At 66.6% G+C, this 57,102-nt stretch carries 52 protein-coding genes; 33 read left to right on the plus strand and 19 right to left on the minus strand.

The window, feature by feature from the left end; translation table 11 throughout:
• Positions 1–144 precede the first annotated feature (144 nt).
• From PMI02_RS02725 to PMI02_RS27835, 6 genes are all read left to right on the plus strand, one after another.
• A complete protein-coding gene (locus PMI02_RS02725; protein WP_238538958.1) occupies positions 145–3,666 on the plus strand; it encodes a hypothetical protein in 3,522 nt (1,173 codons plus the stop codon).
• A 110-nt stretch (positions 3,667–3,776) separates the two neighbouring features.
• Positions 3,777–4,703, plus strand: coding sequence for a hypothetical protein (locus PMI02_RS02730; protein WP_007678381.1), 927 nt, complete (start codon positions 3,777–3,779; stop codon positions 4,701–4,703).
• A 293-nt stretch (positions 4,704–4,996) separates the two neighbouring features.
• The gene (locus tag PMI02_RS27820; RefSeq protein ID WP_238538959.1) at positions 4,997–5,482 is read left to right on the plus strand and encodes an Arm DNA-binding domain-containing protein; all 486 of its coding nucleotides are present in this window, start codon (positions 4,997–4,999) and stop codon (positions 5,480–5,482) included.
• The gene (locus tag PMI02_RS27825) at positions 5,428–5,874 is read left to right on the plus strand and encodes a hypothetical protein (protein ID WP_007678384.1); all 447 of its coding nucleotides are present in this window, start codon (positions 5,428–5,430) and stop codon (positions 5,872–5,874) included. The genes PMI02_RS27820 and PMI02_RS27825 overlap by 55 nt, the downstream gene beginning before the upstream one ends.
• Before the next feature lie 178 nt (positions 5,875–6,052).
• Positions 6,053–6,388, plus strand: coding sequence for a hypothetical protein (locus PMI02_RS27830; RefSeq protein WP_007678386.1), 336 nt, complete (start codon positions 6,053–6,055; stop codon positions 6,386–6,388).
• Positions 6,388–6,612, plus strand: coding sequence for a hypothetical protein (locus tag PMI02_RS27835; RefSeq protein WP_007678389.1), 225 nt, complete (start codon positions 6,388–6,390; stop codon positions 6,610–6,612). The genes PMI02_RS27830 and PMI02_RS27835 overlap by 1 nt, the downstream gene beginning before the upstream one ends.
• An 11-nt stretch (positions 6,613–6,623) precedes the next feature.
• Here the strand turns inward: PMI02_RS27835 and PMI02_RS02740 are convergent, their stop codons facing one another.
• Together PMI02_RS02740 and PMI02_RS02745 are read right to left on the minus strand one after the other, a co-directional pair.
• Positions 6,624–7,598, minus strand: a complete 975-nt coding sequence (locus tag PMI02_RS02740) for a CsgG/HfaB family protein (RefSeq protein ID WP_007678391.1) — start codon at positions 7,596–7,598, stop codon at positions 6,624–6,626.
• A gap of 241 nt (positions 7,599–7,839) precedes the next feature.
• Positions 7,840–8,115 carry a hypothetical protein gene (locus tag PMI02_RS02745; protein WP_036501955.1) on the minus strand — a complete coding sequence of 92 codons (276 nt, stop codon included), beginning with the start codon at positions 8,113–8,115 and terminating at the stop codon, positions 7,840–7,842.
• A gap of 1,190 nt (positions 8,116–9,305) precedes the next feature.
• Here PMI02_RS02745 and PMI02_RS26880 point away from each other — a divergent pair.
• Positions 9,306–9,584 carry an HNH endonuclease gene (locus tag PMI02_RS26880; RefSeq protein WP_007678395.1) on the plus strand — a complete coding sequence of 93 codons (279 nt, stop codon included), beginning with the start codon at positions 9,306–9,308 and terminating at the stop codon, positions 9,582–9,584.
• 274 nt (positions 9,585–9,858) lie between these two features.
• Positions 9,859–10,257, plus strand: coding sequence for a hypothetical protein (locus PMI02_RS02755; RefSeq protein WP_007678397.1), 399 nt, complete (start codon positions 9,859–9,861; stop codon positions 10,255–10,257).
• 11 nt (positions 10,258–10,268) lie between these two features.
• Here the strand turns inward: PMI02_RS02755 and PMI02_RS28290 are convergent, their stop codons facing one another.
• From PMI02_RS28290 to PMI02_RS02765, 3 genes are all read right to left on the minus strand, one after another.
• Positions 10,269–10,532: an Rmf/CrpP family protein gene (locus tag PMI02_RS28290; RefSeq protein WP_369751198.1), complete on the minus strand. Its 264-nt coding sequence runs from the start codon at positions 10,530–10,532 to the stop codon at positions 10,269–10,271.
• Positions 10,533–12,003: 1,471 nt separating this feature from the next.
• Entirely contained in the window at positions 12,004–12,207 is a 204-nt protein-coding gene (locus PMI02_RS02760; RefSeq protein ID WP_007678399.1) for a hypothetical protein, read from the minus strand.
• A gap of 206 nt (positions 12,208–12,413) precedes the next feature.
• Positions 12,414–12,665 carry a sterile alpha motif-like domain-containing protein gene (locus PMI02_RS02765; RefSeq protein WP_238538960.1) on the minus strand — a complete coding sequence of 84 codons (252 nt, stop codon included), beginning with the start codon at positions 12,663–12,665 and terminating at the stop codon, positions 12,414–12,416.
• 95 nt (positions 12,666–12,760) lie between these two features.
• Between PMI02_RS02765 and PMI02_RS02770 the strand changes: the two genes are divergently transcribed.
• Complete coding sequence (locus PMI02_RS02770) at positions 12,761–13,042, plus strand: hypothetical protein (RefSeq protein ID WP_007678404.1); 282 nt, start codon at positions 12,761–12,763, stop codon at positions 13,040–13,042.
• Between the two features lie 374 nt (positions 13,043–13,416).
• On the opposite strand, the gene PMI02_RS02775 is transcribed toward PMI02_RS02770, so the two are convergent.
• The 3 genes from PMI02_RS02775 to PMI02_RS02785 are packed head-to-tail and all read right to left on the minus strand — an operon-like array spanning position 13,417 to position 14,148.
• Positions 13,417–13,665 carry a hypothetical protein gene (locus tag PMI02_RS02775; RefSeq protein ID WP_007678407.1) on the minus strand — a complete coding sequence of 83 codons (249 nt, stop codon included), beginning with the start codon at positions 13,663–13,665 and terminating at the stop codon, positions 13,417–13,419.
• Positions 13,666–13,667: 2 nt separating this feature from the next.
• The gene (locus PMI02_RS02780) at positions 13,668–13,874 is read right to left on the minus strand and encodes a hypothetical protein (protein ID WP_007678408.1); all 207 of its coding nucleotides are present in this window, start codon (positions 13,872–13,874) and stop codon (positions 13,668–13,670) included.
• A gap of 37 nt (positions 13,875–13,911) precedes the next feature.
• The gene (locus PMI02_RS02785; RefSeq protein ID WP_007678409.1) at positions 13,912–14,148 is read right to left on the minus strand and encodes a hypothetical protein; all 237 of its coding nucleotides are present in this window, start codon (positions 14,146–14,148) and stop codon (positions 13,912–13,914) included.
• A gap of 103 nt (positions 14,149–14,251) precedes the next feature.
• Here PMI02_RS02785 and PMI02_RS28295 point away from each other — a divergent pair, with 103 nt between their 5' ends.
• The 4 genes from PMI02_RS28295 to PMI02_RS02800 all read left to right on the plus strand — a co-directional run bounded on the left by PMI02_RS28295 (position 14,252) and on the right by PMI02_RS02800 (position 17,700).
• Positions 14,252–14,479, plus strand: coding sequence for a hypothetical protein (locus tag PMI02_RS28295; RefSeq protein WP_007678410.1), 228 nt, complete (start codon positions 14,252–14,254; stop codon positions 14,477–14,479).
• Between the two features lie 111 nt (positions 14,480–14,590).
• The gene (locus PMI02_RS28300; RefSeq protein ID WP_369751200.1) at positions 14,591–14,905 is read left to right on the plus strand and encodes an SOS response-associated peptidase family protein; all 315 of its coding nucleotides are present in this window, start codon (positions 14,591–14,593) and stop codon (positions 14,903–14,905) included.
• A 710-nt stretch (positions 14,906–15,615) separates the two neighbouring features.
• Positions 15,616–16,599, plus strand: a complete 984-nt coding sequence (locus tag PMI02_RS02795; protein ID WP_007678417.1) for an aldo/keto reductase — start codon at positions 15,616–15,618, stop codon at positions 16,597–16,599.
• Between the two features lie 42 nt (positions 16,600–16,641).
• Positions 16,642–17,700 carry an NAD(P)-dependent alcohol dehydrogenase gene (locus PMI02_RS02800; protein WP_007678419.1) on the plus strand — a complete coding sequence of 353 codons (1,059 nt, stop codon included), beginning with the start codon at positions 16,642–16,644 and terminating at the stop codon, positions 17,698–17,700.
• A 183-nt stretch (positions 17,701–17,883) separates the two neighbouring features.
• On the opposite strand, the gene PMI02_RS02805 is transcribed toward PMI02_RS02800, so the two are convergent.
• Positions 17,884–19,395: a PepSY domain-containing protein gene (locus PMI02_RS02805; RefSeq protein ID WP_007678420.1), complete on the minus strand. Its 1,512-nt coding sequence runs from the start codon at positions 19,393–19,395 to the stop codon at positions 17,884–17,886.
• On the minus strand, positions 19,392–19,964 hold the full coding sequence (locus tag PMI02_RS02810) for a hypothetical protein (RefSeq protein WP_007678422.1): 573 nt from the start codon (positions 19,962–19,964) through the stop codon (positions 19,392–19,394). The genes PMI02_RS02805 and PMI02_RS02810 overlap by 4 nt, the downstream gene beginning before the upstream one ends.
• 163 nt (positions 19,965–20,127) lie before the next feature.
• Between PMI02_RS02810 and PMI02_RS02815 the strand changes: the two genes are divergently transcribed.
• The gene (locus PMI02_RS02815; protein WP_007678424.1) at positions 20,128–21,492 is read left to right on the plus strand and encodes an FAD/NAD(P)-binding protein; all 1,365 of its coding nucleotides are present in this window, start codon (positions 20,128–20,130) and stop codon (positions 21,490–21,492) included.
• A 9-nt stretch (positions 21,493–21,501) separates the two neighbouring features.
• On the opposite strand, the gene PMI02_RS02820 is transcribed toward PMI02_RS02815, so the two are convergent.
• Both PMI02_RS02820 and PMI02_RS02825 read right to left on the minus strand, forming a co-directional pair.
• Entirely contained in the window at positions 21,502–22,173 is a 672-nt protein-coding gene (locus PMI02_RS02820; protein ID WP_007678427.1) for a peroxiredoxin-like family protein, read from the minus strand.
• 105 nt (positions 22,174–22,278) lie between these two features.
• Positions 22,279–23,118 (minus strand): LysR substrate-binding domain-containing protein, encoded by an 840-nt coding sequence (locus tag PMI02_RS02825; protein WP_036501966.1) that lies wholly within the window; start codon positions 23,116–23,118, stop codon positions 22,279–22,281.
• 278 nt (positions 23,119–23,396) lie between these two features.
• Between PMI02_RS02825 and PMI02_RS02830 the strand changes: the two genes are divergently transcribed.
• The 8 genes from PMI02_RS02830 to PMI02_RS02865 all read left to right on the plus strand — a co-directional run bounded on the left by PMI02_RS02830 (position 23,397) and on the right by PMI02_RS02865 (position 32,579).
• Entirely contained in the window at positions 23,397–24,179 is a 783-nt protein-coding gene (locus PMI02_RS02830) for an ABC transporter permease (protein WP_007678433.1), read from the plus strand.
• Positions 24,180–24,214: 35 nt separating this feature from the next.
• Positions 24,215–25,009: an ABC transporter ATP-binding protein gene (locus tag PMI02_RS02835; protein WP_007678438.1), complete on the plus strand. Its 795-nt coding sequence runs from the start codon at positions 24,215–24,217 to the stop codon at positions 25,007–25,009.
• A complete protein-coding gene (locus PMI02_RS02840) occupies positions 25,006–25,632 on the plus strand; it encodes a cysteine dioxygenase (protein ID WP_007678440.1) in 627 nt (208 codons plus the stop codon). Before PMI02_RS02835 ends, PMI02_RS02840 begins: the two co-directional genes overlap by 4 nt.
• Positions 25,629–26,852, plus strand: a complete 1,224-nt coding sequence (locus PMI02_RS02845) for a rhodanese-like domain-containing protein (protein ID WP_007678442.1) — start codon at positions 25,629–25,631, stop codon at positions 26,850–26,852. The genes PMI02_RS02840 and PMI02_RS02845 overlap by 4 nt, the downstream gene beginning before the upstream one ends.
• A 25-nt stretch (positions 26,853–26,877) precedes the next feature.
• Positions 26,878–27,966: an LLM class flavin-dependent oxidoreductase gene (locus tag PMI02_RS02850; protein ID WP_007678444.1), complete on the plus strand. Its 1,089-nt coding sequence runs from the start codon at positions 26,878–26,880 to the stop codon at positions 27,964–27,966.
• A 122-nt stretch (positions 27,967–28,088) separates the two neighbouring features.
• On the plus strand, positions 28,089–28,949 hold the full coding sequence (locus PMI02_RS02855) for a TauD/TfdA family dioxygenase (RefSeq protein WP_007678446.1): 861 nt from the start codon (positions 28,089–28,091) through the stop codon (positions 28,947–28,949).
• 3 nt (positions 28,950–28,952) lie between these two features.
• Positions 28,953–29,888, plus strand: a complete 936-nt coding sequence (locus tag PMI02_RS02860; protein WP_007678448.1) for an ABC transporter substrate-binding protein — start codon at positions 28,953–28,955, stop codon at positions 29,886–29,888.
• Positions 29,889–30,059: 171 nt separating this feature from the next.
• Entirely contained in the window at positions 30,060–32,579 is a 2,520-nt protein-coding gene (locus PMI02_RS02865) for a TonB-dependent siderophore receptor (protein ID WP_007678450.1), read from the plus strand.
• A gap of 96 nt (positions 32,580–32,675) precedes the next feature.
• Here PMI02_RS02865 and PMI02_RS02870 read toward each other — a convergent pair whose 3' ends face one another.
• A complete protein-coding gene (locus PMI02_RS02870) occupies positions 32,676–33,566 on the minus strand; it encodes a nucleotidyltransferase family protein (protein ID WP_007678452.1) in 891 nt (296 codons plus the stop codon).
• 210 nt (positions 33,567–33,776) lie between these two features.
• On the opposite strand from PMI02_RS02870, the gene PMI02_RS02875 reads away from it, so the two are divergent.
• On the plus strand, positions 33,777–35,738 hold the full coding sequence (locus tag PMI02_RS02875) for an OPT family oligopeptide transporter (protein WP_007678454.1): 1,962 nt from the start codon (positions 33,777–33,779) through the stop codon (positions 35,736–35,738).
• A gap of 7 nt (positions 35,739–35,745) precedes the next feature.
• Here the strand turns inward: PMI02_RS02875 and PMI02_RS02880 are convergent, their stop codons facing one another.
• Complete coding sequence (locus PMI02_RS02880; protein ID WP_007678456.1) at positions 35,746–37,080, minus strand: anti-phage deoxyguanosine triphosphatase; 1,335 nt, start codon at positions 37,078–37,080, stop codon at positions 35,746–35,748.
• A gap of 59 nt (positions 37,081–37,139) precedes the next feature.
• A complete protein-coding gene (locus PMI02_RS02885) occupies positions 37,140–38,660 on the minus strand; it encodes a UxaA family hydrolase (protein ID WP_007678459.1) in 1,521 nt (506 codons plus the stop codon).
• A 74-nt stretch (positions 38,661–38,734) separates the two neighbouring features.
• On the opposite strand from PMI02_RS02885, the gene uxaC reads away from it, so the two are divergent.
• Together uxaC and PMI02_RS02895 are read left to right on the plus strand one after the other, a co-directional pair.
• Positions 38,735–40,177, plus strand: coding sequence for a glucuronate isomerase (gene uxaC / locus PMI02_RS02890; RefSeq protein ID WP_007678461.1), 1,443 nt, complete (start codon positions 38,735–38,737; stop codon positions 40,175–40,177).
• Positions 40,174–41,604 carry a mannitol dehydrogenase family protein gene (locus PMI02_RS02895; protein ID WP_007678464.1) on the plus strand — a complete coding sequence of 477 codons (1,431 nt, stop codon included), beginning with the start codon at positions 40,174–40,176 and terminating at the stop codon, positions 41,602–41,604. The genes uxaC and PMI02_RS02895 overlap by 4 nt, the downstream gene beginning before the upstream one ends.
• A gap of 2 nt (positions 41,605–41,606) precedes the next feature.
• On the opposite strand, the gene PMI02_RS02900 is transcribed toward PMI02_RS02895, so the two are convergent.
• Positions 41,607–42,641, minus strand: coding sequence for a LacI family DNA-binding transcriptional regulator (locus PMI02_RS02900; protein WP_007678465.1), 1,035 nt, complete (start codon positions 42,639–42,641; stop codon positions 41,607–41,609).
• A gap of 143 nt (positions 42,642–42,784) precedes the next feature.
• Between PMI02_RS02900 and PMI02_RS02905 the strand changes: the two genes are divergently transcribed.
• The 6 genes from PMI02_RS02905 to PMI02_RS02930 are packed head-to-tail and all read left to right on the plus strand — an operon-like array spanning position 42,785 to position 49,574.
• The gene (locus PMI02_RS02905) at positions 42,785–44,407 is read left to right on the plus strand and encodes a family 43 glycosylhydrolase (protein WP_007678466.1); all 1,623 of its coding nucleotides are present in this window, start codon (positions 42,785–42,787) and stop codon (positions 44,405–44,407) included.
• A gap of 13 nt (positions 44,408–44,420) precedes the next feature.
• Positions 44,421–45,569: a fumarylacetoacetate hydrolase family protein gene (locus tag PMI02_RS02910; protein WP_007678467.1), complete on the plus strand. Its 1,149-nt coding sequence runs from the start codon at positions 44,421–44,423 to the stop codon at positions 45,567–45,569.
• A 23-nt stretch (positions 45,570–45,592) separates the two neighbouring features.
• Entirely contained in the window at positions 45,593–46,384 is a 792-nt protein-coding gene (locus PMI02_RS02915) for an SDR family NAD(P)-dependent oxidoreductase (protein ID WP_007678468.1), read from the plus strand.
• A 1-nt stretch (position 46,385) separates the two neighbouring features.
• Entirely contained in the window at positions 46,386–47,258 is an 873-nt protein-coding gene (locus tag PMI02_RS02920; protein ID WP_036501981.1) for an SMP-30/gluconolactonase/LRE family protein, read from the plus strand.
• 43 nt (positions 47,259–47,301) lie between these two features.
• Positions 47,302–48,723: a sugar porter family MFS transporter gene (locus PMI02_RS02925; protein ID WP_007678470.1), complete on the plus strand. Its 1,422-nt coding sequence runs from the start codon at positions 47,302–47,304 to the stop codon at positions 48,721–48,723.
• Positions 48,720–49,574, plus strand: coding sequence for an aldose 1-epimerase (locus tag PMI02_RS02930; protein WP_007678471.1), 855 nt, complete (start codon positions 48,720–48,722; stop codon positions 49,572–49,574). The genes PMI02_RS02925 and PMI02_RS02930 overlap by 4 nt, the downstream gene beginning before the upstream one ends.
• Before the next feature lie 12 nt (positions 49,575–49,586).
• Here the strand turns inward: PMI02_RS02930 and PMI02_RS02935 are convergent, their stop codons facing one another.
• Both PMI02_RS02935 and PMI02_RS02940 read right to left on the minus strand, forming a co-directional pair.
• On the minus strand, positions 49,587–50,585 hold the full coding sequence (locus tag PMI02_RS02935; RefSeq protein ID WP_007678472.1) for an alpha/beta hydrolase: 999 nt from the start codon (positions 50,583–50,585) through the stop codon (positions 49,587–49,589).
• Positions 50,586–50,676: 91 nt separating this feature from the next.
• Positions 50,677–53,586: a TonB-dependent receptor gene (locus tag PMI02_RS02940; RefSeq protein WP_007678473.1), complete on the minus strand. Its 2,910-nt coding sequence runs from the start codon at positions 53,584–53,586 to the stop codon at positions 50,677–50,679.
• A 240-nt stretch (positions 53,587–53,826) separates the two neighbouring features.
• On the opposite strand from PMI02_RS02940, the gene PMI02_RS02945 reads away from it, so the two are divergent.
• Together PMI02_RS02945 and PMI02_RS02950 are read left to right on the plus strand one after the other, a co-directional pair.
• Positions 53,827–55,176, plus strand: a complete 1,350-nt coding sequence (locus PMI02_RS02945) for a polysaccharide lyase family 1 protein (RefSeq protein WP_007678474.1) — start codon at positions 53,827–53,829, stop codon at positions 55,174–55,176.
• Entirely contained in the window at positions 55,173–55,574 is a 402-nt protein-coding gene (locus PMI02_RS02950; protein ID WP_007678475.1) for a cupin domain-containing protein, read from the plus strand. The genes PMI02_RS02945 and PMI02_RS02950 overlap by 4 nt, the downstream gene beginning before the upstream one ends.
• A 299-nt stretch (positions 55,575–55,873) precedes the next feature.
• Here PMI02_RS02950 and chrA read toward each other — a convergent pair whose 3' ends face one another.
• Complete coding sequence (chrA, locus tag PMI02_RS02955) at positions 55,874–57,082, minus strand: chromate efflux transporter (protein WP_007678476.1); 1,209 nt, start codon at positions 57,080–57,082, stop codon at positions 55,874–55,876.
• Positions 57,083–57,102: the final 20 nt, after the last annotated feature.

Consider the following 57,102-nt stretch of genomic DNA (forward strand, 5'->3'; position numbering starts at 1 on the left):
CCAAAGCCGCTCGAATGGCGGCTCGCTGACCTCGCGTCCGCCGGGGCGCCCGAGCGCCTCATACTGCAGCTGTTCGACGGGCCCGCGACAAGCCCCGACGATAGCGGTTTCGAGCAATTCGAGATCGCAACCGATCCCGGCGGATTGTCCGACCTGGTCTTGCGGATCGAGGACCTCCCCCACGGCGCTGACCGTCGACTTGCCCTGCTGAGCGGCGCGACGCTTCTCCACTCTGTCGACATCGACGCGGAAGAGCGTTTCTGCTGGTTCCGTCTTATTCTGGAAACCACCAAGGCTGTGGCGGCATCATTCAGCTTCGCCGAGCCGGATGGACGACGGCCCGCGGGCGCGTCCGCCCCATTGCTGCTGCTCGCACCCGAAGCGCCCGGCATCTGGGCAGGCGCGCGGTCGGCCCCTGTCAAAGTGCGCGCCGGCGCTCCTCGCGTCGGCTATGCGGACTTCGTTCGCTGGATGGCCAATGCCGATCTCAAAGCCCTGGCCTATCCTGGCGTCGATCCGGACGCGATCGACGAATTTCACTCCATCCTGGCCATTGCCAATCGCATGCGTCACCTCAGCACCGAGCTGAGCCAGCATCTCGATACTCTGCCCGATCCGGCGGTAGCCGCCATTCGACTTGAGCTGCACCAGACCGACACGCTCTCAGGCGCCCTACAGCGGCCCGCTGCGCAGACCTTCGATCTGACGAATAGCTTGGCGCTGTTCCTCACCACGGACATTGGCGGCCATCACCCGCCAACCTGGACGCCGCAGACGTTGCTGGAACGCATCTTCCGCCCGCTCGACGACCGATTCTCTTTCGACGTCACGATCGCGCCGGACACGACATTGGCGCTTTCAAGACGATTTCTCGCGACCGTTCCCGCAGGCTGCGTCGCAGAGCTCGGCATGCACGCCGTGGTTCGCCAGGCGCATTTCCAAGGGGCTGACGGCCATCCTTCGGTATTTCACCCTGGCCTGCTCCAGCATGCGCTGCGCGCCACGGCCGATGCAGTTGTTTTTACCGCCAGCGCCCTGCGCATCGAGACGATGTTCGACGGCATCGCGACGCTCTCGGCCAACGACCATGCCGGCGCCACCGCACTAGCGGGCGCAATGATCGAAGCGGTGCCAATCGCGAACACGCGGCGCTTCGACATCATGAGCAAAAGCACCGTCAGCGCTGCCGATCGCAACGCCTGGCGGCTGATCGGCGAGATCGACGTCATCACCCAGCGCTGGCGCCCGAGTGGGCGTCCGATCTATAATCTGATCTCGCCGCGTGCCCATGCCGCCGGTAGGAGCGACGATCCCCACCCCGCGGTTCCACTCGTCGCTCAGCCCGGCGAGGCGCTCGCCCAATTCGAACGCGAAGCCTTTTTCGACCGACCCGATATTGATGCGCATAGCATCACGCAGCGAATGTCTCCGCTGCCATCGCGCACGGTCTTGCAGGAGCATCCCTGGGACGCGCCTTCGGCAACCTATTTCCGGCATCGCTTCAGGCTACGGTCCCGCTACGCCGGCGCGCTCAAGAGCCAACAAAGCGTCGATGCCTGGAGGGATGAGACCGCGCATCTGGCGACCGCGGTCTCCGGATGGACGATGCGCGTCGCGATGCTCGCCGACCTCTCGCGATTGATGCTCACGCGTCCTCAGCTCCGCGCGCTCATTCCGTTGACCACGACCCCCGCCGGCGAGAGCGGCCGTCAACCGGCCCCGCCGGTCGCGGCAGTCTTGCAGGAGCCACCCTTCGCGCGCGGCGGCCTGGCCGACCGTATCGCCGCCGAGATCAAGACCGGCTTTGGCTATGGCTTTCCGCCATCGGAAGACGAGCGCGATCAGCCCCCGGTGGAAATCCGCGACGCTCGCAAGGAAGCCGGCCCCAATCCGAATCTCGACTACAAACCGTTCAGCGCCGAGACCGCCCTTGGCCTCAGTCTTCGCAGCGAAGGACCGGTCGGCCTTACCTTCGACTCAGCTGACGCCCCGGCGCCGGCCTATGCCAACGCCCTCTTGCTGTTGCGGCCGGTCTCGCTGTTCGGGAACGAGCCCCCCTTGCAGGAGGCGCTCGCAGGCGTTGCGCTGCGGCGCTACATAGATCCGGCCTGGCTCACAGGCGCTGTGCGCAAACAAGAATCCTCCGCACAGCCGCTTCTGCTCGACACGTCACGCTGCTGGTGGGTCGATCTCGCCTCGACATCCGAGCCGGTGTCGTATCAGATTGCGACCGCGCGGCCGGTCCCCGTCTTCGAAATGGTCCGCACTGCGGCAAACGGGAGGGACGCTGCCGAGGGCGCCGCCAGCGACCGGATCAGCATCAATGTGTGGAAAGCCGCGATCGATGGCGTTGCCGGCCACAAGCAGCCCACTGTCGAGGTCGCGCGCATGGATGCGGGACATGCCGACGGGCTGGCGTTCCTTCATCAGCAGATCGCGGCCGGTCATTACTCAACCTCCATCCTGGCGCGGCCTGGCAGCGTCGGGACCGAGCGCGGTGATACCGATGCCCCCCTCATGCTGTGCAGCTTCGAATGGCAGGTGCCGCGCTCGAAGAGTGAAGGGGAACTTGAAGAACCGCCGACCGATCAACCGCCGCCACCGGTCATGCTGCTGGTCAGCGCGCCGGAGGGCAACGCACTTGCGCGAGAAACCATGGCGAGCGCGACGACAGCGCTCAAATGGACCCAGATCAGCCGCGACTTCAACAAGGTGAATCTGCTTTCTGCGGACGCTGACGGTCCGGCAGTCGCGCAACAGGACGCCGCCCTCCTTACGGCCCGCGTCGAGAAGAACGGGAAAGTCGTGTTCACGCAAAGCGGCAGCGATGAGGACGTGACACTTTGCGCGTCCACCGCTCGAAACCGCCACTCGGCGCATCTCCAGCGTCATATCGCTTTGATCGCCTCGGGCTTCCTGGAGGAACTCGGCCAACCTGCAGAGCTTTTCAGCCGGGCAACGACGGTCGCAGGGCGTTCTCCGATGTTCCCCGGAATGCCGTCCGTCCCGGAGCAGGCGTTGCGCGTTGTCGAGTTCGAAACGCCCGCGGCGATTCTGTGCGCCCAGCATGTAACCGCATCACCGCGCTATCGGTCGGCCTATATCGACTTCGTGTCGACCGATTACCGCAAGCCCAACAAACTCCTTCTGACACTGCGTTTCACCGGACGGCCAGAAAAGAGCTTCACGCGAGTCAGGCTCTTGGTTTCGCAGCCAACGGTCGGGCCCGACGTTCATGCGCCAGACCGGATTGAATGTGCCCTCGATTCCGAACGGTCGCCGCTCGCTCTGTACAGTCTGCTCGAGACGGACGGTACAGTGACCGCGTGGCTCGATCATGCCGACGGGAAACCGTCCCTCCTGACGAAGACCAGACACACGCTTGAACTCGATGGGAAAAGCCCCGGTTTCTTCGTCCGGCTCGAAACTGATCCGACGAACGATGAGCTCTGGGTCGATCTCTCCTGCTTGCACGGCCCGATCGGCGGCGAAATACGACCCGACCGGCAAGCACTCGCGTTCGATTTCAACTGGCTATTTTCGCCGCTGCAGGCTGACGAGCCCGCTGCACTGGTGTCGCCAGCTGGCCTAGCAAGGATGACGGAGGCTCAAGCGCGCATCATCACCGTCTCGCCTCCGATACCCATCGTCCGAACCAGTGGATAGATTCCGGCGCCCGCGATTGCGTCGCTCACTTCATAGGCCGGGCGCGATGAAGGTTGTAGCGAGCCCGCCCAGCGCGCAGCGCGATTGAACCGAATTGCAAGGAGGCAGGGATGAATTCGGCGCCACCGCAGGACGGCTTCTGGCGAAAGATGAAGCGGGCTTTCTCGAAGCTCTTCGAAACCGAACGTCAGAAAATCAGCATCGTCAGCGCGGCGAGCCTGCTCATCGGCTTGATCCTTTACGCCAACGAAACGGTACAGGTTCGAGCCCTCCGCCTGCAAGCCGCGACGCCCTTCACCTATCGCGAGACACGAGAATATCGTGGCGACACCATCGGTCTGGTCCGAAACGGCTTCGAGCGAACGCGGATCATCTTAAGCAACGATTTCGACCAGGGGGTCATTCTTGACGCGATGACCATGCGGCTTCTCGTGACGAAATTGCCGGACTACACTCCGCCAGCCGACTGCTCTCTCTCCGACGCAGAGGAGACGCGAGTCAATCCGACCTTCTGGGACTATGATCTCACCCTGCAATCGGTCGACGGGATGCGCTCGGTGGAAGGCGGCCGATTGCTCCAAGGCAAGACCGCTGTGTTCGGCGTGGCGCCGACGAGCACGCCGAGCAAGGCCACACAACTCTATGTTCGTCATGAAGATCAGCGGCGCGGTATGGCGCCAGGCCAAACCATTGTCACCGAGCGCGACCCTTTCGACCAGCTGGTCGAGATGTTAGAAGCGCCTGACGGCGATTTCCAGGACGGGACGGCGTGGGCTTGCCTCACGGTCAGCCTGCAACGCATCGGCAAGCGGAGCGAAAGCGCCACCATTTTGCTGGCGAAGGTACCACGACCTTTCAGGCCGACCACCCGCGAGTCGGTGGCTCTGGAGCCCGTCGAACAAGGTCGGTCACTCGATGCGGGTGACCGCGACGTCACCCGCGCCTTTGCCTTGTCTGGAGCGTACAGCGACACAGGGGCCGATCTCGTGCGGGAAAGGTCGCTCGATTTGTTGCTCCCCCTCGAAAATCTTCGGTGAGCTTCGCCTCACACTATTGGATTATCATTTACTGACCATGCAAGTTCGAGTGAGGGCCACTCATTCGAACTGAGCGTGGTGGGAAGTCGCCCAAGCGATCTCGGTCGTAACGGTGCCAGGTTAGCCAAATCCGCGTTGGAAGCGGGCAAGTAAGCGGCCATCGGCGTCCGAAAATAGTGTGGGGCTTGGTGTGGGACTGATCTTCGCGGAAATATTTTTACATATATCTTACAACATCTTAAACGCACGAAAAAATCCCTCCCGCTCCGCCAACTGACCATGCCCAGCGGGGCATGGACCTGCCAGAACCCTTGAAAATCAGCTATTTCTCGACCATCATGGCCAAGCCATGGTGCCGACTTGTGCACAAGCGTGCAAGGGTCGCCATGGTATTCAACATGGGATCGGACCTGTCGATCCATGGTATCGGGATCATGCTGAATGACGTGAAAGTGAAGGCGGCCAAGGCCAAAGAAAACGCCTACAAGATCGCCGATTCTGGCTCTCTCTGTCTCAACGTCAGCATCACCGGCGTGCGGTCTTGGCGAATGAACTACACGTTCGGCCGGAACGCCCAGGGCAAGCCCCAGCAAAAAAACGCTGACGTTCGGCATCTCCCGGGGATGATGCTGTTACAGGCCCGCGCCCGGCGTGACGATGCCAAGGCGCTGCTGGCCGAGGGGAGGGGCCTGCGGCCGAGAAGGTCATTGCCGCCAAGCCCCGCGTGCTCGAGCACGAAAAGACTTTCCGGTCTGTCGCCGACCGCTGGTTCGAGCTGAGCAGCGGCTGGTCGCTGGAGAAGCTGAATGCCTATCGCGGCGATCGTAAAGGCAAGTGGTCGGACCGAACCGCAGGAAACTGGACCGTCAGCCATGGCCCCTGGTCGCCGGTCCATAGCGCCGACGTGCTGATGAGCCTCGAGCACGACATCTTCCCAGCCATCGGCGACCTGCCGATCACGGTCATCAAGGCGCCGAAGTTGCTGAACGTCCTGCAGAAGGTTGAGAAGCGCGGTGCGATCGAGACCGCCCAGCGTCTTCGCCAGCGATGCGAGGGCGTGTTCGCCTACGGCATCGGTGTCGGCTTATGTGAGGCGAACCCAGCGGCTGGCCTGCGAGCCAACCTGACGGACCGGCCCAAGGCCCGCAAGCAACCCGATCATCGACTGTAAGCGCACGGTCGAGGACCAGATCGCCGCGATTGGCCAGATGCTGGTGGACGGCGGGGCTGAGCGCTGCCGCGTGTTGACCAAGTTCGCGCTGCGTTCATCACCCTGACGGCCGCGCCCGAATGAGGTCCATGGCGCGAGATGGGACGAGCTGCACGACCTGGACGGAGATGATCCGCGCTTGGCGATCCCGGCCGCGCGCATGAAGGGCGACGAGGACCGCAGGACGGACGAGGGCGGGGACCACATCGTCCCGCTGTCGCGCGAGGCGCTGGCCGTGCTCGATGCGGCTCGGCAGGTCACGGGAGGCTTCCCACTGATATTCCCTAGCGAGCGGAACCCCTTCAAGCCGATGTCCGATAACACGCTGCGGGCGCTGCTCATCCGCGCCGGGCACGGCGGGCGGCACGTCCCTCCCGGCTTCCGCGCTGCCTTTTCGACGATCATGAACGAGCGCGCCGATCGCGGCGGGCGCGCTGGTGGCCACTCGGAGGCTTCGCCTGACCTCGCGACCTGATGCTGGCACACGTTCCCGGCAACAAGGTGGAGGGCGTCTACAACCGAGCGTCCTACATGGACCGGCGGCGCGAGCTGGCCGCGGAGTGGGCGGAGCTGATCCGCCGCCCGAGGTTCACCTCGGGCAGCCTATCCGGTATGGGCACAATGGAGCGGGGAAGCTTTAGTCTTGGCCTCAGCCGCACGCGTCACCGACGAAATTCCATCGGGTCGGCGGGCGGCTGAGCTTCAGCTAATTAGTGCTGGCTCGGTGCAAGGCCAGTGTTGAGCGCCCATCCGACGTTGTCGTTCTCGTCGGCAATTTCCCACCACAGGCCATTCTTGTTGCCGGTAGGATAGACGATGGCGCCCGCCGGCAGTGTGCGGATAATCTTGCCGGTGCCGGCAGCGGTAACGCGCAGGACGACCGGGCGCTGTGTGGTAAAGGTTTTTGTGGGCGCCGCTTCGGCGGTGCCTTCCGAGCCCGGTGTCACGAGACCCAGTTCTTCCACCATCTTGGAATAGGCCTGGATAAACGAGAGGGTGACGATGCGGCCGATGTCCGTGTTGTCGTAGCCGCCGCCCACGGCCGCTGCGGCGCCAGTTCCGAAAAAGCCGCCGCCGCCGCCGGCGAAGCTCAGGTTATTCTTGACCGCATAGCCCTCCTGGGTCGCGATCGTCTCGGTGGTGCGCACGTTGGTCAGCGACAGGACTGTGCTGGCTTCCATCTTTTTGCTGCGAATGCCGCCGAGCAGGCCGCCCACGCCGCCGCCGATCAGTCCGCCGACCGCGCCGCCTACCCCGCTACCGCTGACATTGCCGTTAGCGCCTTGAAGTTCGGCGATGAGCACGTAGTCAGCTGCCTTGATCTGGCCTTGGCCAACGTTGGCGCCGCGTTGCAGACCCAAGTGGTTGCCGACCTGGCGCTCACGCTCAGCCGCCTGCAAGCCGGAACCACGATCGACGAGGTTGAAGCAGCCCGAGCGCTGCACGAGAACCTTGAGCAGCTTTTGCGGCGGGGCCAGCGAATACTGCGTCCATCCGCGCGGATCATCGCCGTCTACGATCGAAAGAGTGCCGAGCTTGCGCGCGCAGTGCGGCACGTCCGTTACGGCCTGCTCCTGCATGCGCTGACCGCCACTGGCGCGTGCGCCCGTCTTTTCTGCGTAAGCCTGCGTGCTGGTTAATAGCGACGCAAGCGCGGTGATTATAACCGTCGAAGACTTCAGCATTTCTGGCCCCTTTTTCCAAGCGGCCCAGGCCGCTAGGTTCGGTGAGCAGGTATCGTACATAGAAGCGATCTGACAATACGGTTTCTGGCGACGCTAATGCCGTGAAGCTTAGCCTTTGGCCCTATTGGCGCTGCTATTCACGCCAGGCTGTACCTCGGTCCCGGAAGGCCGAAATTTCACGCCAAGTTTGAAGAAGAATCAACCCAAGCTCGAATACGTTAAGCCTGTCGTTTATAAACGACTAATAGTATAAGACATCGAGCAAACTGACGAGTTCGGTGAATGGCTCGACGCGCTGCGTGACCGCAAGGCTCAGCAAGTCATCGCCAAGCGTATCATTGACGCCGTAACCGCCTATCTGCTGCGTTGAAGCTGTCGCCATCACTGGCTCAAGGATTTTGGCGTATCGAGCATGCCGGTGCTTGGTGTCGCAGATATCAATAGCCTTGAAGAATGCACTTGCCGCATTGGCCGCGCTCAAGGCCAAAGCTTTCGGGTTATCGACAGTGAGGCGCATCGAAGCGGGTCGGGGCGCGCTGGTGCATACCCTGCGCGATGTAGCGCTGCTGGACACAACGTTCTCGGAAGCGGCGATGAAGCGGTACGGAAGCCGCGAGGTAGACAGGCTTGACGTCGGGAAGGGCCGGCGGAAGCCTCGCACCATCGTAAAGCTGGCGCCAAAGTCGGGCACTCATAGGCAGATCATCCGCGACGAGTTCTCCCATGGGCTGGGATTTCTGGCCGCAGCAGTGGTCCTTTTGAACATAATGTCGGGAGACGTTAACCGAAAGGGCGCTAGGATCCCCGTCGTCCAGCCCCACTTTCAGGACTGGTGCCTAAGGAGGCGTTGGTGACGAAAGGTTCCAATATAGAACGGCTAACGTTCGACCACATTCATTCGGGCAGTTTGGTTACCCTGAGCGATGGCTCGAGTTGGAGGGTGTCTCCCGAAGCTGCCGAAGTAGTTAGGATTTGGCGAAAGGCAGACTCGGTGGAAGTGAAGGCGAACCTCGGCAGCTACGACTGGGCATTCAGGATCGTGCATCTCGGGAGTGGCGTAGCCGCTCCAGCGACCCCCTCGCCTGAAGAGCCAGAGCCCTAATCGTCGGCCTTGCGCTGGGCACGAAAACGGTGCGAGTAGGTACGGTACAGGTTCGATGTGCCCGCAGCCGGAAAAGATGAGCGGGCGTTCCTGTATCTGAGCCATTTGTCGAAGGGAGGGGATCCTGTCCATCGCTGCCGCGATCTGGCGGCATCAAGGCTATCCCTGTGAGGAACTAAGTTGGCCCCATCGCGGTTCGAGGGCGCCAACTTATCAAACCGCTCCATCCGCCTGTGGCGCTGACGGCGCATCCAGGAATTTTAGCATGTCACCTCTCGAACGCGGCGCACGAGCCCTAAGTTTACTCGATGGTCATCCAGTAGACGCGATGCTGGGCGACAAGCCTATGTGGCACGACTACTTAGCGCCAACCCGCGCGGTTCTTGCTGCCATTCGAGAGCCTAGCGCAGACATGACAAAGGCAGGCGAAACCCTTCGCGGTAGCTCGTCTACGCGATGGATGTGGAGCTGCATGGTAGACGCTGCATTAGCGGATGGTTCTCCTGATACGCAAGCCAAGCCATAGCCTAACCTACTGCCATCAGCCTTCCAGCCTGATGGTGCCGGCTCGACCCCGGCTGATCGCTCCGACAATCAGGGGGCTCATGCCCCGCAAACCATGGCAGCGTACCGGCTCCGACAACCGCCTTCGCGGTCGCGCTGGTCAGAAGCAACGAGAACGTCGTCTGGCGCGCACGAACGGTTTGTGCCAGCATTGCCTCAATGTCGGTCGCGCTACCTTGGAAACCGTGGTCGACCACATCGCGCCGTTCGCGCGGAGCGGAGAAGACGTCGACGATAGCACAGAGATCGGCGCCGTCATTGCAAATGAAAAGCCAAAGAAGAAATCGGTTTACGAAAGCCGCGGTATCCGCCGTGTTTGACAGGAGGGTGCATGGCATCGCCGGATGATTATCGGCGTGCTGCTGGCTACCGCCGGTCGACCGCCAACGGGACTGCAGTGTCGCGCGCCGAGCCGCGGGCGGCGGATAGCCGCTCACCGGCAAGATCCATTCGGCCACGCTCGCAAATTGCACAAGGCGAAGAATTACACTGGCGCGCAGGCCGAGGTCGGCAAGTGCATTTTCAACGATGGCAAGCCGATGAAACGCCTGGAAATCGGCGTGCTGACGAGGCTACCCTGTACGGCTCGAAGTCATGAACCCGATCCCGCTGGGCTGGTGTCTTGCAGGCGCTGCGGGGACGGCGCTGCTGGGGGCTTTCGGTGGCTGGACCGTTAGCGACTGGCGCCACGACAGCAAGGCCCTCGATGCGCTCGCCGACGCCACGAAGGCCGCGAACGACAGCGCGGCTCACATGCGCGCCCAGGGCGACCTCTACGAGAAGGACCGACAGGATGACCAAAGCCAGTCCACGGTGCGGGAGAGCCGCATCAACACGATCTATCACGACATCGGGATCCCTGCCGACTGCGCTGTGCTTGATGCTGCTGGAAGCGTGCTCTACGACGCAATCGGCGCCGCCAACGCCCGCCGCACAGGCGAATCTGCAAGCGGACTGCCCTCAGGTGGATCCGAGGCCGTTCCCGTTCCTTGATCCAGCCCGGCTTATCTGGGAGACCCGCTTGGTTGCCCGGTACGGGGATTGCGCGAACCGGCATCATCGGTCGGTTGAAGCTCGGGAAGGCGCCGAAAGGTAGAACGCCAGCGAGCGCTAAAGGCATGCCCATCCGGATCTGTCTGGGCATCGTAGGCGTGGCCCTCCGCCCACGCCCGCCGAGCAGCGGCATCGATATACGGATTTGCCGTCACTGGTCGCCCTGATCGGGCTGCCTTATTGCCCCTTGCGAAGGCGTCCTGCGCCAATGACATCCAGTCGCTCCAGACCGAAAATGCTCCCAGCGCAATCCTCGCCACTTAGAAGCGTTCCGCGACTTCACCCAAGCCAGCGTTCAGTCGAAATGTATCGCTAGGCCAGAAAAATTCAACGTTGCCGCGACGAAGACGAATCGGACAATCCGATATCAGCGTTTTCGCCCGCGCCGCGGCGCGACATGCTTAGCGCTTCGCGAGGAAAGTACAATGATACTAGAGAGGTAGATGAGCCTTTGGCGCCGCAGCGGCCCTGACTGCGCCCGCCGAGGTGCGCAAACGTAGCGGCTGCTACCCTTCAGCCGCAGACGGGCTGTGGTAGATCCATTGGGAGAAGAGGCCGGGGCGGGCGTGGAAGTGAGTCGCAGCCACGCCCGCTGGCCTTCGGATGAGCAGGGGATGCTCAGCTCTCCCGAATTGCGCCAGTCTCTAATCTGGCGCTCGACTGAAGCGCGCGACGATGCTCTCGGTTCCTATGGTGAGTTTTCAGGACGGGCGCCGGTGCGCCTGACGGGCGGGTGGTGCAACCATTCACCCAATGTGGGGTTGTAGAGATAGGCACCCGTTCGAGGCGCCATCGTCCGGAGAGTCCCCCATAACGCTGGGCCAAATTCCAGCAGGTCGCCTTTACCGAGTGCGGCCTGTTTTTTGCGGGCGCTCGCAACTCACGCCGTTCGCCGCCATGCCTGGCGCTTGAGCCGATGGATAGGCTGCCCGCAGTCGTCGCAGGTTCCTACGTAGCGCTCGCCGTCCCATTGGACACGGTTTCACACTGAGCGATGTCGATTGAGCCGACACACGATCGAGCGGCGTATGCTCGAAAGCATGACGTGTCCTTTGAACGGCCTGACCCGAAACGAAAATCACCTTCTGTTTCACAGACCAGTGATCTCCGCAAATCCAGTTCGCACTTGCAACATCGGGGAGCCGGCGATCTCACACCGATTTTTGCTGTAGGTCGCTTTTTCAGGGTTGACCGATTTTTCGTCTAACTCCATCAAAAGTGCTGCGAGACCTCTTCAAACGGCGCCCGGGCTTCGGCTTGCGGCGCCTTTTTTTGTTTCGTGCGAAGCTCTCTTTCTGAGATAGCTTTCCGCAACTAAAGGCTCGGTGGCGGGTCATCAGCCCATGGGAAAGAAACCCGCGAGCCGGCTCATCTGGTTCGGCTAACTGTCCAGTCGCCGTGGGCAGTCTTCATGATTTCGCGAGCGCATCCTCTGCACGAGGCGACGTCGACCCGGCCGATCTTGCGGCCGTACCCTTCTGCTGGCTCGTGTTTGCCAATCCAGCAGAGCAGAAACTGGAGATGCATTCCTCCCCGCCCGTTTGGAAGTGACCTATTGTATCGTCAAAGCCAGACGTGGAAGAGAGGTATTAACGAAACCCTAAAGCGACGAAAATTGCTTAATTTTTTCATTATTTACGGCTTTCACTAACGCCGTGGAGGACACCTCTGGTCCCGATCAGTTGATCAGTCAGCCGGGGCTTGGCTCGCATCCGCGGAACCGGGATCGGCACCAGGCCGCTGAAGGACGCCGATAGACATCGAGGCGACGGCGAGCGCGATCACGAACATGATGAGCAGGGCTATCGCGATGATCACGATCTTGCGCACGTTGCGGGTTCGCGCAGGCGTAGTCACACGATCGTTCATGACATCGTTGGGGTCGGCCATTCGCTTACTCCGTCGCGCATCGGCATCATTGATGCCCGGGCCTACCCAACCCCTGCGGATCGTCCCGGTTGCCTTCCTTATCGGCAGCGACGATGAGGCCGTGCCTAGCCGCGCCTCGTACCCGCCGCCGGGGGATGAGGCGTCCTTGCGCCTCATCGCGCCCTAAGGGGCGGTTGGCATGTCGTTCCGGCCCGGCTCTCACCCGATCACAGCGCGTGATAGTCCATCTCGGCATCATCCAGCGCCTCATGCATGTCAGGGTCGGCGCCCTGCTCGCTCAGCCGCTTGCGCACCGCTTCAGGATCTCCGTCCCGCGGGAACGCACGATCGGCCTTCGCCGCCTTCGCCAGCTCGCCGATAAAGCCGCCGCGATCGATCTGCTGCAATACCCAGCGGCCGAAGGGCACGGGCTCCGAGGGCGCGTCTTCGACGTTCACGCGCAGGTCGCTGATGCTCAATCCTGAGAACGGTGGCATGGCCAGACTCACTCCATTGCGATGTTGGGGACAACCTATCTGTTCCATATCTGTTCCGCAATCGGTATGGAGAACACATGGCGATTCCCGCACCTTCTCCCCACCGAATGAACCGACATGCGATCGAGGTTCTCGACGCTGCGCGCGTGGCTGCGAAGGACAAGCCGATCAAGCCAACCCCTGCTGTACGGCTGGCCCTGTCGTGGCTGAGCCTCAACAAGATCGCGGAGGGCTTCCAGGTCGAACGGTACTGGGAAGCGCTGACGAAGACGCCGCCCCATGGCATGGCGGACTACGTCCGAGCCCGGGACATGCAGATCTATATCGATCGCTGGACGAAGGTGGCGGCGGGTGGCTGATGACCCTCCCAAACGCTGCCGTATCTGCACAGCGAATGACGAAGACGGTCTCGTCGAGGAGATGGCGGAGGCGATGTGGCTGACCCAGTCATCGTCAAACAAGGACGACGAATGGCGGCCGTGGGATAAGGCCGGACCTTACTGGCACCGAGTTATGCGTGACTTTGCGCGGGCATCGCTGGGGGTGCTGCGGCGGGACTTTGTAGGGTGATCAGTTCGACCACACAAACCATCATACTTCCCCTGTAAGAAAATTCAGGAGTGCAAGAGCGTTAAGTCGTTGTAAGTTTGCGCCGCGACCCGAAGGGAGAAGCCTGCAGCTTTCCCTTATTCAACTGGCCCGGCGTGCCATCAACGCCGGGCCTTTTTGAATCTCACGGTTTCCGCATTTGCCGGTGAGCCTGCTTGGCCAACAGCACCATTACCTGATCGGTTGGAAGCGGCGCCGACACGCTGTCCCGGAGCACCAACCCGCTCGTCGGGTCATCAACGTTATGCTCGAGGCGTAAGCGCCCCTCCAACTCAGTCAGTTCGTTACGGCTACCGCACTTTTCCGCGGAAAAAATGGCGATCGGTTCGTTGGTCTTGGCGTCGACCAAGTAGAAATAGGAGAGCGGGATCAAGGTTAGTCCGCCGGTGCCTGGTGAGCATCGACCGAGCCGGGGTCAGCACCGGGACGCTTCAGCGCATCGCCACCTATCCAGACCACACCGATCGCGACGAGAAACATCACGACGAGTGCGATGGCGATGTACGGCAGCTTCTTAGGTGGGCCGCCGTCATGCGGAGTGGGACCGTGCTCGTGAATGCGGTTCTTGCCGTCGGTGTCCAAGGCCGATCTCCTTCAATGTGTTCAGCGCGCGGACGAATCAGGCTCGGCCGCGATCGTCTTCGGTCTTGAACTTCGGATCGCGCTCGGTGCCCGCCTGTTCGGCGTCAGCTCGGTCCAGCGGATGCTCTTGAGCGGCCGCGCCAACTTGCTCCGCCACCGGCGTAGCACCCGTGTCGCCGCGCCCTTCCGTGTTCTGGCCTGGGTTCAGCCTCTCCTCGCGCTTATCGTCGCGATGAGCCTTGTCCTCGTGGGTGCGTAGATTCGGATCGGTCATTGCTCACGCCTCTAGTATTGTTCTGCTATCTCAACGGGGCAGCGGAGGCTCCGTTCCACTGTCTCGCGATTGACACGCGCGCTGCACTCACCATCATCGTGGGATGCGCGACCTCTACCGCATGAACCGCACCAGCGCCGAGGTAGAGAGCTGGTTTCGCGTGGCCGCTGATACAGGCGCCAACTTCGCCACCGAGGTCTACCCTGGCTATCCCGGTCTCGTCGCGGAGGGTCAGGGCGTCCGCGCCATGTCGTGGGGCTTCCCGCTCGTCATCCAGAGCAAGAAGACGGGCGCGCCCCTGAAGCCGAAAGCCGGTCAACAACAGGCGTGAGGACAAGCTTGGCACCGGGTTCTGGCGAGATAGCTTCATGAAGCGCCGGTGCATCATCCCGGTCACTGCCAGGGCCGAAGCCGAGGCCGCCAAGGGCGGCATGACACGGGCTTGGTACTCGCTGCCGGATCAGAGATTTTCGCCGTTGCCGGCGTCTGGCGGCCGACCGCGGAATGGGGCGAGGCCTACTCTATGGTCATGGCAGACGGCTGTGAGATGATGGCCGAGGTCGATGACCGCATGCCGACCATCCTGGCGCGCAAAGACTGGGCCTGCTGGACTGATGGTACGCCCGGGGAGGCGTTCGCACTGTGCCGGGTATATGAAGGGCCGATAAAGATCGACCGCACACCCGAACCATGGTTCAAGGCGCGATCGGTGGTGTCCGAGGAAGCATCCTTTTCAAATCAGCCTCCCTTGCTTTAGGTGGTGGGTCGGTGCTGATCCGCTGCACAGGATGGCCAGCATACGGCTGAATAACTGCACCAGTTCTTGCTCCTCGGCCGGCCAACCGTATGGAGGCATCTGCGACAGGGCCTCCGCTACGTCAGCTTCTGTAATGCCTGAATATGGTTTTGACTGACCCAACGCGCCCTCCACTGACCAATGAGCGGTAGCGCATCGGTGCCTGGTGGGGGCAGTTACAAAGTTGTCATGCCCGGCGGCAGGCCCGCCCCATACTAATGGGGTGTAAGGCGCGACCCATTGTCGATGGGCCGATGCAGAGCGGTCTGTGCAAGAGCTCGGGACATGCCACTTTGCAGGGAGGCGGCAAGCGATGGTTGCTCTATCACTACGCGGGTTCGAATCCTTAAAGGGTCGATGGAGCGCCAAGATTTAGATTCATGGTATCCAGCATGATATTAGATAGATCTGCCGATTATTCTGATTTAATTTGAGGATGTTATGGCAAGGATGTAGCTGCCTCCCGCTCCACCATTTCCCTGATCACGTCGCCATCACGCGCCGTTGAGCGCATCGGAGCATTTGCGAGTGCCGGCCGCGCACCGCCCACGATGAACCCGGCTCATCGCTGCATGCCAGCTCCGTGATCTGATCAAAGCCGGCGCGACATCCTATCTCGCGAGTGCAACATCGCGGCGCCGCGGGCCGTGCCTCGATTTCAGGAGATGTACATGGAAACGCGCAAACTCGGCACGGGCGGTCTCGAGGTTTCAGCGATCGGGCTCGGATGCATGGGGCTCAGCTTCGGTTACGGCCCGGCGGTATCCGACGCCGACGGCGTCGCGCTCATCCGCGCGGCCTACGACCAGGGCGTGACCTTCTTCGACACCGCCGAGGCCTATGGTCCGGGTGCGAACGAGGAACTGGTGGGCAAGGCGCTCGCGCCGGTCCGGGACGAAGTGGTCATCGCCACCAAGTTCGGCTTCGCCAACGGCCGCCCGGGCGACGGCGTCGACAGCCGACCCGAGCGCATTCGTCAGGTCGCCGAGGAATCGCTCCGGCGCCTCGGCACCGACCGTATCGACCTGTTCTACCAGCACCGCGTCGATCCGGCCGTGCCTATCGAAGAAGTGGCCGGCACCGTCCGCGACCTCGTGGCCGAGGGCAAGGTCAAGCACTTCGGCATGTCGGAGGCCGGCATCGAATCGCTGCGCCGTGCCCATGCGGTGTTGCCGGTGGCGGCGTTGCAGAGCGAATATTCGCTGTGGTGGCGTGAGCCGGAGAAAGAAATCCTGCGGGCCTGCGAGGAACTGGGCATCGGCTTCGTGCCGTTCAGCCCGCTCGGCAAGGGGTTCCTGACCGGCGCGATCACCACCGACACCCGCTTCGCGGAGGGCGACTTCCGCAACATCGTCCCGCGCTTCGAGGAGGAGAACCGCAAGGTCAACGAAGCGCTGGTCGAGAAGCTCAAGAGCCTCGCGGCGATGCACGACGCCACTCCGGCGCAGATCGCGATTGCCTGGCTGTTGGCGCAGAAGCCGTGGATCGTGCCCATTCCAGGAACCACCAAGCTGCACCGCCTGACCGAGAACCTCGGCGCCGCCGCCATCGACCTCGACGCGTCGGAACTAGCCGAGATTGGCGCGGCGCTCGCCGCCATCGAGGTGCAGGGCACTCGCTACCCGGCCGCCATGGCCGCGCTCGCCGGACGCTGAACGCTGAACGCGATCTTCGACACCTCAATCCAAGGATTATCCATGCAAGTCAAAGCCTATGGCGCCCAAGCTGGCGATCGCCCTCTCGAGCCCATGCAGATCGAGCGCCGGGAGCCGGGGCCGCGCGATGTCGAGATCGAGATCGCCTACTGCGGCGTCTGCCACTCCGACCTTCATACCGCCCGCGGCGAGTGGGGCGGGACGCTCTACCCCTGCGTCCCGGGGCACGAGATCATCGGCACGGTCCGCAGCGTTGGTGCCGAAGTGAGCCGCTTCCAGGTTGGCCAGACCGTCGGCGTTGGCTGCCTCGTCGATAGCTGCGGGCACTGCAGTTCGTGCAAGGAGGATCTCGAGAACTACTGCGAGAACGGCTGGACCGGCACGTACAATGCCCCGAGTGCCGAAGCGCCGGGCCACACGCTGGGCGGCTATTCGCAGGCGATCGTGGTCGACCAGCGCTTCATCCTCGAGATCCGGCATCCGCAGGAGCAGCTTGCCGCCGTGGCGCCATTGCTCTGCGCGGGCATCACGACCTACTCGCCGCTGCGCCACTGGAATGCCGGCCCGGGCAAGAAGGTCGGCGTCGTCGGCATCGGCGGACTCGGTCACATGGCGATCAAGATCGCGCATGCCATGGGGGCGCACGTCGTGGCCTTCACCTCGACCCCGGCGAAGCGCCCAGACGCCTTGGCGCTCGGTGCCGACGAGGCGGTAGTCTCGCGCGAGCCCGAGGAAGTCTCGGCGCATGCCGGCAGCTTCGACCTGATCATCGATACCGTGGCCGCCAGCCATGATCTCGACATGTACGTCAACCTGCTGCACCGCGACGGCACGCTTGTGCTGCTCGGCGTGCCCGACCAGCCGCACCCGACGCCCGACGTCGGCGGGCTGATCTTCGGCCGCAAGACGATTGCCGGTTCGCTGATCGGCGGCATCGCCGAAACGCAGGAGATGCTCGACTTCTGCGCCGAGCACGGGATCGTCTCGGACATCGAGATGATCGAGATGCAGCAGATCGACGAAGCCTATGACCGCATGGTGCGTAGTGACGTGCGATATCGGTTCGTGATCGACAACGCCTCGATCGGCAAGGTCGCCTGAAAGGTTAGTTGATGAAGTGCATGCGCGCGGCGCCTTCCTTGAAGGGGCCGCGCGGGTGCGGTGGAGCGACGATGGAAAGAGCCGCCGCGAAGATAGCAGCGCGCGGCGATGTAGGAAAATGCAGACGCATTCCCCGTTAGGATGACGGGGTTGGGCCGGGAATCCTGTCCGGCTCGCGCGGGGTCAGGCGGCGAGTGGCTCCCTCGCGGCGGCTGTCCGCGCTCGAAGGCTGAGCAGGAACGCCGCGCCCGATAGCGCGAGCACCCCGTCCACCGTCCACGACGCCGGGTCCGATCCGCCCACTACGCCCGCATGGACCGCTGCTGTCAGCGCGAGCAGCACGCCCGTCAGCCCGCGCCCCACTCTGGCGATGGAGCGGGGCGAGAAGCGCGCCGCGCTCGCCAGCCCGACGAGCGTCACTGCGGCCCACGTCGCCAGCGGCGGCGCGGTTCCGGCGGCGGGCGCGGCGAGAGCGGTCAAGGCCGCGCCTGCCAGCGCCACCGGCTGGCCCCACAGCGTCGCTGCCCAGAGCCGTTCGAGGCCGGGCGCGGGATTGCGCTTGTCGCGCCTGCGCGCGAGCCAGATCGTCACGCCCCCTGCCGCGAGATAGGTGAGGCCGAGGCCGAGCAGGGCATAGGCGATCTTCACCGGGCCGCCGCCGAACCAGCCGAAATGCAGCTTGCCGATCGAGCCGAGGATGCTCTCGCCCAGGTTGTTGTCGGCCGCGCGCTTGGAGTGGTAGAGCCGGCCGCCGCGCGCGAACGCGAAGGAATCGGTGTCAGCGAGGTCGCCGCCGCCGCGCTCGACGTTGAACAGGGCGGCGCCCCCCATCTCGGTCGGATGTTCGAGCATGACGAGGCTGACGCGGCCGCCGGGCGCAAGGCGGCCCACTTGCGCGAACATCGGCGGCAGGTCGATGACGGGCGCCGGGCGCGGGTCTTCCTTCGGCTCTTCGGCGATGAACAGCGCGTAAACCTTGGCGGTGTCGCCCTGGAACAGCGCCATGCCCAGCACGCCGACGATCAGCGTTGTCAGCCCGAGCACTGCGCCCGTCAGCGAAAGCAGCAGGTGGAAAGGCAGGCCCCAGACGCCGATGCGGTTGTGCAGGTCCGCCTCCTGCAGCCGCCGCGGGCCTCCGAGCCTCAGGTGGAAGGCATCGCGCAGGATGCGCGGATGGGCGAGCACGCCCGAGATCACCGAGGACAGCAGCGCCACGCCGGTCAGCCCGACGAGGAAGATGCCCCATGTCTGCGGCAGGTGCAGATTGATGTGCAGGCGGGTCAGGAACTCGGTCCAGGGCGCCTCGGCGCGGGCGACGAGCCGGCCTTCGCCGTCCGCGAGCCACGAGCTTTCGCCGCTCTTGCTCTCGACGAAGACGGTGGCCAGCGGCAGGTCGGCACCGGGCGGAGTGAGATAGACGTGCTCCACTCCGGTCCCGCCGCGCCGCACGGCTTCCGCCATCGCGCGCTGCATGGCATCCACCGACAGCGATCCGACGCGCGGGGTGCCCGCCAGTTCCCAGCGCTGGAATTCGTGCGCGAAGACGGCGAGGCTGCCGGTCAGGCAGACGAGGTAGATGGCGGCGGCGAACGCGAGGCCCAGCGCGCTGTGGCCCTTGAGCACCGCGCGCACGAAGTCCGCCGGGATGCGCGCGAGCAGGTCTTTGCGCGGGCGGCTGGAAGACGGCACGGTCATGTGAAGCCCTTGAGGATGGAGATGCCGAAGCCCGCCAGCGCGGTGCCGACCAGCACGGCGGTGGCGCGCAGGATGCGCGCGTCGGCGAGCGTCCAGGCCATCGCCCCGCCCCAGACGGCGGGGACGATCAGCGCCCCGATGATAAGGCGGGTCTGCGGCTCGCCAGGAACCCACACCGCGTAGCAGATGCCCACCGCCATGGCCGTGATCATGCCGATGGGGCCGGCGAGCAGCCAGCGCAGCGTGGTTCGCCAGCGGGTCGTCGGCCGCTCGACCGGCTCGGGCGCGAGACTGCCGTTGCCTGTGCGTCCCGCCCTGGCAGCACGCACCTGGACGCCGGCGGCGACGACGACCATCGCCGCGACCGAAAGCAGGGTCACGCCGATGAACGGTCCGCGAACGGAGCCCATAACCCATGCCGGCCAAAGCAGGGTGACGATGATCGTGGTCCAGCCCAGCGCCCGCCAGCGCGGCTTGTCGGCGGCCTTGGCCCGCCATGCGCGGCGCAGCGCCCAGCTTCCGGCAACGCCGCCGGCGAGGATGAGGGTCATGACGAGAAGATCGGGCATGATCGCGCTTATCTACGCATGTTATTGCGAGTCAATATCAGGCTTGATCTTCCGCTGTCTTGACTTTGCTTCGCGCTCCGGCGGTATATGAGGACAACCAATAAGCTCCTGCGCGCGTTTGCTGCTAGCCAGACCGCTCTGCCCAATGGGAAACCCAGCCTCCATGACCAGCGGCAATGCCGCCCATGACCTGCCGATCGCGATCGTCGGCGGGGGTTTCAGCGGGACGCTCCTGGCCATCAACCTGCTGCGCTACGGCGTGAAGGTCGCGCTGATCGAAAAAAGCTCGGCCCAGCTCGCCAAGGGTGTCGCCTTCGGCACGCGGCGGCCCGAGCACCTGCTCAACGTGCGCGCCTCCAACATGAGCGCTTTCCCCGACGATGCCGGCCATTTCCTGCGCTGGATGAACTTCTCGGCCACGGACGAGGCCAATCGCTTCGTGCCGCGCCTGACTTACGGCGTGTACCTTCGCGACGTGCTGGTCGAGGCGCTCGGCAAGGCGGGCAGCAACGCGCAGGTCATCAACGGCGAGGCGGTTTCGGTCGACTTCGCCGGGGAGGCCCCGCGCCTGCATCTGGCGGACGGCGAGGTGCTGGATTGCCGGTCGGTGGCGCTGGCGCTCGGCAATTTCCCGCCGGTGCCGCATCCGGTGCTGGAGGCGCTCCCGGACTCGCTCTACCGACCGGATCCGTGGGATGCGAAGGCGGTGGAGGGGCTGGCCGGGCTGGACCACGTGCTCGTCGTCGGCAGTGGGCTGACGGCAGCGGACGTGGTGCTCTCGCTGGGCAGTGCGGGCTTCGCGGGCAAGATGACGGTCCTTTCGCGCCGGGGCCTGAAGCCTCTCAGCCATGCGCCGAGCGGTCCTGTGGTGACTCCGATCTCCGACCCCGACAAGCGCGGCTCGGCGCTGGTTCGCGAGGTGCGTGAACGCGCGCGCGACGTCGGGTGGCGCGCCGCCGTCGATGCGCTGCGGCCGCATACGCAGAACATCTGGCGGCGTCATTCCGTGGAAGCGCAGGCCAGCTTCCTGCGCCACCTGCGGCCTTACTGGGACATCCACCGCCACCGCCTCGCCCCCTCTGTCGCCGAAAGGCTGGAAGCGCTGGAGACGAGCGGGCGGCTGCGCTACGTGGCGGGCCGGCTGAGCAGCGCCGAGGCGGTCGCGGGCCGCGTACTGGTATCCTACCGTCTTCGCGGCGAGGACGGGGCGGCGATGATCGAGGTGGACCGCGTCTACAACTGCGCCGGACCGGACTGCGACCTTTCCCGCGTCGACGCGCCGATCGTGCAGGACCTGCTGGCGCAAGGGCTCATCCGCAGCGACGCCCATGCCCTCGGCCTCGACGTGGACCACCTCGGCCGGGTGCGCGATGCGGGCGGCGCGGTGCAGGACCGCCTCATCGCGGTAGGCCCGATCACCAAAGGCGAGGCTTGGGAGACGGTCGCCGTACCTGATATCCGCCGCCAGGTATGGGGCCTTGCCCGCTTCCTCGCCGACGCGCACTGGGTCGGCGGCGAGGGATTGTAGCGGGCGGCGTCAGCGTACCCCGCTGACCACCCTGCGCGCCGGCTCGGGCAACGCCGCGAGGACCGCCTCGCTATCCGTGCGCGCCAGCCAGTCCGGGCTTACGTCGAGGAAGCGGATGCGCGCGTCCTCGTCCAGCGCCAGCACGGCGGGCGTGTCGATCTCGTAGCTGTTCGTGCCGAGCGTCGCGCCGATCCAGCTCTGGCCGGGGGCGACTTCGGGCCGCTCCTCGGGCAGGAACGTGATGCCGAGCGCGCGGGCCAGTGCGTAGCCGGGATCGCCCGCCACCGTGAAGCCGAGCCCGTGGCGCGCGATCAGCTCGCGGTCCACGGGCAGCTGCGCACTCACCGCGACGAGCCGCACGCCGCGCTGGGTGAGGGCGGGCAGCAGCGTCTCGTTGTAATAGGGCAGCGCGATGTTGCAGGCGGGGCAGCCGCCGAAGCGGAAGAACACCAGCACGGCAGGCCCATCGGCGAGGATCTGGTCGCGGGTCAGCTCGCGCCCGTCCTGATCGATCAGCGTGAAGGGTGTCACCGTATCGCCAAGGGCGGGCAGGGCGTTTGCATCGTGCCGCTCGATTAGTATCCGGCGCTGGGCGGCATTGCGTTCCAGCTGTTCGGGGTTCCAGGTGCGCTCGCGCTCCGCCTGCAGGGCAGCGAAGCGGTCGGTCAGGGTCTGTGTCATCCGTGTATCCTCGTCCATGCGTATGATGGACGAGGCTATGAGACGGCCTGGTGCACGACCAACGAGAAGCCCTCGAAGCGCCTTGAGATTATCGAATAAGCGCCGTCATCCCGCCAGCCCGGCCACCACCTCGCGCGCCAGTGCGGCGAGCTGGCTGGTCGGACCGTCGAGCCCCGGTGCGGTGTGGAGGATGCACGAGACGTGGGGCAGCTCGGGCAGCACGCCTTCCTCGATCGGCGCATCGCGCAGGAACAGGTTGGTACGGCAGGTGATGCCGAGCCCGGCGTCTACCGCCGCGCGCAGGGTAGTGAGGTTCGGTGTCTCCACGGTGATGCGATAGGGCCGGCCCGCATCCTCCAGCGCGCGGATGGCCGCCTCGCGGAACCGGCAAGGGGTCTCGAGCACCGCCAGCGGCACGGTGTCGAGTCGGGCGAGGTCCTCCTTGCCGAACCAGGCCATCGGCGCTGTCGTCACCGCCGCGCGGTCGCTCGCGGCGGCGAAGCCGAGCACGATGTCGAGCTGGCGCCGTTCGAGCAGGTCCATCAGTTCGGCCGTCCCGGCGACGCGCGAGTATAGCTCGGCCTCCGGGTGCAGCTCGACGAACTGCGCGAGCAGGCCGGTCAGCAGCAGCTCGGCGAAGTCCTGCACCATGCCTATCCGTGCCGGTCCCGCGAACTGGCCGTTGGTAACCGCTGCCACCGCCTCGTCGTGGAGGTCGAGCACCTTACGCGCATATTCCAGCATGAGGTCGCCATGCGCAGTGAGCGCGAGGCGCCGCCCCTCGCGGTGGAACAGCGACTGCTGGAGCAGCTCCTCCAGCCGCTTGATCTGCAGGCTCAACGCCGACTGGCTGACGAACACCCGCTCCGAGGCATGGAGCATCGAGCCCGTATCGACGATCGCCACGAAGCTGCGCAGGAGGTTCGTCGGAAGATTCACGGGCATCGGGTGGCTTTCATCGGAGGGCGTCGTTCGGAAGCTGCCATGAAGCATGAGGTATTCTCAATCAAAGTAGTAGAGATTTGAGGGAGGCAAGCAATTCTGTTGCGGTATTCCGCGGATTCGCGAGGTCTCGAACTCGCCCGGTTTCCGGCACGTCCTGCCGCCGCATGAGCGGTGGGCATGGGCAGTATAAGCATCGCCAATAGGCCGTCCAGACCTTCTCAATTGAATTAGTAGAGATTCGGGTGCCAGTTTCCGTCATCGGCAAACGAGGCCCCCGCATGTCCCGACTGAAGCACCTGACCCATCCCCTGAAGGATGCCCGCTGGCTGTCGCCGCTGCTGCTGCTGGCGGTACTGGAGGCAGGCTCGCGCAGCGGCCTGATCCCCGAGCGAACTCTCGCCGCGCCCTCCAAAGTGCTGGCGACGCTTTATGGCATGGTCGTCTCGGGCGAACTGGCGGACAACCTGTGGGTCTCGTTCCTGCGCATCGCGGCGGGCCTCGCCATCGGCGTGACCACCGGCGTTGTGCTGGCGCTGGTGGCTGGCCTTTCACGCCGGGGCGAGGTCACCGTCGACCCGCTGATGCAGATCAAGCGCACGATCCCGACCCTCGCACTGACCCCGCTGTTCATCGTCTGGTTCGGAATCGGCGAGACGCCCAAGATCGCGCTGATCGCCTTCGCCTCGATCTTCCCGGTCTACCTCAACCTCTACAGCGGCATCCGCGGCACCGACCTGCGCCTGCTGGAAAGCGCGCGGAGCCTCGGCCTCAGCCGCGCCGAGCAGGTCTGGCACGTGATCCTGCCAGGCGCGCTGCCTTCGCTGCTGGTGGGCCTGCGCTATTCGCTGTCGATCTCGGTTCTGGTGCTGGTCGTCGCCGAGCAGATCAACGCCTCTGCAGGCCTCGGCTACCTCATCAACAACGCCCGCGACTTCATGCGCACGGACATCATCCTGGTGTGCCTGATGATCTACGCCGCGCTCGGCCTCGCCGCCGACGGGCTGGTGCGCGCGATCGAACGCCGCGCGCTGGTCTGGCGCCCCGAAATCCTCGCGGCCTGAGCCGCCTCCCTCGAATTCTCCGGAAGGACGCATTCATGGACGCCCGACTGACCCAGTTTACCACTATCCCCTCGGGGCCCACCAAGCCCGAAGCCGTCGTCCGGCTGCGCGACTTCACCCGCAGCTTCGGCGCCAACACCATCATCTCCGGCCTCGACCTGGAGATCGCCGCCGGTGAGTTCGTGGTCCTGCTCGGCCGCTCGGGCTCGGGCAAGACGACGCTGCTGCGCACGCTGGCCGGGCTCGACGAGGTGACGGGCCAGGACGTGACGGTGCCGCAGTCGCGCGCCGTGGTGTTCCAGGATGCGCGGCTGCTGCCGTGGAAGAAAGTCTGGCGCAACGTCGCGCTCGGCCTGAAGAAGCGCTTGGCCCGCGCGGCGGCCGAGGACGCGCTGCAGGAGGTCGGCCTCGGCCACCGCCTCGAAGCCTGGCCGCTGACGCTTTCGGGCGGAGAGGCGCAGCGTGTAGCGCTGGCCCGTGCGCTGGTGCGTGAGCCGCAACTGCTGCTGCTCGACGAGCCCTTCGCCGCGCTAGACGCGCTGACGCGGCTCAGGATGCACGAACTGGTGCTCTCGCTGTGGCGCCGCCACCGCCCGGCGGTGATGATGGTGACCCACGACGTCGACGAGGCGATCGCGTTGGCCGACCGTGTGATCCTGCTCGATCATGGCCGCATCGTCGCCCAGGAGCGCATTACCGCGGGGCGCGGGCCCGAGCGCGCCGGAGTGGCTGCCGGCCTGCGCCAGCGCCTGCTCGACGCGCTGGGCGGGACGCTGGCGGAGAACCATGCGGCGGACGTGGTGGCGCTCCACGCGGGTGCCCGTCCGTGAATGCGCCGACGACCTTTCCCGCCGCTCCCGTGACCGACACCGCCCCGCTGCGCCGCTTCGTCGGCGAGTTCGCCGCGCTCCTGGACGAGAATGGCGACCTCGACGTGATCCTCGAACGCGGCGGCGCCCTGCTGGCGCGGCTGGTGGCCCGCGATACCTGGCTGCCCGAGGAATACGCGCGGCCCAGCCCCGAGCGCTATCAGCAGTACCTTCTCCACTGCGACAGCGCCGAGCGGTTCAGCGTGGTCTCCTTCGTCTGGGGACCGGGGCAGGCGACGCCGGTTCACGACCACCGCGTCTGGGGCCTCGTCGGCGTCCTGCGCGGCGCGGAAAAGGTGCAGAGCTTCGATTTTCGCGATTACGACGGTGCCCTCATCCAGCAGGGGCCGACCCGCGACCTGCTTGAAACCGAAGTAGAGGCGATCGACCCGCGCGAAGGCGACATCCACCGCGTCGAGAACGCGTATTCCGACCGCGTCTCCATCTCGATCCACGTCTACGGCGCCAACATCGGCGCGGTCGAGCGCGCGACCTACCGCGCTAGCGGCGAGGAGCGGCCCTTCATCTCGGGCTACGCCAATACCACCGTGCCCAACATCTGGGACGCATCGAGGAACGCATGAGCATCACCCCCCAACATGTCCGCAGCGCCCTGTTGGCGCGCCGCGAAATCGTTCTTCTGGACGTGCGTGACGAGGCCGCCTTCGCCAGTGGCCACCCGCTGTTCGCCGCGCAGATCCCGCTCGCCCGCATCGCCGCCGAAGCCGCCTGGCGCATCCCGCGCAAGGACGTCGAGGTCGTCGTCTACGACGACGGCGAGGGCCTTGCCGCCTTCGCGGTGGAGGAACTGCGCGGGCTCGGCTTCGCGCGGGTCGATCAGCTCGAGGGTGGGCTCAAGGGCTGGTCAGGTGCCGGCTATGAGCTGTTCGAGGACGTCAACAGCTACTCCAAGGCGTTCGGCGAACTGGTCGAGCATCGGCGCGGAACCCCCTCGCTTCTCGCCCCCGACGTGCAGGCCCTGATCGACGAAAAGGCCGACATCGCAATCCTCGATGCCCGCCGTTTCGAGGAATACGCGACGATGAGCATTCCCACCGGCCGCAGCGTGCCGGGCGCGGAACTCGTCCTGCGCGCCCCGCAGGCCGCACCTGACCCCGACACCACGATCATCGTCAACTGCGCGGGGCGGACCCGCTCGATCATCGGCGCGCAGTCGCTCATCAATGCCGGTGTGCCCAACCGCGTCTTCGCGCTGCGCAACGGCACGATCGGCTGGACTCTGGCCGGGCAGGAACTCGAACAGGGCCGCCAGGAAAGCGTCGAGCTTCCCGGCGATACCGACGAAGCGCGCATCCGCGCTGGCGACGTGGCCTATCGCGCCGGGGTCCGCCGCATCGACGCCGCCGCGCTGGCCGTCATCGAGGCCGAGACCCAGCGGACCCTCTACCGCTTCGACGTACGCCAGCCCGAAGCCTACGCGGCGGGCCACCTGCCGGGCTTCCGCAACGCGCCCGGCGGCCAGCTGGTGCAGGAGACCGACCATTTCGCCCCCGTGCGCGGCGCCCGCATCGTGCTCGCCGACGACCTCGGCCCGCGCGCCGACATGACCGCCTCGTGGCTCGCGCAGCTGGGCTGGGAAGTGCTGGTGCTCGAAGGGTTCGACGGCCCTCTCGAAACCGGCTCCGACGCCGCCCCGCCGCCGCGCGGGCCCGAGGGCCGCTACAAGCGCCCCTACGAGGGCACCGACAATCCGCAGGCCGCCATGCAGGCCTATCTCGACTGGGAATACGGCCTCGTCGCGCAGCTCGCGCGGGACGGCACCCACGGCTTCTTCGTCATCTGATCATCCCTGGCAGGAGTACCCACCCATGACCGTCAAGTTCATCGGCTACATCGGCTTCAACGACACCTCGGAAATCCATAATGCCGCCCGTTCGCGCGCGCTCGACCGCGCTTATGTCGACGCCGCCGCGATCGCGCAGGAGCAGGGCGGCTTCGACCGCGTGCTGATCCCGTTCGGCTCGGCCTCGCCCGAGAGCCAGATCGTCGCGGCCCATGCGGCGGCGATCACCAGCCGGCTCGGCTTTCTCGTCGCGCATCGTCCCGGCTTCACCCAGCCCACGCTCGCGGCGCGCCAGCTGGCGACGCTCGACCAGCTTTCCGGAGGCCGAGTGGCGGTGCACATCATCACCGGCGGCGCCGACGAGGAAATGGCGCGCGACGGCGACGTGAACACGCTCAAGGCCGAACGCTACCTGCGCTCGGACGAATACATCCAGGTCCTGCGCCGCGAATGGAGCGAGGCCCAGCCCTTCGACCACGCCGGGCGTTTCTACGAGGCGCGCGGCGCCTTCAGCGCGATCAAGCCCGACAACCTGCCGGTGTTCTTCGGCGGCTCGTCTCCTGAGGCCATCGAGGTCGCCGGCCGCCATGCCGATGTCTATGCGCTTTGGGGCGAGACGCTGGACCAGGTCGGCGAAGCCGTCCGCACCGTCCGTCACGCCGCGGCGCAGCACGGCCGCAGCCCCGGCTTCTCGCTCTCGCTGCGCCCGGTGATCGCCGACACCGAGGAAGCCGCCTGGAAGAAGGCCGACGCCATCGTCGAGCAGGTCCGGGCCAACCGCGAGGCCGCCGGACTGCCGATCACCGACCACCGCCCGCCCAACGCCGGCTCGCTGCGCCTGCTCGAGACCGCGCAGTCGCAGCGCCGCGATACCCGCCTGTGGACCGGCGTCGCCCAGCTCACCGGCGCGGCGGGCAATTCCACCGGCCTCGTCGGCACACCCGAGCAGGTCGCCGACGCGCTGCTGGAATATTACGACATCGGCATCGACCACTTCCTCATCCGCGGTTTCGAACCGCTCGCCGACTCCATCGACTACGGCCGCGAGCTGATCCCGCTGGTCCGCGAGAAGGTGGCCCGCCGCGAGGAGCAGAAGATCGCGCTGGCGAGCTGAGTCCTACCGGCATTTTCCGCCCAACCCATTGGCAGAACTCACCTTTCGATCAGTCCTTCGCATTGGTTGACCGCTTCGCCCGCACTTAGACTGAGGGCTCCAGAGAAGAGAGGAAAACAGCAATGGCCACTTCCGCCACCACATTCGACACCGCCACCACCGGCCTGGTGTTCCGGCCCGTCCAGCCTTCGCACGGAGCCGAGATCGAGGGCATCGACCTGTCGAAACCGCTCACCGACGAACTGCGCGCCGCGATCCGGGCGGCGGTGCTCAAGTACAAGGTCGTGTTCTTCCGCGACCAGTCGCTCGACGATGCCAGCCAGGCCGCGTTCGCTGCGAACTTCGGGCCGCTCTACACCCACCCGACCACGCGGCACGACACGGCAAACAAGGAAGTCCACGCGATCGCGGCGAAGTACGACCGCGAGTACGAGAAGAAGCTTGGCCGCAAGCTCAAGGCGGGCGACGCCTATCACACCGACACCAGCTGGCGCCTGGTGCCGACCTGGGGCGCGGTGCTGCGCGACGTGAACCTGCCCGAAGTCGGCGGCGACACCATCTGGGTCGATGCGAACCTCGCCTACGAGACGCTGCCGGAGGAATTGAAGCAGCGCCTCGAGGGCAAGTACGTGACGCATGACTTCACGGACTCGCTGGAACTGTCGGGCCACGAATATCCGATCGTGGCGCACAAGGTCGTGCGCACTCACCGCGAGACGGGGCAGAAAATCCTCTGGGTCAATTTCCAGCAGCAGCCGCAGATCCTCGGCATTGAGCTGGCCGAAAGCCGCGAACTGCTCGACGAGGTGCTGCGTCAGTACAAGCGGCCTGACGTGCAGGCGCGCTTCTCGTGGCGGCCGGGCACGGTGGCGTTCTGGGACAACCGGGCGGCGGTACACTATGCGGTGCGCAACTACGGCGACTTCCCGCGCGAGCTGCACCGCATCCTGATCGCCGACGAACCCCTCTGGACGGACCTCTGATTGATGATTGCAAGGCGTAACCTGCTTGCCGGATTGACCACGACTTTTGCCCTCGCCGCTTGCGGCGGGGGCAAAGGCGCGGATGCCAGGACCTTGCGCGTCGGCAGCCAGAAGGGCGGCACCAAGTCGTTGATGCTGGCCTCCGGCGCACTGGACGGCGCGCCCTATACGGTGGAGTGGTCGGAGTTTCCCGCCGCGCAGAACCTGCTGGAGGCGCTCGGCAGCGGGGCGATCGATACCGGCATCGCCGGCGATGCACCGTTCCAGTTCGCCTACCAGGCCGGCAGTCCGATCAAGGCGATCGGCGCGCAGGCCCCGCAGGAGCGCGAGCCCGGCGCCATCGCGCTGGTTGTCCCCGCCGCTTCGCCCATCCGCGACGCGAAAGGGCTCAAGGGCCGCCGCATCGCCACCACGCGGGGCAGCGTCGGCCATTACCTGCTGCTGCGCGCGCTGCTTTCGGCGGGGCTCGGCGCGAAGGACGTGACGACGGTGTTCCTCTCGCCCAGCGACGCGCGGGCAGCGCTGCAGACCGGCGCCGTCGATGGCTGGTCGACCTGGCAGCCCTACGTCGCCGCGGCGCTGGCCGAGGGCGACCGCATCGCCGTCGACGGACGCGGCCTCGCGCAGGGCTATGGCTTTGACATCGCCCACGACAGCGCGATTGCGGACAAGCGGCCACTGCTCGACGACTTCCTCAAGCGGGAGGCCAAAGCGCTGGAGTGGGCGAACAGCCACATCGAGCAGTTCTCGAAAGTGCTCGCCCACGAGACGGGCCTGCCGCTGCCCATCGCCCGCGAGTTCGCCGGTCGCGGTGGCCGTTTGCCGGTGCCCATCGACGCCGCGCTGGTCGCGCGCCAGCAGGTGGTGCTCGATACCTTCCGCCGGTTCGGCGAAGTGAAGGCCGACCGGCCGCTAAAGGACGCATTCGTCCTGGCGTGAGGTCGCTACGTTGTCTTCGGCCTGACCGGGGACGACGGCTGCCGGGGCTGTGCGGAGGCCGTCATCTCGATCAAGCAAAACTTGAGAGTGGACGACCGATATCAATTTCTACCAAATTGGTAGACATGCCATCAGGGCGCGGACACAAACAGTTCCGGGGACCCAAATTCCGTGAAAATCCTGAAGTTCGTTGCTCTTGTCGCAAGTGTTTCCTTCCTACCCTTCGCCGCCCATGCCGAGGACGCCGCTGCTGACGCGGGTGCCGCTGCGGATGCCGAAGGCGGTGCCATCATCGTGACCGGGGCGCGGGGGCAGGTGCAGCGGTCGGTGGCGGACAGCCCGGTGCCGGTCGACGTGATCGGGCCGCAGGAGCTGAAATCGACCGGGCGCACCGGGCTCAAGGAAATCCTGGGCAACATCATCCCCTCGCTGACGATGCCGGCGCTGGGCGGCGGCGGTACTTCGGCGAGCGTGCGGCCGATCTCGATCCGCGGGCTCTCGGGCGACTACGTGCTGGTGCTGGTCAACGGCAAGCGTCGCCACACGACCTCGCTCATCAACAACCTCTCGCGCATCTCGGGCGGCTCCACCCCGGTCGACATCGATCTCATCCCCACCAGCGGCGTCGGCCGCATCGAGGTGCTGCGCGACGGGGCGGCGGCACAGTACGGGTCGGACGCGATCTCGGGCGTCATCAACGTGATCCTCGACGATTCCGCCACCGGCGGCGACCTATCGCTGACCGGCGGTTCGCTCTATTCCAAGGGCGGAGAACTGGCGCAGGTCTCAGCATCCTACGGTACCCGGCTGGGCGATGACGGCGGCTTCGTCCGCTTCGCTCTGGAGGCCAAGTACCACGACCGCGCCAAGTCCTCGGCCGAGCCGATCCCCTACATCTATCCGCTGGTGAACGGCCAGCCCGACCCGCGTGAAGCGAGCGCCGACCACCTCATCGCCGGAGGCTATGGCCGCTCGAACCGGGACAAGATCGTCAACACCAGCTACAATGCCGAACTGCCGCTGGGCGAGGACACCACGCTCTATTCGTTCTCGACGCTGAGCTACCGCGACATCAAGGACGCGCGCGGCGCCTCGGTCGCCGCCGCTACAGGCTTCGGGGGGCAGGCCAATACGCAGGGCGCCTCGGTGCTGCCGCAGATCTATCCGGGCGGCTTCCAGGCCTATCGCCGGATCAAGGAGTGGGACTACCAGGCCGCGCTCGGCGTGCGCACGGCGCTGGCGGGCTGGGACTTCGACCTCTCGACCTCCTACGGCAAGGACAACGTCGAACTGGGCGCCGAGAACACGCTCAACCCCTCGCTCGGGCCGACCAGCCCGACCGACTTCTTCATGGGCCGCCAGAAACAGGACCTGTGGGTCACTAACCTCGACGTCAGCCGCGCCTACGACATCGGCCTCGCCAAGCCGCTCAACGTCGCATTCGGCGCCGAATATCGCTGGGAGCGCTTCCAGAACATCGCCGGGGAGCCCGACAGCTACCGCGATGGCGGCTACGTGATCCCGGTCGACGACACCCCGTTCGGGCAGCTCTACGGCGGCCGTTCGCCCTCGCCGGGGCTGGTGTCGTTCACCGGCACGTCGCCGGCCGACGAGACCAGCCTCAGCCGCAACAACCTCGCCGCCTATCTCGACCTGTCGACCGACGTGACGCCGGGATGGTTCGTCGGGGTCGCAGGTCGGTTCGAGCATTATTCGGACAGCGCCGGGGACACCTTCAGCGCCAAGGCCTCGACCCGGATCGAGCTGGCGCCGGGCCTCGCGCTGCGCGGCGGCGTCAACACCGGCTTCCGCGCTCCGTCGCTGGCGCAGACCGGGTTCTCGACCACGCAGAACACGGTGACGGTGATCGGCGACGAGCGGGTGCTGACGGTCTCGAAGTTCTTGCCGGTCAACAGCGCGGCGGCGCAGGCGCTGGGGGCGAGCCCGCTCAAGCCCGAGAAGTCGCTCAACTTCACCGCCGGCGTGACCTATGAAAGCGGGCCGCTGCGTTTGACCATCGACGCCTACCAGATCCGCATCGACGACCGGATCGTCAAGACCGAGTTCCTCGGTACGGCGTCCAACGGCGGCGCTGCGATCAAGTCCATCCTCGAGGCCAACGGGGTAGACGACGTGGACAGCGCGCAGTTCTTCACCAACGCCATCGACACCCGCACCCGCGGCGTGGACGTGGTGGGCGAATATACGCTCGACACGTCGGCGGCAGGCACCTTTCGGCTGAGCGCGGCCTACAGCTACAACAAGACCAAGATCCTGCACGTCATCGATAACCCGCCCGAACTGAGCGACCTCAACGTCACGCTGTTCGGGCGCCAGGCGCAGCGCGACCTCGTCGCCGCGACGCCGCGTTCGAAAGTGGTGCTGACGACCAACTGGTCGTCCAGCCCGGTGCGCGCGCTGGTCCGCGCCACCCGCTACGGCGAGTACACCGAGTCCAGCAACGTCGCCGCATCCGACCGTACCTTCGGCGCCCGGTGGATCGCCGACGCCGAGATCGGTTACCAGCTGACCGAGGCGCTGGATCTGTCGGTGGGGGCAAACAACCTGTTCGACACTTACCCCGAGAAGAACGGCGCGGTCGCGTTCGACGGGTCGGGGCTATATGGCGGTTTCGCGCCCTTCGGTCTCAGCGGCGGGTTCTATTACGCGCGGGTGGGGCTGAAGTTCTAGGCCCGTCGTCCCCGGCTCGACCGGGGACCGCTGGCCGGGCCGGGCGAATTACAGGCTGGGCGCGAGAGTGCGGTCGGCTATCGGCGAGGCATCGCCTCAAGGGTACGCAGAGGTCCCCGCCTTCGCGGCGACGACGGCGGTCGGAAAGGCGTCCCGCTCGCGCAGCAGCGCCTCGACCACCGCGTGGCTGCGTTCGTCGTCGACGTCGATGGCCTGCGATCCGTCGTGCAGCACCACCGGCAGGATGCGCAGGCCCAGCCGCGCCGAGACGCGGGCCATGGCGGCGGCGAGGCTCACCGCTCGCAGGCGCAGGAGCACGAGGTCGATCAGCCCGAACGCACGCAGCACCCGCCAAGCGTTGCCGGCAAAGCGGCCGCCGCCGCGGAACACCTCGGCCGCGTGCAGCGCCTCGGGTCCGGCGACGGCGTAGAGGTTGCAGCTGGCATAGGCGTCGTCGGAGAACTCGTGGAAGCGGATGGCGCGGTCCGGGTTCACCGCGAGCACCGAGCCGCGGGTGGCCATGGCGACGGCGACTTCCGCCTTGCTGCCCTCCAGCGCCGCCAGCATCGCGTCTATCGAGCCGGGGCTGAGCAACGCATGGTCGGCAGTGGTGACGAGCAGAGGGCCTTCCCAGCCCTCCGCCGCCGCCATCACGCTGTCGACAAGGTTGGCGCGCGCCTCCACCAGCTTGACGATGCCGCGTCCGGGAAGCTGCGACAGCACGTCGAACAGCCCGTCGAACGCCTCGCGCTCGACCGATATGGCAAGGCTCTCGACGGCCGGATGGAGCGCCGCGATCTGCAGCACATGGGCGACCAGCGGCCGCCCCGCGAGCGGGACAAGGCAGCGGTGCGACATGCCGAAGCGGCGGGCGAGGGCGTCCGCGCCGGCGCTCCCGCCGGCGAGCACGATCACCCGCAGCGGCAGTCCCGCAACCATCCCGCCCGGCGGGATCGGCGGAGACCCATTTCGCGTCGTCTTGTCCATGGTCGGCCCTTTTGGGCGCGCGATGTGACGGCGGCATGAAAGGTAAGGATTTTCCCGGGAAGCGAAACGGGTCGGGCTGGGCGCGGCCGTCGCGGCGCACCTGGCCCCCGCGTCCCTCGTCCTCACCCCGCCTCCGGCGCGATTTGCTCTGTCCCGCACAAGGCCCTCGTGGCAAGAGGGCCGATAACACTTCGGGTAGGCAGGAATACGATGGGACGCGAGACGGTACCGACAGGCGCGGGCTCCGCCAAGGAACTCACGCTGCGGGGCATCGCGCTGGGCGGGGCGATCACGCTGCTGTTCACGGCGGCCAACGTCTATCTCGGCCTCAAGGTCGGGCTGACTTTCGCGACCTCGATCCCGGCGGCAGTGATCTCGATGGCGATCCTGCGCGGGTTCAAGGACTCGACGATCTGGGAAAACAACATCGTCCAGACCGTGGCGAGCGCGGCGGGGACGCTGGCGGCGATCATCTTCGTGCTGCCCGGCCTCGTCATGATCGGCTGGTGGCAGGGCTTCCCCTACTGGACCACCGCCGCGATCACCGGCACCGGCGGTATCCTCGGCGTGCTGTTCTCGGTGCCGCTGCGCCGCGCGCTGGTGGTCGACACTCCGCTTCCCTACCCCGAAGGCCACGCCGCCGCCGAAGTGCTGCGCGTCGGTTCGGGCTCGCGCGAGGGGGCGGAGGAAAGCGCCAAGGGCCTCTCGGTGCTGGTGTGGAATTCGATCGCGTCCGCTGGCTTCGCGATCCTGACGCAGACGCGCCTCGCGGTTGGCGAGGCTTCCGTGTGGTTCCGCACCGGGTCGGGCGCGACCGGGATTTCGGGCGGCCTCTCGTTCGCGCTGCTGGGCGTCGGGCATCTGGTCGGTCTCTCGGTCGGCATGGCGATGTTCCTCGGTCTGGCCGTCGGCTGGTGGGTGCTGCTGCCGATCCTGACCGCGCAGGCCCCGCAGGCGGGCGACATCGGCGCCTGGGCGGGGAGCGTCTTCTCCTCGCAGGTGCGCTTTTTCGGCGCGGGCGTGATCGGCGTCGCGGCGGTGTGGACCCTGCTGCGGATCGCCGGACCTGTCGTGGGCGGTATACGCTCCGCCATGGCCGCCAGCCGGGCGCGCCACTCCGGCGAGGCGCTGGCGCTGGAGGAGCGCGACCTGCCGATCACCGCCGTCGCGCTGGGCGCGCTGGCGATGCTGGTGCCGATCGCGATCCTGCTCTGGAGCGTCATCGCGGGCGGCCCACTCGCGGGCAGCGAAGTGGTTCTGATCGCGGGCGCGGTGGTCTTCGTTGTGGTGTTCGGCCTCTTGATCGCGGCGGTCTGCGGCTACATGGCGGGCCTCATCGGCGCGTCGAACTCACCGGTGTCGGGCATCGGCATCCTCTCGGTGGTCGCGGCCTCGCTCATGCTGGTCGGCCTGTTCGGACGCGAGCAGGGCGCGGGCACGACCGAGGCGCTGGTCGCCTATGCGCTGATCGTGACGGGCATCGTGTTCGGCGTGGCGACGATCTCGAACGACAACCTGCAGGACCTCAAGACCGGCCAACTGGTCGGCGCGACGCCGTGGAAGCAGCAGGTCGCGCTGATGATCGGCGTGGTGTTCGGCTCGCTGGTGATCCCGCCGGTGCTCGACCTCCTGAACACCGCCTTCGGCTTCGCCGGGACCCCAGGCGCCGGACCCAACGCGCTGCCCGCCCCGCAGGCGGCGCTGATCTCGTCGCTGGCCAAGGGCGTGCTCGGCGGCGACCTCAACTGGACGATGATCGGCTGGGGCGCGGCCGCCGGCGTGGTCTTCGTCGCGCTGGACGAGGTTCTTGGCGCCCTGGGCAAGCTGCGCCTGCCGCCGCTGGGCGTGGGCATCGGCATCTACCTGCCGATGAGCGCGATCCTGCCCGTGGTCATCGGCTCCGTCATCGGCCGCCTCTACGAAGGCTGGGCCGACCGGCGCGCCGACCCCGAGTTCGCCCGCCGCATGGGCGTGCTGACCGCCACCGGCCTCATTGTCGGCGAGAGCCTGTGGGGCGTGACTTTCGCCGGCATCGTCGCCGCATCGGGCAGCGACGCCCCGCTGGCGCTGGTGGGCCAGGGCTTCGCCGGGTTCGCGCTGGTGGGCGGCACCGTGCTGTTCCTCGCGCTGACCGCGCTGCTCTACCGCCGCACGCAGCGGCTGGTGGGCTGAGGCTTGGTCAGAGCCGGTCGAACACCGAGCCCATGCGCGGGCTGAACAGGCGCTCGTAGGTCTTGAGCAGGTGCGTGTCGGTCATCGCGGAGATGTAGTCGCAGATGACGCGCGGGTCGGCGCCGCGCTCCAGCCGCGCGCATTCGTCGCGGGGGAGCAGGCGCGACGGGTCCGCCGCCAGCGCCTCGTAGACCGCGACGACCATTGCCTGGCCCTTGAACTCGAGCTGCTGGACTTCGGGGCTGCAGATCACCTCGCGCACAACGAAGCCCTGCAGTGCGTCGAGGAAATCGCGCCGAGGACCGTTTAGCGCCACCCGCCAGCGCAGCAGCGGCTCGCGGAAGCCCTTCTTCTCGGCGTAGGCCGCGCCGGTGAGGAAATGGTGGACCATGCGGCTGACGAAGCGCTTGCGGCCGTTGGCCTCGCCGAACAATCCGTCGACCATGATCTCGAACACGTTGTTCTCGCTCTCGCCCGGGTACTTTTCCTTGAGCGCGTCGAGGAACGAGGCGCAGCGCCCGTCCATGGCGGCGGCGAAGGCGTCCTTCGTGACCAGCCCGAGCGCAATGGCGTCCTCAAGGTCGTGGACGCCGTAGGCGATGTCGTCGGCGACATCCATGATCGTGCAGTCAAGCGACTTGTGCAGCGTGCGGGAGTGCTTGCCGGGGACCTGTTCCAGTGTCTGAAACCTGTCGCGCTCGGACGGGGAGAGGGGGCTGAGGATCCAGTCGACCACGTCCTGTTCACTGTCGAAATGGCACTTGGGCGGCTTGCAGGCCCTGGGGTTGAGGACGCGGATCGTCGAGGGGCCGTCGAGCAGTTTCGGCACGATTTCCGGGTTGCGGGCGGCGGACCAGGCCACCGGGTACTTGAGCACGCCGAGCATCGTGCGGCGGCACAGGTTGGCGCCCGCGTTGGCGGAGAAGCTCTCCAGCCGGGCGAGGATGCGCAGGGTCTGGCCGTTGCCCTCGAACCCGCCGTGGTCCCTCATGCAGTAGTTGAGCGCCACTTCGCCGCCGTGCCCGAACGGGGGATGGCCGAAGTCGTGGGTGCAGCCGATGGCGTGGATCAGGCTGCGGTCGGGCAGCAGCGCGGTCGCCGTGTGATCGGGGAAGGACTTGGCGAGCTGGCGCGAGAGGCCCCCGGCGATCTGCGCGACTTCGAGGCTGTGGGTCAGGCGGGTGCGGTAGAAGTCGCTGTCGCCGAGGTTGAGGATCTGCGTCTTGCCCTGGAGCCGCCGAAACGAGGCCGAGTGGATGACGCGGGCATAGTCGATGTCGCCGTCCTCGCGGGCGTCCTCGGCCTGCGGGTTCCAGTTCTCGCGGCGCGCCTGCCAGCTCATGTTGTCACCATGCCCCGGCTATTCCAGTTGCCGGGCGAATGGGCAAGGGCAGTGGACTATTATAGCGTGACGCCGCGCTTCCAGATGCCGATGGCGCGTTCGTCGTTGCTTTCGTTGCGCGCGGGCTCGCCGCTGGCGATGGCGACGATGCGGTCGAGCAGCACCTCGGCCGCGGCCTCCATGCCGATGTCGAGGACCATGCCCGCGTCGAAGTCGATCCAGCCCGGTTTGTGCTGGGCCAGCGCGCTGTTCGACGCGATCTTGAGCGTCGGCACGGGGCTGCCGAGCGGGGTGCCGCGCCCGGTCGAGAACAGGGTGATGGTCGCCCCTGCTGCCGCCAGCGCGGTGGTGGAGACGGCGTCGTTGCCCGGCGCTTCCAGCACGGTCAGGCCGTTCGTCGACAGCCGCTCGCCGTAGCCGATGACGTCGTGGATCGCCGCGAGGCCGCCCTTCTGCACGGCGCCGAGCGACTTTTCCTCCAGCGTCGTGATGCCGCCGGCGATGTTGCCGGGGCTGGGGTTCTCCGACACCGGCTCGCCGTGATCGATGAAGTAGCGCTTGAACGAGTTGACCAGCGCGGAGAGCTTGTCGAACACCTCGCGGCTGGTGGCGCGTTCCAGCAGCAGCGTCTCGGCGCCGAAGATCTCGGGAATTTCGGTGAGGATCGCGGCGCCGCCCGCCTGCGTCACCGCGTCGGCCATGAGGCCGATCAGCGGGTTCGCGGTCAACCCGCTCATCGCGTCCGAGCCGCCGCACTTGACGCCGAGGCGCAGTTTCGAAAGCGGCACGTCCTCGCGCCTGTCCCCGGCCATCACGCCGAGCAGTTCGGCGATGAGCTTTTCACCGGCAGCGAACTCGTCGCCCTCCGACTGGGCGCGCAGCACGCGGAGGCGGCCCCGCCGCTCCTCGGGAATGCGCGTCAGGAGCGCGTCGAGCTGGTTGGATTCGCAGCCCAGCCCCAGCAGCAGCACACCGCCGGCATTGGGGTTCAGCGCCAGCGAGGCGAGGATCGCCGCCGTCCCGTCAAGGTCGGCGCCGAGCTGCGAGCAGCCGAACGGATGGTTGAAGGCGTTCACCGCATCGACGCCGGGCGAGGCCATCGCGTTGCCCTTCTGCGCCAGCCGTTCGCCCAGCCGGCCGACGCAGCCGACCGTGGGGAGAATCCAGAGCTCGTTGCGGGTGCCGACGCTGCCGTCGGGGCGGACGTAGCCCTTGAAGGTGCGGACTGGCCGCGCATCGTCCTGCGCCACGTCGGCCTGCGCCCCGGCGAAGGCATAGACCCGCTCGCCCGCCAGCGCGGTCTTCACGTTGTGGACGTGGACATGCTCGCCCACCGCGATGTCGCGGGTGGCGAGCCCGATCGGCGCGCGGTAGCGGCGCACGGGAGCGCCCGCCGCGATCGGCGCGACGGCGAACTTGTGACCCCGGCCCACGGCGTCGAGCAGATGCACGACCTGACCGCCCACATTCACATCCTCACCCGCTTCGAGCGGGCGCAGGGCGACGGCCACGTCGTCTTCGAGGGACGTGCGGATGGCGACGGGCGGGGCGGCGACAGGGGCAGTGAGAGTTTCGACCATGGCCACCGAATACAAGATTGCCAGCGCTGGCACAACTGGGTAATCGTCGCCCCGCGCCAAGGAGTCCCCCACCCATGCCCAAGCTTTCGCTGCACCCCGACCGCCTGTTTCCCGCCGACCCGGCTACGCGCGCCATCGCCCGCGCGCTCTACGCGGAAGTGGCCGACGCGCCGATCATCAGCCCGCACGGGCACACCGACCCGGAGTGGTTCGCGACCGATGCGCCGTGGTCGAACGCGACCGAGCTGCTGCTGGCGCCGGACCATTACCTGTTCCGCATGCTCTATTCGCAGGGGGTCGCGCTGGATGATCTGGGCGTGCCCCGGCGCGGCGGCGTGCTTCCCGCGACCGACCCGCGCGACGCCTGGCGGCTGTTCGCCTCGAACCGCCACCTGTTCCGGGGTACGCCGTCGAGCATGTGGCTCGACCACGTCTTCGCCGAAGTGTTCGGCTTCGGCGTCGCGCTGGATGCGGGCACGGCCGACCTTTACTACGACTCGATCGGCGAGGCGCTGGCCTCGCCCGCGTTCCGGCCCCGCGCGCTGTTCAAGCGGTTCAACATCGAACTGCTCGCCACCACCGAAGGCGCGGGCGACGACCTCAAGCACCACAAGGCGATTCAGGCTTCCGGCTGGAAGGGCAGGGTCGTCACCACCTATCGCCCCGACTCGGTGATCGATCCCGAGCACGACAGCTTCATTCGCGACCTTGCCCGCTTCGCCGACCTGTCGGGTGAAAATATCGACAGCTGGACCGGCTACCTCGCCGCGCACCGCAAGCGCCGCGCCGACTTCCGCGCGATGGGCGCGACGGCGACCGACCACGGCTTCCTCACCGCGCGTACGGCCAACCTTTCGGTGCCGGAATGCGAGACGCTGTTCGCCAAGGTCATGGGCGGCAGGGCCGACGCCGACGAGGCCGAGCTGTTCCGCGCGCAGATGCTCACCGAAATGGCGCGCATGAGCCTGGATGACGGCATGACCATGCAGATCCACCCCGGTGCCACGCGCAACCACAACGCCGGGCTGTTCGAGAGCCACGGCCGTGACAAGGGCGCCGACATCCCGCGCGGCACGGAATACGTTGAGGCGCTGCGCCCGATGCTCGACCTGTTTGGCAACGAGCCGAACCTCACGGTCATCCTCTTCACGCTCGACGAGACGACCTATTCGCGCGAACTGGCGCCGCTGGCGGGGCACTATCCGTGCCTCAAGCTGGGCCCTTCCTGGTGGTTCCACGACAGCCCGGAAGGCATGCGCCGCTTCCGCGAGATGACCACCGAGACCGCCGGTTTCTACAACACCGTCGGCTTCAACGACGACACCCGCGCCTTCCTTTCGATCCCGGCGCGTCACGACGTCGCCCGCCGCATCGACTGCGGGTTCCTCGCCCGCCTCGTCGCCGAGCACCGGCTCGAGGACTGGGAGGCCGCCGAACTGGTGCAGGAACTGACCACGGGGCTGGTGCGCAAGGCTTACGGACTCGAGGCTCCGGTGCGCGTGGTGGAACCGGCATGACGCGGCTCTCGCAAGACGCGCTGGATACCCTGCACGCCGGGATCGCTCGGCCGCAGTACGACCGGAGCGCGGTGAAGCCGGGCGTCGTCCATTTCGGGCCGGGCGCGTTCCACCGAGCGCATCAGGCGGCGGCGTTCGACACGCTGCTGGCGCAGGACCCTCGCTGGGGGCTGACGGGCGTGAGCCTCAATTCGCGCGGGGTCGCCGATGCGCTCGATCCGCAGGACGGGCTCTACACGCTCGCGCTGCTGGAAGAGCAGGTCGAATACCGCGTCATCGGCGCGGTCGGCCGGGTGCTGACGAAGGACGATCCTGCCGCGATACTCGGCGCCCTGGCCCATGCCGACACGCGTATCATCAGTTCCACCGTGACAGAGAAGGGCTACTGCCTGGACGGCCAGGGCGTGCTGGACTTTGCGCATCCCGCGATCCGCGCAGACCTCGAAGCCTCGCGCTCCGAAGGTTGGGTGCCCGGCTCCTTCACCGGCTGGCTGGTGCGCGGGCTGCAGGCGCGGCGTCTCGCGGGACGGCAGGGCGTGACCGTGCTTTCGTGCGACAACCTCACCGACAACGGCCGCAAGCTTGAGGCGGCGACGATCGCGCTGGCCGAGGCGATCGACCCCGAGACCGCGCGCTGGATCGCGGACCGCGTGACTTTCCCCAACGCGATGGTCGATTCCATCACCCCCGCGACCGACGACGCCCTGCGCCAGCGGATCGCCGCCGCGACCGGGCTCGAGGACGCCTGGCCGATCCAGCGCGAGCGCTTCACGCAATGGGTGATCGAGGACCGTTTCGCCGGGGAACGCCCCGCGCTGGAACTGGCCGGCGTGACGTTCGCGGGCGAGGTGCGGCCGTTCGAGACCGCCAAGCTGCGGCTGCTCAACGGGGCCCATTCCTCGCTCGCCTACATCGGGCTCGGGCGCGGGCAAGAGACGGTGGCCGAGGCGATGGCGGACCCCGAACTCGCCGGTTTCGCGGAGCGGCTGATGCGCGAAGATATCGCGCCTTCGGTCACCGCGCCGCCGGGGCTCGACCTGCCGGGCTACATCTCGGACGTGCTGGCGCGCTTCGCCAATCCGGCGATCCGGCACCTGTTGTCGCAGATAGCCTGGGACGGCTCGCAGAAGCTGCCTTACCGGCTGCTCGACACGGTGCGCGATGCGCTGGCGGCGGGGCGCCCCGTCGAGCGGCTGGCGCTGCCGATCGCCGCATGGCTGCGCTTCCTGGATCGCGCCGCGCGCGGCGGACAGGCGATCACCGATCCGATGGCCACGGCCTTGCTGGGGCGGGCGGGCGACTGGCGCAGCGTCGTTGCGATGCGCGAGATCTTCGGTGACCTTGGTAGCGACGAGCGCTTCCTTCGCGCGGTCGAAGGCGGTCTGGCGGCTCTGGAAGCCGGACGGCTGGAGCCGCTGCCAGCCTGAGTTCAGGTGGGCGCCGGCCCGGTGGTTTCCGCCGCCACGATCTCAAGCGCCGCCTGGAAAGGCGGCGGCGGTTCGCGTCCCTCGATCCGGGCGATGAGCTGCTCCGCCGCCGCTGCCGCCATCTCGCCGAAGGGGCGCAGAACCGAGGTCAGCGCGGGGGTGAGCATGCGCGTCAGGATGCTGCCGTCGAAGCCGACCACGGACAATTCGGAGGGCACCGCGATCCGCCGCCGCGCCGCGACCTTGAGCACGCCGGCGGCCATGATGTCGTTGGCCGCGAAGATGCCGGTCGGCCGCCCGCGCAGGCCCAGCAGATGCTCGGCTGCGGTAACACCCGAGGGGAAATCGTAATCGCCCGGAGCCTCGGCCACTTCCGCCCCGCCGTGCCGCGACACTTCCTCAAGGAAGCCGAGGCGCCGCTGCTGGGCGGAGGACACGTCGGCAGGGCCGTTGACGATGCCGAGCCGCCGGTGGCCGAGGCCGAGCAGGTGCCGCGCCACCAGCGCCCCGGCTTCGCGCTCGTTGCTGACAATCGAGCCGGTGAAGCCGTCGATGGGCACCGAGGACAGCGCCACGGCCGGAACCTGCGCTTCGCCCAGCGCGGCGGCGAGGCCGTCGAGGCCCGAGATCGGCGGCAGCACCACCAGCCCGTCCACGCGCGAGCGCTCGACGAAGGCGAGCACGTCCGCGATCGCCGCGTCCGGCTGTACGGGGGTGGGGTGGACGATCACCTCGTAGCCACGCGCCGCCGTCAGGGCGACGATGCCGCGCTGGATGGAATCGAGCACCAGCGCGTTGCGGTCGTTGTGGATCAGCCCGATCAGGAACGAGCGGCGCATCGCGAGGCCCCGCGCGCGCAGGCTGGGCCTGAAGCGCAGCTTCGCGATCGCCGCTTCGATGCGCAGGCGCGTCTCCGCGTTCACCTTGGGCGACTTGTTGAGCACGCGCGAGACGGTGCGGATCGACACGCCAGCCGCCGCCGCCACATCGTCGATCGTGGGCTCGCCTTCGCGTTGTCTACCGGGGGGAGGCTGCATCGCGCTATCTCTATGGCATGGCGCCGCACGATCAAGCGCGGCGGTTGTACACGCGCACGTTTCCCGGCGACCTCGTATTTGCGGTTGACACCGGTATCCGTGATGATAGCGGTATCACAAATCAACAACCAAGGGTGAGATGCATGAAGTTCGATCGCCGAGAAGCTATGACCGCCGCCTTGGGTGCAGCATCGCTCGCGGCCGTTCCCGGCTCGGCGACGGCGGCCGCGAAGGTCGCTGGCCCCACCGCGAAGCCGGCATCTGGCGCCGCGACGGCTTACCGCCGGGGCTTCGACGACCAGCGCATCGCGGACCTCGGCAACGGCACGTTCCTCAACCCGCTGATGGCGGGCGACCATCCCGACCCCTCGATCATGCGGGACGGGAAGGACTACTACATGACCTTCTCGACCTTCGATTCCTATCCGGGGCTGATCGTCTGGCATTCGCGCGACCTGCTGAACTGGCAGCCGATCACGGCGGCGCTGACGAAGAACGTCGGCGCGGTCTGGGCGCCGGACATCTGCAAGCACGGCAATCGCTACTTCATCTACTTCCCCGCCAAGGCCAGCCCCAACGCCAACTACGTGATCTGGGCGGACCGCATCGAAGGCCCGTGGAGCGATCCTATCGACCTCGGCCTGCCCGACCACATCGACCCCGGGCATGCCGTGGGCGAGGACGGATCGCGCTGGCTGTTCCTCTCGGGCGGCGACCGCATCCGCCTGAGCGAGGACGGGCTATCCACCGTCGGCAAGGTGGAGCACGTCTACGACCCCTGGCACTATCCCGACGACTGGGACGTCGAAGGCTTCTCGCCCGAAGGCCCCAAGGTCATGCGGCGGGGGGACTATTTCTACATCATCACGGCCGTGGGCGGCACTGCCGGCCCGCCGACCGGGCACATGGTGATCGCGGCACGATCGAAGTCGATCAACGGCCCCTGGGAGAACTGCCCGCACAACCCGATCGTGCGCACAACCGACTTGGCCGAAAAGTGGTGGTCGCGCGGCCATGCCACCCTGTTCGAAGGGCCGGGCGGGGACTGGTGGTCGGTCTACCACGGCTACGAGCGCGACTTCTGGACGCTGGGACGCCAGACCCTGCTCGATCCCGTGACATGGACCGCCGACGGCTGGTTCCGCATGGAGGGCGGCGACCTCTCGGCGCCGATCGCCGCGCCGAAAGGCGGCAGCAAGTCCGGCCCGCAAGGACTGCCGCTGTCGGACGACTTCACCACCCTCGAACTCGGTCGGCGCTGGAACTTCTTCAAGCCCTCCGCCGACGAGAAGAAGCGGGCTCGGGTTGCGGACAAGTGCCTGCACCTGACCGCCAGCGGCACGGCGCCGGTCAACTCCTCGCCGCTGCTGCTCATCGCGGGCGATCAGGCATACGAATTCCAGTGCGAGATCGAGATCGATCCCGGCACCACGGCGGGGCTGCTGCTGTTCTACGACCAGCAGCTCTATTGCGGCCTCGGCTTCGACGAGAGCAAGTTCGTCACCCACCAGTACGGTATGGAGCGTGGCCGTCCCGCCAACCCCCATGGCCGCAAGATGCTGATGCGGGTGCGCAACGACCGCCATATCGTCTCCTTCCACACGAGCGGAGACGGCGGCCAGACCTGGAAACGCTTCGATCGCGGCATGGAAGTATCGGGCTACCACCACAATGTGCGCGGCGGTTTCCTGATGCTGCGGCCGGGTCTCTATTCGGCGGGCAAGGGCGAGGCCCGGTTCCGCAAGTTCACCTTCCGCGCGCTTTGAAGGATCGGCTGACATGACTTCGTTCGATACCGCAACCATGCTCCCCGCCGACTGGCGCGAAGGGACGTTCCTTGGCCGCCTCGACCTTGGCGAAGGCCCGACGCCGGTGCTGCTCGGCGGCGGCATGGCCTATGACATGAGCCACGCAGCGCCCACCGTCGCGGACCTCGTCGACGCGGGCGCCTGCGATCCGGCCCGCGGCACGGTGCTCGGAGCCGCAGAGGACGTGCTGGCGCGCGCGGTGCTGCTCAGCCCGGTCGACCTCCAGTGCATCAAGGCAGCGGGCGTGACGTTCGCGGTCTCAGCGCTAGAGCGCGTCATCGAGGAACGCGCGCGCGGCGACGCGGACCAGGCGCAGGCGGTGCGCGGCGGGCTGGAGGAGCGCATCGGCGGCTCGATCCGCTCGGTCGTTCCCGGCTCGCCCGAAGCGGCGGCGCTTAAGGCGGCGCTGATCGAGGACGGCATGTGGTCGCAGTATCTGGAGGTCGCGATCGGCCCCGATGCCGAGATATTCACCAAGGCACCCGTGCTGGCGACGGTGGGCTCGGGCGCGGCGGTCGGCGTGCGTTCGGACTCGCACTGGAACAACCCGGAGCCGGAGATCGTCCTGCTATCCGACCGGAACGGCAAGGCGGTGGGCGCGGCGCTCGGCAACGATGTCAACCTGCGCGATTTCGAAGGCCGCTCGGCGCTGCTGCTGGGCAAGGCCAAGGACAACAACGCCTCGTGCTCGATCGGCCCGTTCGTGCGCCTGTTCGACGAGAGCTACACCATCGCCGACGTCGAAAGCGCGAAAGTGCTGCTGCGCATCGAAGGGCCGGAAGGCTTCCTGCTCGAAGGCGAAAGCCGCATGTCCGAGATCAGCCGCCCGCCGCTTGACCTGCTGAGCCAGGCCTTCAGCGAGCACCAGTACCCTGACGGCATCGTGCTGTTCCTCGGCACGCTGTTCGCGCCCACGCAGGACCGCGACGCCCCCGGCCGCGGCTTCACGCACAAGGTCGGCGACGTGGTCACCATCTCCAGCGAGCGGCTCGGCACACTGGTCAACCCCGTCGCCACCTCGCGCGATTCGCCGGCCTGGGAGACGGGCATCTCCGCGCTCTACCGGAACCTCGCCGCGCGCGGACTGGTCGGCCCGAAAGCCACCCCGTTCGCCGGCTGAACCTGATTTTTCGAAGGAATACGATGCTGACGACTACGACCTCCGCCCCCGCCACGCAGACGGCGCGCTACCCCTCGCTGGCCGGCAAGGGCGTGTTCGTGTCTGGTGGCGGCACGGGCATCGGCGCGGCGCTGGTGGAGGCTTTCGCCCGGCAGGGTGCGAAAGTGATGTTCGTGGACATCGCCGCCGAGCCCTCCGAGGCACTGGTCGCGCGTCTGGACGGCGAGGTAGATTTCGCGCCCCGCTTCGCGTGCGGCGATCTCAAGGACCTCAATTTCGTCAAGGAGCAGGTAGGTGCCGCTCATGCCGCTTTAGGTGGGCTTCAGGTTCTCGTGAACAACGCCGCCAACGACGACCGCCACGCCATCGCCGACGTCACTCCGGAGTACTGGGACGAGCGCATGGCGGTGAACCTGCGCCACCTGTTCTTCGCCGCGCAGGCCGCAATCCCCCATATGGAGCGGGCCGGCGGCGGGGTTATCCTGAATTTTGGCTCGATCAGCTGGCACCTCGCCCTCGACCAGCTCTCGCTCTACCAGACCGCCAAGGCCGGGATCGAGGGCATGACCCGCGCTATGGCCCGCGAACTGGGCGAAAAGGGCATCCGGGTCTGCGCGCTCGTCCCCGGCAACGTTCAGACCCCTCGTCAGGAGAAGTGGTACACTCCCGAAGGCGAGCGCGAAATACTCGATGCGCAGTGCCTCAAGAGCCGTGTGCAGCCCGCCGACGTGGCGGCACTAGCGCTCTTTCTCGCCTCGGACGATGCGCGGATGTGCACCGGCCACGAGTACTTCGTCGATGCCGGCTGGCGCTGACATGACCGCCATTCCGCAAGTCGCGGCAGAAGTGGGCGCGATGCTCGGCGAAGGCCCGATCTGGGACGCAGGCCGGGGGTGTCTGTGGTTCGTCGACATCAAGGGACACAAGCTCCACCGCTTCGATCCTGCCACCGCCAAGGTGCGCGAATGGGCCGCGCCCGAGGAGCCGGGCTGGGTCATCCCGCTCGCCGACGGTGCGTTGATGGTCGGCGCAAGGGACGGCGTTCACCGCTTCGATGCCGACGCCGGAGCGTTCGAACTGCTGCATCCCGTCGAGCCCGACATGCCTGGTAACCGTCTTAACGACGCCGCCATACACCCCGACGGCTCGGTCTGGTTCGGCACCATGGACAACGCCGAGGAAGCGGCGACCGGCGGTTACTACCGGCTGGCCGGCAAGGAATGCACCGCGCTGGATGCTGACGCGATGGTCATCACCAACGGACCCGCCTTTTCGCCGGCCGGTGATACCGCTTATCTTGTCGATACGCTTGAACGGGCGATCTTGGCAGCGCCGGTCGGACCGAACGGGCTTCCCGGCGAAGCGCGGCTGTTCGCGCGGTTGCCAAAGGACATGGGCCATCCCGATGGGCCGGTGGTGGACAGCCAGGGCACGGTCTGGGTCGGCCTGTTCGGCGGCTGGGGCGTTGCCCGTTTCGCCCCGGACGGCACGCTGCTCGGCCGGGTCGAGTTTCCCGTCGCCAACGTCACCAAGATCGCCTTCGGAGGCGCGGACCTGCGCACCGTTTACGCGACCACCGCGCGCAAGGGCCTGACCGACGCAGAGCTTGCGGACCAGCCCCATGCTGGGGATCTCTTCACTTTCGAGGTTGAAGTTCCCGGGCTTCCCCCTAGCCATCCATTGTACTGAAGAGAGCCGCAACATGGCCATGCACGGAAGAGGATCCAATCGAATGAGTGAAGTTGAGGACGGGGCAGGCGATGGCAAGGTGAACCTCGCCTTCGTCGCCATGATCGTGATCGTGGCGACCATCGGCGGCTTCATGTTCGGCTACGACAGCGGCGTGATCAACGGCACGCAGGACGGGCTCGAAAGCACGTTCGGCCTTTCGGCGCTTGGCACAGGGCTGAACGTCGGCGCGATCCTGCTAGGGTGCGCGGTGGGCGCATTCGTCGCGGGACGGCTGGCCGACGTCATCGGGCGGCGCACGGTCATGATGATCGGCGCGGGCCTGTTCGTCATCAGCGCACTGGGAGCAGGCGCGGCGGGCAGTTCGCTGGTGTTCATCATTGCGCGTTTCGTTGGCGGCGTCGGCGTCGGCGCCGCCAGCGTCCTTGCCCCGGTCTACATCAGCGAGGTCACGCCGGCAGCCATCCGCGGCCGGCTCGCCAGCCTGCAACAGATTATGATCATCACCGGCCTGACCGGAGCCTTCGTGGCGAACTACGTGCTGGCGAAGAACGCGGGCAGCAGCACCGATCCGCTCTGGCTTGACCTGCCGGCATGGCGCTGGATGTTCTGGATGCAGGTGATCCCTGCGGTGATCTACCTCGTCGCCCTGATGATGATCCCCGAGAGCCCGCGGTTCCTCGTGGCGCGGGGCCGGGATGCCGAGGCGCTGACGATCCTGACCCGCATCTTCGGAGCGGCGCGCGCCGCGACCATGGTGTCGGAAATCCGCGCCACGCTGGCCGCAGACCATCACCGCCCAAAGTTCTCCGACCTCAAGGACCCCGCTACCGGCCGCCTGCGCAAGCTGGTCTGGGCGGGCATCGGCATCGCCATCTTTCAGCAACTCGTCGGCATCAACATCGTGTTCTACTACGGCGCCGTGCTGTGGCAGTCGGTGGGTTTCAGCGAGAGCGACGCGCTACTCATCAACATCCTGTCGGGCTCGCTCTCGATCCTCGCCTGCCTCGTGACCGTAGCGCTGATCGACAAGCTGGGCCGCAAGCCGCTGCTCCTCGTCGGTTCGGCGGGCATGGCGGTGACACTGGCGACGATGGCGGCGTGTTTCGCCAGCGGCACTTTCGTGGACGGGCACCTGACCCTCTCCGACGATGTCGGCGTGATCGCGCTGATCGCGGCCAATGCCTACGTCGTGTTCTTCAACGTCAGCTGGGGTCCGGTCATGTGGGTCATGCTGGGCGAGATGTTCCCTAACCAGATCCGTGGTTCGGCGCTGGCGGTCTCCGGCTTTGCCCAGTGGATCGCCAACTTCGGCATATCGGTGAGCTTCCCCGCCATGGCCGCAGGACTGGGGCTGCCCATTACCTACGGCTTCTATGCCCTGAGCGCGTTCCTCTCGTTCTTCTTCGTGCGCGCAATGGTGCAGGAAACGCGGGGCCGGACCCTGGAGGAAATGGCAGGGTGAGCGAGCGGCTGATCCTGCGGCGGGGAGGGGCGGAAGTTTCGCTTCTGCCGCAACTTGGCGGCGCCGTCGGTGGATTCTCGGTCGGTCGGCGGGACATCATGCGCCCGACCCCCGGCGATGCGACGGATCCTCTGGAAACGGCCTGCTTCCCGCTCGTGCCCTACGCCAACCGTATCGCCGGGGGGCGTTTCACGTTTGCCGGAACCTCGCATGTGCTGCTCTCCAGCCATCCGGTCTTTCCGTATCCCATCCACGGGCTCGGCTGGGTAAAGCCTTGGGCGGCGGCGGAGCAGGGCGGGGCCAGCGCCGTCCTGGCCTGCTCCCACGCGGCCGACGAGCACTGGCCCTGGGACTGGTCAGCCACGCAGCGGTTCGACCTTGCAGACGATGCCCTGCGGATATCTCTCGAACTGGTGAACACCTCTGACGAGGCCATGCCGGCAGGTCTCGGCCTGCATCCCTATTTCGTGCGTAACCCAGACGACGTGCTGCAGTTCGAGGCCGCCGGTCTCTGGGAGGGCGACGAGACGTTCATTCCGGTCCGGCGCTTGCCGGCAGATGCGCTGGGAGATTTCGCGGCGGGCGCTGTGCCGTCGCCCCGGTCGCTGACCGACAACTGCTATTTCGGATGGACGGGAACCGCGCGTTGGGGCGACGGCATCGCACTGGAGGCGCGGGGCTCGAGCTTCCTGCATGTCTTCGCGCCGCCGGGGGAGGACTTTGTATGCCTGGAACCGACCAGCCAGATGCCCGATGCTCTCAACCGACCGGACTTCGCGGCCGCGGGCGGCACTGTCCTCGCGCCCGGCGCGACGCAGGTGCTGGAGCTGGAAATCAGCGTGCGCGGCTGACCGCGCCGCCTCTCAACCGAATCCGACCGTCCGCGCCCACGCGCGCCAAAGTTCGGGCCAGACCTCGATCGGCTTGCCGATCGCGCGGCGCAGGCCAAAGCCGTGTCCTCCGTTGGCGAAGAAGTGCGCCTCCACCGGAATTTTTCGGGCCTTGAGCGCGGCGTGCAGGCGCACCGTGTTCTCGGCCGGGACCACATCGTCATCTTCCGCGTGGAGCAGAAAGTGAGGCGGGGCGTCGGCCGGCACGTTGCGGTCGGGTGAGTGCGCGGCTTCCATCGCCGTCGTCGGCGCGGTCCCGAGCAGCAGGTCGCGTGAGCCGGGATGGGCGATCGCCGGGTCCATGCTCACCACGGGATAGATCGGTGCCGCGCAGAACGGCTTGGCGGAGAGCTTGTCCGCCGCATCGACGGGCTCGTAAACCCTTGCGGCGAAGCGCGCACCCAGGTCGGCGCACACATGCCCGCCTGCAGAAAAACCCATCGCGGCAACCCGCTCGGGATCTATGGCGAACTCGCGTGCGCGGTGGCGGATGAGGCGCATGGCGCGCTGGGCGTCGGCGAGGGGAGTGTCGGCTCCGCTCGACCAGCCTTCGCCGGGCAAGCGGTAGAACAGCACGAAGGCGGTGAAGCCGCGGGCGGTAAGCCAGCGGGCGATCTCGTAGCCTTCCTTGTCGACGACGATCCATTTGTAGCCGCCGCCCGGCGTGATCATCACGGCGGAACCGTTGGGCCGGTCGGGGCGGAAGACGGCCATGCGCGGGCGTGTCACGCCGTAGACGGCGCGGTCGGTGACGAGCGCATCGGCGGAGCGTTCGTTGACGGTCTCGGTGAGGGAAGAGGCAAGGCTGGCGGGAGGCCCCTTGGGCCACAGGTCGATAGTCTCGGTCGGCTGCGGCAGGCCAGGAGGCAGCGCCTTTGAGGCCATGGGCGGAGCGGTCTGCGCGCCCGCCCGCGAGGCCAGGCCGGCAGCGGCTAGGGAGCCGGCGATGAGAGTCCTGCGATCGAAATCCAAGGAAGGTCCCCGTGCTGCCGGTGCTGAAAAAGGAAAGGCCAGAAAAGAACGGGCGTGACCTGCGCAGGTCACGCCCCAGGAGGAGGAGGGATCAGATTTTCGCGCGGGCGCCGAAGAGGATCGTGCGGCCGAAGTGGTTGTTCTCGTAGTTGCGGTTCGCGTAGATGTCGTTGGTGCGGTAGCGGTATTCGTCGGTCAGGTTGTTGCCGTCGATCGACAGTTCCAGCCATTCGGTCGCCTTGTAGCGGATCGCCGCGTCGACGCTGGTATACGAACCGTAGCCCTCGAAGATGTTGCCGGTCGCGCTCGTGGCATCGCTGAATGGGCCACGATAGCTGACCGATCCGCGGATGCTGAACTTGCCGTCGTCGTAGTAGACCGTGGCATTCCAGGCCCGCTTCGACACGCCCAGCAGGGTGTTGTTGTAGATCGCCGACACGCCGGTAAGGCCGCAGGCTCCCGTGGTTGCATTGCGGGTGCAAGCCGAGACAGCCGGTCCGGTGATCTGGTAGTCGGCGCTGCTGTCGATGAAGGTGGCGTTGCCCTGGAACCCGGTGTGGCTCAGAATACCTGGCAGGAACGTGAAGGGAAGCTGCAGAGCCACCTCGACGCCCTTCAGGGTCGCGCCCTGGCCGTTGATTTGCGACGAGACGACGTATTCCTGGTTAGGATCGTAGTTGATGTAGGCGGGCGTGCTCTGGCCCAGCACATCGCGGCCGAGGCCGAGCTGCGGCAGCGTGGCAACGTAGGTGCCGGCGACGGGGAAACTCTCGATCTTCTTGATGAAGCCTGCAACTGAGAACAGAGCCTGTGGAGCGAAGTACCATTCGACAGAAAGGTCGAAGTTGGTGGCGCGGTAAGGATCGAGGAACGGGTTGCCGAAGTTGACGCGGTAGTTGAAGCCATCGACCGAACCGCCCGGGTTGAGGTTCGACAGTGCCGGACGAGTGATGACCTTGGCCACCGCGCCGCGCACGATCACGTCGGGGTGCGGGTAGAATGCAAGGTTCATCGACGGCAGCCAATCGTCGTAAGTCCGCTCGACGGTCGCTGCCACGCCGGCGGTGTAGCCGGTCGAGGTCTGCTTGGTATGAGCGAAGCGCATGCCGGCGTTGCCCGCATACTCGAGTCCGAAGATCTCGCCCTTCACGTCGAACTGCACGTAGCCGCCCGAGGTCGTCTCGCGCACCTTGCGGTTGTTGCCGAGGTCCTCGATGGCGGTGCGGCCATAAAGCTTGGTATACTCGGCCGCGTTCGCGATGTTACCGACTAGGTAGGAGTTGGTGTTGCCGTCCGGCTGCCCGGCGTCGCCGAGGTTGATCAGGTCGGAAATGTCCGAGGTCACTGGCAGGCCGTAGACGTTCGCCGAGCAGGTCACGACGCCGAGGATCAGGTCGCGCGTACCGTTGGCACCGCACGCGGCAGTGTCGCGCTGGAACAACTGGGTGCGGAAGTCGTACTGGCGCCACACCGCACCGGCCTTGACGGTGAAGCCTTCGGTCAGGTCCCATTCGGTGCGCAGCTGACCGGTCTTGAACTTGTTCTTCACGTAGGACGGACGGTCGCGAATTTCGGCGAGCTGGAAGTTCGCCGGGTTGGTCACGTCGAGGCCGTAGTTCAGCACCGGCGACTTCATGTCCGAATAGTCGTAGCTGAAACCGTTGGCGTTGCGGTTGTCGTAGGCGATCGTGGTCTCGACCGGGATGTCGGCGTTCGACTGCGAGAAACCGCCCAGTGCGGTGAAGCGGAACGTGTCGGTGACGTCCTGGTCCCAGGTCGCGCCGATCTGGTAGAATTCGGTTTCCGACTTGCGTAGGTAGCTTTCGGTGCGGACGTAGGCATTGTTGAACGTCGCGCTGATCATATTGCCCTTATCGTCGTAGACAGGGTCCACGACGTTGAAGCGGCGCTCGTTCGAACGGGCGAGCACTTCGAGCCACTGCTCGGCGCGGTCTTCCTTGAACGACGAATAAAGCCCGTCAATCGAGATCTTGGTGCGGTCGGTCGGCTCGAATTGGATAGAGCCGGTCAGGCCGAGACGGCGGCGGTCATGCTCAACCACACCGTAGCGCGGGATGCGCGGGTGGAACGACAGCGAGGCCGCGTCGCAGGTCGCCGAGGGGCGGTAGCTGCCACCTGTGCTGACCGGAGCGCCGCCCGTAGCACCGGGAACCGAGTAGAAGCATGGGTTGCCGTCGACCGAGTTAAAGTAGGCCTGGGCCCAGCGGACCGAGTTGTTGCCGGTTTCAAGCGTGTCGGTGTGCGAATAGGCGGCCGAAATGTTGGCGCCCAGCGTGCCGGCCTCGTTCTTCCACGAAAGCAGGCCGGCGATGCGCGGGCCGACGTTGTCCGACAGGTCGTTGTACGAACCTTGCACGTTGAGCACGGCGGTGAGCCCGGTCTTGCCTGCGATCGGGTTGCCGGTGTTGAGATCGACGACGGCGCCCAGCGAACCTTCGTCGAGGCTGGCTTCGGCGGTCTTGTGGACGACGAGGCTGCTGAACAGCTCGGATGCGAAGACGTTGAAGTCAAAAGCGCGGTCGCGGTTGGCCGAGGCGCCGTCCGAGCTGGTCGCGATCGTCTCCAGGCCGTTGACGCGCACGCGGGTGAACTGCGCGCCGAGGCCGCGAACCGTGATCGCGCGGCCTTCGCCGCCGTCCTTCTGGATCGAGATGCCCGGGATGCGCTGGAGCGATTCCGCCAGGTTCTGGTCAGGGAACTTGGCCATGTCCTCGGCGACGACCGCGTCGACCGCCGATATCGACTCGCGCTTGACGTTCAGCGCGGCCTGCAGCGACTGGCGGAAGCCGGTGACGACGATCTCGTCGGCAGTGTTCGTATCGACGGCTGCAGCATCGGTGTTGGCTTCGGCCGCAGCATCAGTTGCGGTGCCGGTCGTTCCCGTGGCGTCCTGTGCGAAAGCCGCGTGCGGCAGGGCCAGTGCGCTGCCGGCGAACAGCGCGGCCTTCAAAAGCGTAATTCCTGAAACATGCTGGCGCATGGCAACATCCCCTCACGGCCTGAACCGGCCAATTGATACCGGTGTCAGAAAGGAGCGTGGCTACGCGCGCTCTGTTCCGGCACCTCTTTGCTCCCGCCCCCCTGGAGGGGCACACAGACGATCTCCAAATCGCCCAACCGGCTCCAAAGATCGTCCTTGCGACCAGTGGTAACCGGTGTCATTAATTAGTGCCGCAGGGAGGTCGCCCTGTCAAGAACCTGTGCCATTGGGAGATCGGCAGTGAGAATCGGAAGGCTGACAAGCCAAGTTCTTCTTACTTTTTCGGCGCTTACCCTCGTTCCCGGCGCCGCCAGCGCGCTGCCTTCCGATCCGACACAGGGCGGAGACGGGGGCCGGATCATTCGCGTCACGACTCTGGACAAGGACGGCCCCGGTTCGCTCCAGGCCGCGATCGAGGCGAAAGGCAAACGCGTCGTCGTCTTCGAAGTGGGCGGCGTGATCGACCTCGGGCGCTCGATCCTCGACATCGAAGAGCCGTACCTGACCATTGCCGGCCAGACTGCACCGTCGCCGGGCATCACGATCATCCGGGGCGGCATCGATCTCAAAGGTCACGACGTCAAGATCAGCCACATCCGCGTGATGACCGGCGTCGACGGGCAGGCCAAGCTCTCGGGCTGGGAGGCTGACGCCTTCTCCACCGTCGCCGCACACAACGTCGTGGTCGAGCACTGCAGCTTCCTCTGGGCTCTCGACGAGAACATGTCGACGTCCGGTCCGCGCTTCACCGGCAAGACCGTCAAGGAATGGCGCGCCGCCACCAGCCACGACATCGTGTTCCGCGAGAACATCGCCGCCGAAGGTCTCGCCGACGCCAGCCATCCCAAGGGCGAGCACTCCAAGGGCACGCTGATCCACGACAATGCCACCAACATCACGCTCTATCGCAACCTCTACGCCCACAACATGGAGCGTTCGCCGCTGGTGAAGGGCGGGGCGCAGGTGCTGATGGTCAACAACATGATCTACGATCCGGGCCACCGCGCGGTGCATTACAACCTCATGAACCTCGAGTGGGAGGGGCACGACTACGTCACCGGCGAGATCACTGCGGTGGGCAACGTCATGCGCGCCGGCAACTCGACCGCGGCCGGCCTGCCGTTCCTGACGCTCGGCGGCGACGGCGACCTCGCCTACTACGGCAAGGACAACCTCAACGTCGACCGCTGGGGCAACCCCGCCCCCAACTTCGGCCGCTACGGCGTGACCAAGGCGAAGCTGATCGAGAAGACCGCCCCGCTCGCCCCGCTCACCGGGCTCGAGGTCATGCCCGCCGCCGACCTCGAGACCAGCCTGCTCGCTTCGGTGGGCGCGCGGCCCTGGGACCGGGCGCCCGACGACATCCGCGTGCTGTTCTTCGTCGCCGAAGGACGCGGCGAGATCATCGACGACGAGAAGGTCGTCGGCGGCTATCCGCACCCCGCGCCGACCCAGGCCGCCTTCGTCGAGAAGGACTGGAACCTCACCGCCATGACTCCGAAATCGGGCCGATATCCCGGCCAGAAGGCGGGCGCGCAGGAGAAACTGTCGGCGCGCGACAAGGAAATGCGCGAAGGGGCGGCCAAGTGATCGCCGTCTTGCTCCTCGCGGCGGCGGCGACTGCCGCCCCGCCGATGGCGGTCATCGACGAGCGCGACACCGTGCGGGAGGAAGCCCCTCCCCACGGCGAGATCGGGATGAGCACTGCCTACCGCATCTCCGACGCCGCCCCGGCGCCGCGTACCATGGAGTTTCGCCGCCGCGTGCTCCACGTCGGCGCGGCGATCGGCGAGCATCCGATCGCCCACGACGAGGTCTATTACGTCCTTTCGGGCGAAGGCGAGGTCGTGTCGGACGGCAAGCGCGCCGCGCTCAAGCCCGGCATGACGGCCTACCTCTACGACGGCGCCGTGGTGGGCATCTGGCAGAAGGGCAAGGCGCCGCTGTCGCTCATCATCGCCTACCCCAACCCGCCCAAGGCGAAGTAGTCCGGCTGCGCAAGGCGACACAGGTTTACACGCTTTACACGGTCCAGAGGAAAAAGGTGTCGCCTTGAGCGCGGAAAGTGTCGCCTTGCGGGTGACAGGTGTCACCCTGCGCCCCGGAAGTGTCGCCTTAGGCGCGGAAAGTGTCACCTTGCAGGTTACACATGTCACCCTGCGGCGGCCGCACGTCGACACCTGGCGGAGCGCGGCGCTGTACAGACAGGAATGGGCAGGCGGGACCATGGTGCGACCATACCGCGCCGCGCCGCGTGTAGGAAAGCGCCTCTCCCGCCGTCACGGGATCATGAGAACAGCGCCCAGCCCGCGACGGCCCCGGCCGCGAGGATGGCGGGCGTTACCCACGCGCCCGTGATCCGCCACGCCGCCGCCAGTGCCACCGCGAACAGCGCCGTCCCCGCAGCCGGAGCCGGCACTCGCACCCAGGTCGCGTAGCCGAGGTGCAGGAAAGTCCCGGCGATGATCCCCACGACTGCTGCCGCGATGCCTTCCAGCACCCGGTGCAAGGCGGGGTTTTCGACGATGGCCTCCAGCCTCTCGAACAGGATGAGCGAAAACGCGAAGGCCGGTAGGAACATGCCCGCCGTGATGGCCAGCGCCCCGGCCAGGCCGCCCACGACATAGCCTACGAAAGTGGCGAAGATCACCAGCGGGGCGGGCAGCACGCCGGCCAGCGCAATCCCGTCGAGGAAGGTGGCATCACCGATCCATCCGCGCCCGACCGTGTCCGCGCGGACGTAGGGAATGGCGGTATAGGCCCCGCCGAACGTCAGCATCCCCCCTTTCAGTCCCGCCGAGAACAGGGCGAGCGAGGTGACCGAAGCGCCCGTCGCGGCGCGCGGGCCAACGGTAGGCACGGCGAACAGGTGGATGGCGGCCGCCAGCGCGAGGGCCACGACCAGAATCAGCGCCGTCGCCGCGGGACGATGCGACAGCGCGTAGGCGAGCCCGCCCGTCACCAGCGGTATCCAGAAGGGCACGTCCACGAGCGTTGCGGCGAGACTGGCCAGCGCGATGACGCCGAGCAGCCAGTTCTCGACGATGTGCTGCCCGATCCGCACCACTGCGCGCCCGATCACGGCGAGCACGACGACCTGTACGCCCAGCAGCGCCCCCGCGAGGTGGGCATCGCCGACCACGAAACCGACGTAGAGCCATCCGGCAAGCAACGTCAGCGCGAGCCCCGGCAGCATGAAGCCCAGCCCGGCAAGCAGGCCGCCGATCCGACCGCGCGCGATCATGCCCAGATGCACGCACAGCTCGTGCGCCTCGGGTCCGGGCAGGACCTGCAGCACGGCGAGCAGGCGGTTGAACCGCGCCTTGCCGATCCACCGCTCCTCTTCGACCAGCGCCTGCCGCAGCATCGCGATCTGCGCCACCGGCCCGCCGAAAGCGAGCACACCGAAACGCAGGAATTTCAGGAAAAGCGCCATGAGGGTGATCGGCGGCGGCCCCGGCTCCCCGGACGGCATCGCGGCAGTTTCCATCGTCATTCACACGCTCCCCTTGCCGC

It is taken from the genome of Novosphingobium sp. AP12 (assembly GCF_000281975.1).
In the GTDB taxonomy this organism is placed as follows: domain Bacteria; phylum Pseudomonadota; class Alphaproteobacteria; order Sphingomonadales; family Sphingomonadaceae; genus Novosphingobium.

Bases quoted from the DNA above. Each gene is read 5' to 3' on its own strand.
- PMI02_RS02730 (WP_007678381.1), top strand. From the start codon at position 3,777: ATGAATTCGGCGCCACCGCAGGACGGCTTCTGGCGAAAGATGAAGCGG.
- PMI02_RS27820 (WP_238538959.1), top strand. From the start codon at position 4,997: ATGGACCTGCCAGAACCCTTGAAAATCAGCTATTTCTCGACCATCATG.
- PMI02_RS27835 (WP_007678389.1), top strand. From the start codon at position 6,388: ATGCTGGCACACGTTCCCGGCAACAAGGTGGAGGGCGTCTACAACCGA.
- PMI02_RS02740 (WP_007678391.1), bottom strand. From the start codon at position 7,598: ATGCTGAAGTCTTCGACGGTTATAATCACCGCGCTTGCGTCGCTATTA.
- PMI02_RS02745 (WP_036501955.1), bottom strand. From the start codon at position 8,115: ATGCGCCTCACTGTCGATAACCCGAAAGCTTTGGCCTTGAGCGCGGCC.
- PMI02_RS26880 (WP_007678395.1), top strand. From the start codon at position 9,306: ATGCCCCGCAAACCATGGCAGCGTACCGGCTCCGACAACCGCCTTCGC.
- PMI02_RS02755 (WP_007678397.1), top strand. From the start codon at position 9,859: ATGAACCCGATCCCGCTGGGCTGGTGTCTTGCAGGCGCTGCGGGGACG.
- PMI02_RS28290 (WP_369751198.1), bottom strand. From the start codon at position 10,532: ATGTCATTGGCGCAGGACGCCTTCGCAAGGGGCAATAAGGCAGCCCGA.
- PMI02_RS02760 (WP_007678399.1), bottom strand. From the start codon at position 12,207: ATGGCCGACCCCAACGATGTCATGAACGATCGTGTGACTACGCCTGCG.
- PMI02_RS02770 (WP_007678404.1), top strand. From the start codon at position 12,761: ATGGCGATTCCCGCACCTTCTCCCCACCGAATGAACCGACATGCGATC.
- PMI02_RS02785 (WP_007678409.1), bottom strand. From the start codon at position 14,148: ATGACCGATCCGAATCTACGCACCCACGAGGACAAGGCTCATCGCGAC.
- PMI02_RS28295 (WP_007678410.1), top strand. From the start codon at position 14,252: ATGCGCGACCTCTACCGCATGAACCGCACCAGCGCCGAGGTAGAGAGC.
- PMI02_RS02795 (WP_007678417.1), top strand. From the start codon at position 15,616: ATGGAAACGCGCAAACTCGGCACGGGCGGTCTCGAGGTTTCAGCGATC.
- PMI02_RS02800 (WP_007678419.1), top strand. From the start codon at position 16,642: ATGCAAGTCAAAGCCTATGGCGCCCAAGCTGGCGATCGCCCTCTCGAG.
- PMI02_RS02805 (WP_007678420.1), bottom strand. From the start codon at position 19,395: ATGACCGTGCCGTCTTCCAGCCGCCCGCGCAAAGACCTGCTCGCGCGC.
- PMI02_RS02810 (WP_007678422.1), bottom strand. From the start codon at position 19,964: ATGCCCGATCTTCTCGTCATGACCCTCATCCTCGCCGGCGGCGTTGCC.
- PMI02_RS02815 (WP_007678424.1), top strand. From the start codon at position 20,128: ATGACCAGCGGCAATGCCGCCCATGACCTGCCGATCGCGATCGTCGGC.
- PMI02_RS02820 (WP_007678427.1), bottom strand. From the start codon at position 22,173: ATGACACAGACCCTGACCGACCGCTTCGCTGCCCTGCAGGCGGAGCGC.
- PMI02_RS02825 (WP_036501966.1), bottom strand. From the start codon at position 23,118: ATGCCCGTGAATCTTCCGACGAACCTCCTGCGCAGCTTCGTGGCGATC.
- PMI02_RS02830 (WP_007678433.1), top strand. From the start codon at position 23,397: ATGTCCCGACTGAAGCACCTGACCCATCCCCTGAAGGATGCCCGCTGG.
- PMI02_RS02835 (WP_007678438.1), top strand. From the start codon at position 24,215: ATGGACGCCCGACTGACCCAGTTTACCACTATCCCCTCGGGGCCCACC.
- PMI02_RS02845 (WP_007678442.1), top strand. From the start codon at position 25,629: ATGAGCATCACCCCCCAACATGTCCGCAGCGCCCTGTTGGCGCGCCGC.
- PMI02_RS02850 (WP_007678444.1), top strand. From the start codon at position 26,878: ATGACCGTCAAGTTCATCGGCTACATCGGCTTCAACGACACCTCGGAA.
- PMI02_RS02855 (WP_007678446.1), top strand. From the start codon at position 28,089: ATGGCCACTTCCGCCACCACATTCGACACCGCCACCACCGGCCTGGTG.
- PMI02_RS02860 (WP_007678448.1), top strand. From the start codon at position 28,953: ATGATTGCAAGGCGTAACCTGCTTGCCGGATTGACCACGACTTTTGCC.
- PMI02_RS02870 (WP_007678452.1), bottom strand. From the start codon at position 33,566: ATGGACAAGACGACGCGAAATGGGTCTCCGCCGATCCCGCCGGGCGGG.
- PMI02_RS02875 (WP_007678454.1), top strand. From the start codon at position 33,777: ATGGGACGCGAGACGGTACCGACAGGCGCGGGCTCCGCCAAGGAACTC.
- PMI02_RS02880 (WP_007678456.1), bottom strand. From the start codon at position 37,080: ATGAGCTGGCAGGCGCGCCGCGAGAACTGGAACCCGCAGGCCGAGGAC.
- PMI02_RS02885 (WP_007678459.1), bottom strand. From the start codon at position 38,660: ATGGTCGAAACTCTCACTGCCCCTGTCGCCGCCCCGCCCGTCGCCATC.
- uxaC (WP_007678461.1), top strand. From the start codon at position 38,735: ATGCCCAAGCTTTCGCTGCACCCCGACCGCCTGTTTCCCGCCGACCCG.
- PMI02_RS02895 (WP_007678464.1), top strand. From the start codon at position 40,174: ATGACGCGGCTCTCGCAAGACGCGCTGGATACCCTGCACGCCGGGATC.
- PMI02_RS02900 (WP_007678465.1), bottom strand. From the start codon at position 42,641: ATGCAGCCTCCCCCCGGTAGACAACGCGAAGGCGAGCCCACGATCGAC.
- PMI02_RS02905 (WP_007678466.1), top strand. From the start codon at position 42,785: ATGAAGTTCGATCGCCGAGAAGCTATGACCGCCGCCTTGGGTGCAGCA.
- PMI02_RS02910 (WP_007678467.1), top strand. From the start codon at position 44,421: ATGACTTCGTTCGATACCGCAACCATGCTCCCCGCCGACTGGCGCGAA.
- PMI02_RS02915 (WP_007678468.1), top strand. From the start codon at position 45,593: ATGCTGACGACTACGACCTCCGCCCCCGCCACGCAGACGGCGCGCTAC.
- PMI02_RS02920 (WP_036501981.1), top strand. From the start codon at position 46,386: ATGACCGCCATTCCGCAAGTCGCGGCAGAAGTGGGCGCGATGCTCGGC.
- PMI02_RS02925 (WP_007678470.1), top strand. From the start codon at position 47,302: ATGAGTGAAGTTGAGGACGGGGCAGGCGATGGCAAGGTGAACCTCGCC.
- PMI02_RS02940 (WP_007678473.1), bottom strand. From the start codon at position 53,586: ATGCGCCAGCATGTTTCAGGAATTACGCTTTTGAAGGCCGCGCTGTTC.
- chrA (WP_007678476.1), bottom strand. From the start codon at position 57,082: ATGACGATGGAAACTGCCGCGATGCCGTCCGGGGAGCCGGGGCCGCCG.